We start from the raw sequence: 53,597 nt of genomic DNA, 5'->3' as shown, positions 1-53,597 counted from the left end.
TCCGACCTATGTATACTGCCGTATGCAAACAAGTACGCGCGGCTTGGAGCTGCCGCGTCAAGCCCAATAATCACACATGCCCGCACGGCACTATCGGAGTTGGTTAAGTCGCATGAAAGCAATCGTTACTGGGATCACTGGTCAAGACGGCGCCTATTTGGCAGAACTGCTGCTGGAAAAAGGTTATACCGTCTACGGCACGTACCGTCGCACCAGCTCGGTCAATTTCTGGCGCATCGAAGAGTTGGGCATCCACACCAATCCTAAGCTGCACCTGGTCGAATACGACCTCACCGACCTGTCCGCCAGCATCCGCTTGCTGCAAACCACCGAAGCTACCGAGGTGTACAACCTCGCCGCACAGAGCTTCGTGGGTGTGTCCTTCGAACAACCTGTGACCACCGCCGAAATCACTGGCCTGGGTGCGGTGAACCTGCTCGAAGCCATTCGCATCGTCAACCCGAAGGTCCGCTTCTACCAGGCGTCGACTTCGGAGATGTTCGGCAAGGTTCAAGCCATCCCACAGGTCGAAAGCACCCCGTTCTACCCACGCAGCCCCTATGGCGTGGCCAAGCTGTACGCCCACTGGATGACCATCAACTACCGTGAGTCGTACAACATCTTTGCCACCAGCGGCATCCTGTTCAACCACGAGTCGCCACTGCGTGGCCGTGAGTTCGTGACCCGCAAAATCACCGACTCGGTAGCCAAGATCAAGCTCGGCCTGCTCGACAAGCTCGAGCTGGGCAACCTCGACGCCAAGCGCGACTGGGGCTTTGCCAAAGAGTACGTCGAAGGCATGTGGCGCATGCTGCAAGCTGATGTACCAGATACTTTCGTACTCGCCACCAACCGTACCGAAACCGTGCGTGACTTCGTCTCGATGGCGTTCAAGGCCGTCGACATCGAAATCAAGTGGAGCGGCAAGGACGAAGCGGAGCAGGGCACCTGCGCTGCCACTGGCAAAGTGCTGGTCGTGATCAACCCGAAATTCTACCGCCCAGCTGAGGTAGAGCTGCTGATCGGCAACCCTGCCAAGGCCAAGGAAGTTCTGGGTTGGGAGCCGAAAACCAGCCTCGAAGAACTGTGCCGCATGATGGTCGAAGCCGACCTGCGTCGTAACGAAAAAGGGTTCTCGTTCTGATGCAAATGGCCAGCAAGCGCGCGCTCATCACAGGGATTCAGGGCTTCACCGGTCGCTACATGGCGGCCGAGCTGCGAGCCCGTGGCTATGAAGTCATAGGGACCGGCAGCCAGCCGTTGCAGGCGCCTGACTACCACCAGGTCGATCTTACCGACGGCCCGGGCCTGCGTGCATTGCTGGCCGAATTGCAGCCGGATGTCATCGTGCATCTGGCTGCCATTGCTTTCGTCGGGCACGGTGCAGCCGACGCGTTCTACCAGGTCAACCTGGTGGGTACACGCAATCTGCTCGAAGCCATTGCGGCCTGCGGCAAAACACCTGATTGCGTGTTGATTGCCAGCAGCGCCAACGTTTATGGCAACGTTTCCGAAGGGCTGCTCGACGAGCAGACCTTGCCGGCGCCGGCCAACGATTATGCAGTCAGCAAGCTGGCCATGGAGTACATGGCACGCTTGTGGTTCGATCGTTTGCCGATCGTCATCACCCGCCCGTTCAACTACACAGGGGTTGGGCAGGCAGAGAACTTCCTGCTGCCCAAGATCGTCTCGCACTTCCAACGTCAGGCCGGCACCATCGAGCTCGGTAACCTCGATGTGTGGCGCGACTTCAGTGACGTACGTGCAGTGGTGCAGGCTTATCGTGGCCTCATCGAGGCCCGCCCTGTGGGGCAGACGGTCAACGTCAGCTCCGGGCAAACCCATTCGCTGCGCGAAGTCATCGCCAAGTGCTCGGCCATTACCGGCCACGCCATCGACGTCCAGGTGAACCCGGCGTTCGTGCGCGCCAACGAGGTCAAAACCCTCTGCGGCGACAACAGCCGCCTGCGGGCTCTGGTGCCGGGTTGGCAAACCCCCTCTCTGGATGAAACGCTGGGTTGGATGCTTGCGGGTAAATGAAGCTCATCCTCTCCGTCGAGCCGGTTCGCTTCCCGCTGACCGGCATTGGGCGCTACACCTACGAACTGGCCACTCGGTTACAGCGCAGTAGCGAAATCAACGATTTGCAGTTTTTCGCTGGGCGCCGCTTTTTGCCGTCGTTGCCCACCGCGGCCGATCAGTCCGACGCGGTGCATGGCCTCAAGCGTTTGGTTCAGAAGAACACGGTGGCCGTGGAAGCCTACCGGCGGCTGATGCCCTACCTGCGCAAGCGGGCGCTGAAGGGGCATGAGGATCACCTGTATCACAGCCCCAACTATTACCTGCCACCGTTCGCCGGGCCCAGTGTGGCGACCTTCCACGACCTGTCGCCATTTACCTGGGCGCATTGCCATGCGCCACAGATCGCGCGCTTTCTGCAAAAAGAGCTCACGCTCACACTGCAGCGGGCCGACGCGCTGATCACCGACTCGCACTACACCCGTCAGGAGTTGGCTGACTATTTCGGTTGGCCCATCGAACGTATCCATACGGTGCCGTTGGCCAGCTCCCCGGAGTTCCACCCGCGAAGCGCCGATAGCCTGCGTGAAGCGCTTGCCCGTTACGGACTGGAAGCGGGCGGTTACAGCTTGTTCGTCGGTACCATAGAGCCGCGCAAGAACCTTGAGACGCTGCTGGACGCCTATGGCAAATTGCCGGTGGCGCTTCGCCAACGCTGGCCGCTGATCCTCACCGGGTATCATGGCTGGCGCAGCGAAGCCATTCACCAGCGCATCGCCCAGGCGCAACAGCAAGGTTGGGCTCGCTATTTGGGCTTCGCGGCCAGCGAAGACTTGCCGCTACTGTATGCCGGTGCGCGGCTGTTCACTTTCCCGTCGCACTACGAAGGCTTTGGCTTGCCGGTACTCGAAGCGATGAGCTCGGGCGTGCCGGTAGTCTGCTCCAACAGCTCGTCATTGCCAGAAGTCGCAGGCCAAGCCGCGCTGATGTGCGCGCCGGGTGACGTGGATGGCCTCAGCGCTTTGCTGCGTCAGGGCCTGGAAGACGAAAATTGGCGCCTGGCAGCCGTGCAGCAGGGCCTTACCCATGCCGCTGGTTTTTCCTGGGAGCGTTGTGCCCAGGCAACCATCGAGGTCTATCGCAAGGTCAGCGACAAACGATGATCAAGGTACTGCACTTTTTCAAAACCTATTACCCCGACTCCATGGGCGGTATCGAGCAGGTGATCTTTCAGATCGCCGAAGGCGCTCGCGCCCAGGGTATCGACTCTGAAGTGCTTTACCTCAGCGAGCGGGGCGCTGCGCGCAACGAGCCGGTTGCCAACCATTTGACTCACCGTTCCAAACTCGACCTGCATGTGGCGTCTACCGGGTTTTCAGTGTCGGCGCTGAAGGACTTCCGCGAGCTGGCTGCGCAGGCCGACATCGTGCATTACCACTTCCCTTGGCCTTACATGGACCTGGTGCATTTTCTGGCGGGCCTGAACAAACCGACCGTCGTCAGCTACCACTCCGATATCGTCAAGCAAAAATGGCTGCTCAAGCTTTATCAGCCGCTCATGCACCGTTTTTTCACCAGTGTCGACCGTGTGGTTGCCTCCTCGCCCAACTATGCAGCGCACAGCCCGGTGTTGACGCGTTTCCAGAGCAAGGTTTCGATCATTCCCTACGGGCTTGACCGCGCCACCTATGCGCAGCCTTCGCAGAGCAAACTGGCTTACTGGCGCGGGCGGCTGGGAGAGCGCTTCTTCCTTTTCGTTGGTGCTCTGCGCTACTACAAAGGCTTGGACTACCTGCTGCAGGCCGCCAAGCTCAACGGTTTGCCAGTGGTCATCATGGGCGGCGGCTTTCTTGAAGCTGAGCTCAAGCAGCAGGCTGCAGAATTGGGCTTGAGCAATGTGCATTTCCTAGGCGGCTTGCCCGATGAAGACAAAGCTGCCTTGCTCGACCTGTGTTATGGCTTCGTATTCCCATCGCACCTGCGCTCCGAGTCGTTTGGCATCTCGCTGCTGGAAGCGGCGATGTATGGCAAACCTTTGATCTCCTGTGAGATGGGTTCCGGTACGACCTTCATCAACCTGGCTGACCAGACGGGCCTGGTGATACCGCCGCGTGACGCCTCGGCACTGGCTTTGGCCATGCAGCGTCTCTGGGATGACCCTGGCATGGCCAGGGCTATGGGCGCTAGGGCCTTGGAACGCTATGAAGCGGTGTTTACCGCACCGGCTATGGCGGCGGCCTACGCCGACCTGTACCGTAGCCTGTTGTAACCCTCGAATTTTGCCTGCCCAAGCTTTCGCATAAGAACGACTTTCATGGATAGCCGAACGATTCTTGTCACCGGCGCTAGCGGCTTCGTTGGCAGCGCCCTAAGCCGTCAGCTGCACGACCTTGGCGTTTTCATCGTGCGCGCCCCGTCTCGTCAGGAGGCCCCGCTGGCCGCCGCTACCGATTGGTCCGCTGCGCTTGCCGGCGTCGATACGGTCATCCACTCGGCAGCCCGCGTGCACGTGATGCAGGAAACAGCCAGCGACAGCTTGGGCGAGTTTCGTAAGGTCAATGTCGAGGGTACCCTCAACCTCGCCAGGCAGGCTGCCAAGGCGGGTGTTCGCCGTTTCATTTTCATCAGCTCGATCAAGGTCAACGGCGAACTCAGCTCGCCCGGCCAGCCGTTGCGCGCTGATGATGCGCCCGCCCCGCAAGATGCCTACGGGCGGTCCAAACTGGAGGCCGAGCAGGGGTTGCAGCAGTTGGCAGCGGCCACTGGCCTGGAGCTGGTGGTGATCCGCCCGGTGCTGGTGTACGGGCCGGGGGTCAAGGCGAACTTTCGCAGCATGCTGCGCTGGGTTCAGCGCGGCATACCGCTGCCACTGGGCGCGCTTGGCAATCGTCGCAGCCTGATTTTTGTCGACAATCTGGTTGACCTGGTGTTGACGTGCGTCGATCACCCGCAGGCTGCCAACCAGGTGTTTCTCGCCAGCGATGGGCAAGACGTGAGCTTGAGCGATTTGCTTCGCGCCTTGGGCCGCGCGCTGGGCCGGCCGGCTCGCTTGCTGCCCGTGCCTCCTGCACTGCTGCGCGCGCTGGCTCGGCTGCTTGGGCGCGGTGATATGGCCCAGCGCCTATTGGGCTCGTTGCAGGTCGATATCGAAAAAAACCACCGACTGCTCGGCTGGACCCCACCTCATACGCTGGAGCAAGGGCTGAAGCTCACCGCTCGCGATTTTCTGGATAACCCCCACCGATGACCTGGCTGATACTTGTCGCTGGCGTGGCTGCGCTGGCCATGACCGCAGGCTTGCGCCGCTACGCTCTGGCGCGCAGCCTGCTAGACATCCCCAATGCCCGAAGTTCGCATACCCTGCCAACCCCGCGGGGAGGGGGGCTGGCGTTCGTTGTCTGCTTCCTGGGGGGGGCCCTGGGCTTGGGCTGGGCTGGGGCCGTCGCGCCGCCGGTACTGGTCGGCCTGCTGGGGGCCGGTAGCCTGGTAGCGGTCATCGGCTTCATGGATGACCACGGCCATATTGCCGCACGCTGGCGTCTGCTTGGCCACTTTCTTGCCGCCGCCTGGGGGCTCTACTGGCTAGGGGGCATGCCGCCTGTCATGGTATTGGGCTGGTCACTGGATGGCGCTTGGCTGGGTGGGCTGTTTGGTGCCTTGTACTTGGTATGGCTGCTCAATCTGTACAACTTCATGGATGGTATCGATGGTATCGCCAGCCTTGAAGCCATCTGCGTCTGTTTAGGCGGCTGCTTGCTTTACTGGCTGGGCGGGTATCCGCAAGCCACGTGGCTGCCGCTGCTGCTGGCCGCCACGGTGGCGGGCTTTTTATTCTGGAACTTTCCTCCAGCACGGATTTTCATGGGCGATGCCGGCAGTGGCTTCCTCGGCATCATGCTGGGCCTGATGGCGTTGCAGGCAGCCTGGATAAACCCGCTACTCTTCTGGGGCTGGTTAATACTTTTGGGGGTATTTGTAGTCGATGCCACCTTTACGTTGCTGCGTCGGCTCTTGCGCGGCGAACGCATCTACGAGGCGCATCGCAGCCATGCCTATCAGTATGCTGTCCGCCAGCATGGCAGTCACCGGCCAGTGAGCCTTGCCGTAGCGGCCATCAACCTGGGCTGGTTATTGCCGGTGGCGTTGGCGGTGGTGGCGTTTGGCCTGGATGGTGCGACGGGAACCTTGGTCGCATATTTCCCTCTTATAATGCTGGCGATCAAATACCATGCCGGGAAGCGGGAATAACATGATCGAGCTAACCGCACTTGGCACGTTGAGGAGAGCTGGATGAGCGATGCAAACAAAGACAGGCTGCGCCAGTTCCTCGTGAACCTCTCACGGCGGCAGAAGCGCCTGATTCAAGTCTGCACCGACATGCTGCTCATCTGGCTGGCCTTGTGGTTGTCGTTCATCGTGCGGCTAGGCATCGATGAAATGTACAACCCGATTCTGGAGCATACCTGGCTGTTCCTGGCCGCTCCGGTCGTGGCAGTGCCGTTGTTCATTCGGTTTGGCATGTACCGGGCGGTCATGCGCTATTTTGGCAACGATGCCCTGGTGACCATTATCAAGGCTGTCACCCTCTCGTCGTTGATTCTTGCCGTCGTGGTGTACTGGTACAGCAACCACAAAGTGGTGGTTCCCCGCTCGATCATCTTCAACTACTGGTGGCTGAGCCTGGTCATCATCGGTGGCTTGCGCCTGGTGATGCGGCAGTTCTTCCTCGGCGACTGGTTCACCGGCAACCACCAGATTCCTTTCACCAACCGCGACGATGGCCAGATCAAGGTCGCCATCTACGGTGCTGGTACGGCCGGCAACCAATTGCTTGCTGCGCTGCGCATGGGCCGGGTGATGCGGCCGGTGGCCTTCATCGATGACGATGGTGACCTCGCCAACCGAGTCATTTCCGGGCTTCAGGTCTACAAGCCCAAGCACCTACAGCAGATGATCAAGGAAACCGGTGCCCAGGAAATCCTCCTGGCTTTGCCCCGCGCTTCCCGTGCGCGGCGCAAGGAAATCCTGGCTTTCCTCGAGCCTTACCCGCTGCACGTGCGAAGCGTACCTGCGTTTGCCGACTTGGCCAGTGGCCGGGTCAAGGTCGATGACATTCAGGACGTCGATATCGCCGACTTGCTCGGGCGTGACCCAGTGCCAGCTCAGGATGAACTGCTCGAGCGGTGCATCAAGAAGCAGACAGTGCTGGTCACTGGCGCAGGGGGCTCGATCGGCTCGGAGCTGTGCCGGCAAATCATCGGCCTGGGCCCCAAGACCTTGCTGCTGTTCGATCACAGCGAGTTCAACCTTTACAGCATTCTCAGTGAGCTGGAACGACACGCCGCTCGTGAGTCGCTCTCGGTTCGCTTGCTGCCGATTCTGGGCTCGGTGCGCAATCAGCAGCACCTGGCCGATATCATGAGCACCTGGCGGGTGGACACTGTCTACCATGCAGCCGCCTACAAGCACGTGCCGATGGTCGAGCACAATATGGGCGAAGGCGTGCTTAACAATGTGTTCGGTACTCTATGCACCGCGCAAGCTGCCTTGCAGTCGGGAGTGGCCAACTTCGTGTTGATCTCCACCGACAAAGCGGTGCGGCCTACCAATGTGATGGGCAGTACCAAGCGCCTGTCCGAACTGATCCTGCAGGCTCTGAGCCGGGAAGCTGCGCCAGTGATGTATGGCGACAGCGGCAAAATTTCACGGGTGAACAAAACCCGTTTCACCATGGTGCGCTTCGGTAACGTGCTGGGCTCTTCGGGCTCGGTGATACCGTTGTTCCACCAGCAGATCAAGGCCGGTGGGCCGCTCACTGTTACCCACCCGAAGATCACGCGGTACTTCATGACCATCCCCGAGGCTGCCCAACTGGTGTTGCAGGCCGGGGCCATGGGGCAGGGGGGCGACGTCTTCGTCCTGGACATGGGCGAACCAGTCAAAATCGTCGAGCTGGCCGAAAAAATGATTCACCTGTCGGGCCTGAGCGTGCGTAGCCCAGGCAACCCCACTGGCGATATCGCCATTGAATTCTCAGGCTTGCGGCCGGGTGAAAAGCTGTATGAAGAGCTGCTGATCGGTGATGACGTATCGCCCACTGTGCACCCCATGATCATGACGGCCAAGGAAGACTTCCTGGCGTGGGATGTATTGCGCGAGCGCTTGGCAGCGCTGCTCAAAGCGGTTGCAGAAGATGATTTCAGCCGCATCAGGCACCTGCTGCGCGAGTTGGTCAGCGGCTATTCGCCGGAGGGCGATATCGTCGATTGGCTGTACTTGCAGCAGCATCAAGACCGATAAAGCGGCTTCCTACAGTACAAGGGGATTAGCCCCCTTCGCGGGCACTTTGGGGATCGATAATCTGGCCTGGCAGCCAAGGAAACGCTGCCTCGCTAATTACTCCAAGGAGTGCTTCTATGCGTAATACCGTGCTTTCGTATCTGTTGCTGCCCCTGTTCGCGGGCCTTGCGTTTTCGGTTAACGCCGCACCTGCCGATGGGCCAATGACTCAGCCGGTAGCGGCGATGAGCCAGAAGAGCACCGGGCCCGCACTTGTAAACTTGAACCAGGCCGACGCTGCTACTTTGCAGAAAGAACTCACTGGCATTGGCAAGGCCAAGGCTGAGGCCATCGTAGCGTACCGCGAGGCTAACGGGCCGTTTGCGACGGTTGACGAGTTACTGGAAATCAAGGGCATCGGCAACGCATTGCTGGAGCGTAACCGCGATAAGTTAAGCGTTGAATGACTACGCTCATCGGGCTCATCGCAGTCAGTTAAATCAATTGGGCCGCAAAGCGGCCCAATTGATAAGCATGAAACCTTAGTTTCAGGCATCAACCTAACGGCTCTCAGCATGATTGGCTGCCGCCGTCACGCTGAAGCCCGCATTATCTGTCCTGCGCGTCCTTGGCATCGGCTTGTGCATTGCGTTCATGCACTTTGCGCAGTTGTTCATCAGTCAATGGGAGTTTTTTGGCTGTATCGCGCAGCATCATCAACCCGCCGACGATAGAACCCAAGGCTACGATGAGTATCAGCCAGGCGTACCAGGGCATTTGTATTCTCCTGTCAGCACCATGGGGCAATGCTTGTACTCATATCGAGCATCACCCGGTTGCGTTGGTTCAATTATAGGCAGCGCCCACCTCTGGGCCAATCCGATGACCTGCGGCCCCCAAAGCCTGCGCCACTTCGTTTACAATGCGCGCCGTTTACGACTTGCCAAGAGACCCCGACCATGTCCGCCTGCCAGACGCCCCTGATCGTCGCCCTGGATTTTCCCACCCGTGACGCTGCCCTGAAGCTGGCTGACCAGCTCGACCCCTCCCTGTGCCGGGTGAAAGTTGGCAAAGAACTGTTCACCAGCAGCGCCTCGGGTATTGTGGAAACGCTCTGCGCGAAAGGCTTCGAAGTATTCCTGGATTTGAAGTTCCATGACATCCCCAATACTACGGCCATGGCTGTGAAGGCTGCTGCCGAGATGGGGGTATGGATGGTCAACGTACATTGCTCCGGTGGCCTGCGGATGATGGCCGCCTGCCGCGAAGCGCTGGCAAAGCGCACGGGCCCGCAACCACTGCTGATCGGGGTGACCGTGTTGACCAGCATGGAGCGTGAGGACTTGGCGGGCATCGGCCTGGATGTGGACCCGCAGCAGCAAGTGCTGCGTTTGGCCGCGCTGGCTGAAAAGGCAGGTATGGACGGCCTGGTGTGCTCGGCGCTGGAAGCACCCGCGCTCAAAGCCGCGCACCCGGCACTGCAACTGGTCACCCCAGGCATTCGTCCTGCTGGCAGCGCCCTGGACGACCAGCGCCGTATCCTAACCCCGCGCGAGGCATTGGATGCAGGCTCCGATTACCTGGTAATCGGCCGCCCTATCAGCAAAGCAGCCGACCCGGCGCAGGCACTGGCCGCGGTGGTAGCCGAGATTCGCGGCTGAACTGGCAACCGGGCTACCGTCGGGTAGCCCATTGCTTCAATGGGCAATATCCATGGTGCTGGCTTGGGTTGCACGTATGAGGGCGACGTCCACATGGTAGGTGGCGAAGTCGCTGGAACGCACGGTGGTGCCCAAGGTGGCGCTCAAGACCACATCGTGTTGGCGCTTGATGTCCTGCAAGGTGCTGGCGAACTGATGTTCATGCGTCATTATCAGCAGAGCGCAATCTGCGCCTTGGGCGAAAGCCTGTTGTAAGGCTTCGGCATTGAACGCCAACGCTACCCCACGCTGATAGGCTTCGACCAGCTCGTGGGTGGCGGTCACATTCAGGTTCAGGCCCCCTTGCGGTGTATGGCGCTGAGCTATCTTCGCCTGGGTCATCACATGGGCGCAGGCCTGCAGAAACAACGATTCGTACCACTCCACAATTTTCTCCTCATGAAAGCGCGCACATCAATACCTGAGTTTGAGCGTGAGCGCCACGGGCATTGCCCATATTCACAGGCGAAATGAAAAAGGGCCGACCTGCAATGTGCAGGTCGGCCCTTTTTTGATTGCTTTCGAATCAGGCGATGACCAATGGGGCGAAGCCTTTGACCAGGTCATCCAGCGCTTTGATCTGCGCCAGGAACGGCTCCAGCTTGTCCAGCGGCAGAGCGCTCGGGCCGTCGCACTTGGCTTGGTCTGGGTTAGGGTGGGCCTCCAGGAACAGCCCAGCCAGGCCCACCGCCATACCAGCGCGGGCCAGGTCCACGACCTGCTCGCGACGGCCACCGGAAGCCGCGCCAGATGGGTCGCGATTCTGCAGCGCGTGGGTGACATCGAAGATTACCGGCAGGTCTTCGCAGGTACGTTTCATTACCCCGAAGCCCAGCATGTCGACGACCAGGTTGTCGTAACCCATGCAGGTGCCACGGTCGCACAGGATCAGTTGGTCGTTACCGGCTTCCTTGAACTTGTGCACGATGTTCTGCATCTGCGAAGGGCTGAGGAACTGCGGCTTTTTGATGTTGACTGGCTTGCCGGTCTTGGCCAGGGCTACCACCAGGTCGGTCTGGCGGGCCAGGAAGGCGGGCAGTTGCAGCACGTCGACCACCTCGGCAACTGGAGCGCACTGATGAATTTCATGCACGTCGGTGATGATCGGTACGCCGAATTCGGCTTTTACCTTTTCGAAGATACGCAGGCCTTCTTCCATACCGGGGCCGCGGTAGGAGTGGATCGAGGAGCGGTTAGCCTTGTCGAAGCTGGCCTTGAACACGTAAGGGATGCCCAGTTTCTCGGTAACCCGAACGTACTCGGCACAGGCGGTCAGGGCCAGGTCCTCGGACTCGAGTACGTTGACGCCGCCGAAGAGGACGAACGGGGCGGTGTTGGAGCACTCGATGGTGGGGGTGATCTTGATCATGGTCATCTCTACAAATCCCTTGTCACTGGTTTCAGTGGCGAGGGGCAATCTTACAAGATCTGTGCTGCCTGTGCCGGCCCTTTAAGGGGGCGCGGCACAGTCCAGGGCTACACCCGCGTCACACCTTCAACACCAACTTGCCGAAGTTTTCCCCATTGAACAGCTTGAGCAATGTTTCTGGGAAAGTCTCCAGCCCTTCGACCACATCCTCCTTGCTCTTGACCTTGCCGCTGGCCAACCAACCGGCCATCTCCTGCGCGGCCTTGCCATAGTCCTTGACGTGGTCCATCACCACGAAGCCTTCCATGCGTGCGCGGTTCACCAGCAGTGCCAGGTAGTTGGCCGGGCCTTTGACCGCTTCTTTGTTGTTGTACTGGCTGATGGCGCCGCAAATCACGATGCGTGCTTTGAAGTTGATGCGGGTGAGCACCGCGTCGAGGATTTCGCCGCCGACGTTGTCGAAGTACACATCGACACCTTTGGGGCATTCGCGCTTCAGGCCGGCGAGCACGTCCTCGGCTTTGTAGTCGATCACGCCGTCGAAGCCCAGTTCGTCTTTCAGGTATTGGCATTTTTGCGCACCGCCGGCAATGCCGACCACATGGCAGCCTTTGAGCTTGGCGATCTGCCCGACGATGCTGCCCACCGCACCGGCTGCGCCCGAGATGACCACGGTGTCACCGGCCTTGGGCTGGCCGACTTCGAGCAGGGCGAAGTAGGCGGTCATGCCGGTCATGCCCAGGGCCGACAGGTAGCGGGGCAGCGGGGCGAGATTGGGGTCGATCTTGTGCAGGCCCTGGGGCTCTCCGGTGAAGTAGTCCTGCACACCGAGGGCGCCGCTGACATGGTCGCCGGGCTTGTAGTCCGGATGGTTGGAAGCCACCACCTCGCCAACGCCCAGGGCGCGCATTACCTGGCCCAGGGCAACGGGTGGGATGTAAGACTTGCCTTCGTTCATCCAGCCGCGCATGGCTGGGTCCAGGGACAGGTACAGGTTGCGCACCTGGATCTGCCCTTCGGCAGGCGCCTGGGCGGGCACGGTCTCGAAGCTGAAGTCGTCACGGCGCACGGCGCCGGCCGGGCGTTTGGCAAGCAGGAAGCGGCGGTTGGTCTGGGTCATGGCAGGTCCTTGTGATGGAATGAGGCTCAGCGGTCAATTTAACCTGCTGATGCAGGTTGGTCCGCAAAATCACTGGTAAGCATGGTAGCTCAACCGCTGCCCTGATGATGCTGCCCAGCCCGGTGGTGGGCTGACTAGACTCTGAGCCCATCCATTCCCCTTCTGGAGCAGACGATGAGCATGACCTTTTCCGGCCAGGTAGCCCTGGTCACTGGCGCTGGCGCGGGGATCGGCCGGGCTACGACGCTGGCCTTTGCCCGCCAAGGCCTGAAGGTGGTGGTGGCCGATCTTGACCCGGTCGCAGGCCAGTCTACCGTCGACCTGCTGCATCAAGCGGGGGGCGAGGCGTTGTTCGTGGCCTGTGACGTGACCAAGGACGCCGAGGTACGGCAACTGCACGAGCGGGTCATCGAGGTGTATGGGCGCTTGGACTACGCCTTCAACAACGCAGGCATCGAAATTGAAAAAGGGCGTTTGGCCGAGGGCAGTGAGGCCGAGTTCGACGCCATCATGGGCGTCAATGTCAAAGGCGTATGGCTGTGCATGAAGTACCAGTTGCCGCTGCTCGTGGCTCAAGGCGGCGGGGCGATCGTCAATACCGCCTCGGTGGCGGGCCTGGGCGCAGCACCGAAGATGAGCATTTACGCCGCCTCCAAGCATGCGGTGATCGGCTTGACCAAGTCGGCGGCCATCGAATATGCCAAGAAGCGTATCCGGGTCAACGCGGTGTGCCCGGCGGTGATCGATACCGATATGTTCCGCCGTGCCTATGAAGCTGACCCGCGCAAGGCTGAATTTGCCGCTGCCATGCATCCGGTGGGGCGTATCGGCAAGGTCGACGAAGTGGCCAGTGCCGTCTTGTACCTGTGCAGCGATGGGGCGGCCTTCACCACGGGGCACAGCCTTGCTGTGGACGGCGGAGCCACGGCCATTTGAGCCGGCCCCGATCAGCCCTGCAATTTCCCCTGCAGGGCGACCCTTAGTTAGCTGATAACGACAGTACATAGCTATTTGACACCATTTTTCTGTCGCCCCCTTGTTTGCAGGCCAAGAACGTTGCAACGCTTAGCCTTAGGCAAACCTTGCACGGTGAAGAGGATCGGCGATGGCGGCGAGCAGGCGCGGTGTTCTGGCTAACCTGGGCATGGCCCGCAAACTGGGCCTTGGCTTTGCCCTGGTGTTGCTGCTGACCGTGGCGGTGGCGGCCATCGGTGTAGCCGCGCTGCATGGCGTCGGCCAGCGTTTCGACGGGCTGCGTGAGCTAGGCCAGTTCAATACCGACCTGCTGCGGTTGCGCCAGCGCGAGCAGGCGTTTGCTTTGCGTTCGGATATCAAGGAAGCCGAGGCTCTGCGCAGCGGGTTGCAGAACCTCGCCGAGCGCGCCCGCATCCTGCCGGCAATGAGCGCGGCCGAGGCTGACCTGGCGGCGTACGGCCAGGCCTTTGAAGCCTTCGTCGAAGCGGTGCAAGCCAAGGAGCTGGCGCTGGACATGGCCAGTTGGTCGGTGTCCAGCGTGGCCAATAACCTCGATGTGCTGCAATCGGGCTTGGCCGATGATGCCACTTACACCCTTAAACAATCCCAAGGCCAACAAGGTGGCGAGTTCCTCGAACAGGCCGGGCAGGTGGCGCAAGTTTCGCGGTTGATGCTGCAGGCCATGGAAGAGGCGCGGGTGCGCTTGGACAAGAGCCGCAAGGGTGAAGAAGTCGAGCAAGGGCGCATTGCGCAGACTGTCGACGCAGCGCAGTTGGTCGAGCAGCTCAAGGCCAGTGTCAGTGACCCCGGCTACCAAAGTGTGCTGGGTGAAGTGGCTGGGCACATTGCCAGTTTCTCCGACAAACTCAACGAATACACCGATTTGCTGGGTAAAGAACAGGGCATCAAGGCACAGTTGCAAGCCAGTGCCGAGCAGGTCACCAGCCGGGTCGACCAGGCCTATGTGGCCGACCAGCAAGCCATGCAGGCGGAACTTGCGCGTAATAGCCTGGCGATCGCCTTGGCCACTGGCCTTGCGCTGCTGGTGGGCATTCTCGCTGCCTGGCTGATTCCCCGCGCGGTGATCGGCCCACTCAAACGCGTAATCAGCCGTGCCCAGCGCATCGCTGCCGGGGAATTGAGCCTGGAGCACGAAGCGCCGCGCAGCGACGAAGTGGGCCAGTTGATGCAGGCCATGCAGCAGATGGCTGCCGGGCTGTCGGGCGTTGTCAGTGGTCTGCAGCAGGGCATCGAGCAGTTGGCAGGTAGCGCCCAGGCACTGTCGGCTGTGACCGAGCAGACCAACCGTGAAGTTGGCAGCCAGAAGGAAGAGACCGAGCAGGTGGCGACTGCCATGCAGCAGATGACTGCCACCGTGCACGATGTGGCGCGTAACGCCGAGCAAGCCGCGCAGGCGGCACAGGCGGCCGACGAGAAGGTCGACGCTGGCCAGCGTGTGGTGCGCGAAAGCATGCAGCGCATCGAGCAATTGGCCAGTGCCGCAGACACTGCCAGCGCGGGTATCGATAGCTTGAGCGCCGAGATCCACACCATTGGCGATGTGCTGGAGGTGATCAAAAGCGTGGCCGAGCAGACCAATCTGCTGGCGCTGAACGCGGCTATCGAGGCGGCCCGGGCCGGTGAGCAGGGGCGTGGTTTCGCCGTGGTGGCTGATGAGGTGCGCGCCCTGGCCCGGCGTACCCGGCAGTCGACCGAGGAAATCGAACGGCTGGTGGCCAGTCTGCGGGGCAACGCCCAGCAGTCGGTGACGCAGATCCGTGGCAGTACCGAGCTGGTCCGCCTGGCCGTAGCCGACGCGCTACAGACCGAAAGCGCGCTGGGCAGCATTGCCGCGGCGGTGTCCTTGATTCAGCAGATGAACCAGCAGATTGCTGCGGCAGCCGAGCAGCAGAGTTCGGTAGCCGAAGAGATCAGCCGCAGCGTGACGCAGATCCGCGGCAGTGCCGACCAGGCGGCGCTGGCGATGCAGGACAATGCCCGCTCCAGTGTCGAATTGGCGCAACTGGGCAGTGACCTCAAAGGCATGGTCGGGCATTTTAGGCTGTGAGTGCCTGGCGGGGGATTTTCGTGGGGTTCGAGATCGAGCGCCGCCCGCGCGGCGCATCGCGAGCTGCGCTCGCTCCTACGTTTGTTTCGGGCCAGTTGATCCTGTGGGATTTGAGCGCGGACGCCTTGGTGCATGGCGCAATATCGCGTCGTATGAACCAGGCGGTCGCGCGCGCCTGTAACAGGCATTACTGGCCCGAAACAAACGTAGGAGATCCGCGGCAGTGCCGACCAGGAGGCGCTGGCGATGCAGGACAATGCCCGCTCCAGTGTCGAATTGGCGCAACTGGGCAGTGACCTTAAAGGCATGGTCGGGCATTTTAGGCTGTGAGTGCCTGGCGGGGGATTTTCGTGGGGTTCGAGATCGAGCGCCGCCCGCGCGGCGCATCGCGAGCTGCGCTCGCTCCTACGTTTGTTTCGGGCCAATTGATCCTGTGGGATTTGAGCGCGGACGCCTTGGTGCATGGCGCAATATCGCGTCGTATGAACCAGGCGGTCGCGCGCGCCTGTAACAGGCATTACTGGCCCGAAACAAACGTAGGAGCGAGCGCAGCTCGCGATGCGCCGCGCGGGCGGCGCTCGATCTCAACCGCAACACTGAACTACCGCCGAGCCCCCTGAGCATTCAGAATCAGCAAGGTTAAAACCCCCGCCACAATCCCCCAGAACGCCGAACCAATCGAGAACAGCGTCAACCCCGATGCCGTGACCATGAAGGTGATCAACGCCGCTTCCCGCTCGCGTGCCTCGCCCATGGCCACGGTCAGCCCATTCATGATCGAACCAAACAGTGCCAGGGCGGCAATCGACAGCACCAGCTCCTTGGGCAGCGCGGCGAACAACGCCGCCAGGGTTGCGCCGAACGTACCGGCTATGCCATAGAAAATCCCGCACCAAACCGCCGCCGTGTAGCGTTTTTGCGGGTCTTCATGGGCATGCGGCCCGGTGCAGATCGCCGCACTGATCGCCGCCAGATTCACCCCGTGGGAGCCGAAAGGGGCCAGCAGCAGCGAGGCAAAGCCAGTGGCCGAAATCAGCGGCGATGCAGGTACTTGGTAGCCGTCGGCCCTTAGCACAGCCACGCCCGGCATGTTCTGTGAGGTCATGGCCACCACGAACAGCGGTATGCCGATGCTGATGGTCGCGGCCAGAGAGAAGCTCGGCGTGGTCCAGACCGGTGCCGCTACCTCCAGCTTGAAGCCGCTGAAGTCCAGCAGGCCAAGGGCGCCGGACAGCGCGGTGCCCACCAGCAAGGCAGCCAGCACGCAATACCGCGGCGATAGCCGCTTGACCAACAGATAACTGAAGAACATGCCCAATACCAACAAGGTACGGTGCTGGGCGGCCACGAAGATTTCGCTGCCGATCTTGAACAGGATCCCCGCCAGCAGCGCCGAGGCCAATGACGCGGGAATACGCTTGACCAGGCGTTCGAAGCTGCCGGTCACGCCGCAGATCACCACCAGCAGTGCACAGGTAATGTAAGCGCCGATGGCTTCGCCGTAGCTGACACCGCCCAGGCTGGTAATCAACAGCGCTGCACCGGGGGTAGACCAGGCCACGGTGATAGGCGTGCGGTAGCGCAGTGACAGGCCGATGCTGCACACCGCCATGCCGATCGACAAGGCCCAGATCCACGAAGAAATCTGTGCACTGGTCAGCCCGGCAGCTTGCCCTGCCTGGAACATCAATACCAGGGAGCTGGTGTAACCGGTGAGCATGGCGATGAAGCCGGCGACCACGGCCGACGGGGAGCTGTCTGCCAGGGGCCTCAGGCGCGCGGAGGTGGCATCGGTCATTGGAGGGGTCCTTGTCCATGTATAAGCTGTTTTTGCAGCCTAACGCGGCGGTGATTGATCCTTGCCATACAGCAGGCATTGCTTTTGGCCGTACAGTCGCCAACTATTGAGCAAATCTGCGTAACTGCATGGGAGGGGAGGGGCGATGTACAAGGTGTATGGTGACTACCAGTCGGGCAACTGCTACAAGGTCAAGCTGATGCTCAGCCTGCTGGACCGCCCGTATCAATGGCAAGCGGTGGACATCCTCAAGGGCGAAACCGAAACCCCAGAGTTCCTGGCCATGAACCCCAATGGCAAGGTGCCGGTTCTGCAGCTCGAGGACGGTACCTGCCTTTGGGAGTCGAACGCCATCCTCAACTACCTGGCCGATGGCAGCGCGTTTCTGCCCAGCGAACCGCGCCTGCGCACCCAGGTTTTGCAGTGGCAGTTTTTCGAGCAATACAGCCATGAGCCGTACATTGCCGTGGCCAGATTCATTCAGTTCTACCTGGGCTTGCCGGATGAGCGTGTGGACGAATACCGCAAGCTGCACAAAGGCGGGTACAAGGCGCTGAAGGTGATGGAGCGGCAGTTGCAGATGACGCCGTACCTGGTTGGGGACCAGTACTCGATCGCCGACGTCGCGTTATACGCCTACACCCACGTGGCGCATCAGGGCGGTTTCGATCTGGCCGACTATCCGGCAGTGCGCGCCTGGCTTGAACGGGTGGCTAGCCACCCAAAGCATGTGCCGATGGTTGAGTAAGGCGAGTTCGGCCTATTCGCGGGTGAACCTGCTTTCACCCGCTTGCCACAGGGCTCGCGCACTGCGTGATCCCTGTGGGCGTTCACTGGCGAAAAAGCCGAGGCTTATGCCTCAGGCTGACGCGAAACGCTTGTCCAGGTAATCAATGATGGCCTTGGACTCATACATCCAGGTCACGTTGCCCTGTTCTTCGATGCGCAGGCACGGCACTTTGACCCGGCCACCCCCTTCGAGCAGCGCCTGGCGGTGCTCGTGGTCGTTCTTGGCATCACGCAGCGCAACTGGCACGTTCAAACGATGCAGGGTACGGCGGGTCTTCACGCAGAACGGGCAGGCATGGAACTGATAGAGCGCGAGGCTCTTGGCCTGCTGCTCGACACGCGACTGGGCCGCCGCGTCACGCTTCTGCTTGGCCGGGCGGCTGATCCAGTCGCCGAACACGATAAGCTGGCCAAGGCCAACCCGCAGGGCTTTGACGATCATGGGCTACTCCTGAAAGTAAAAAGCCGACCCCTGGGGGCCGGCTCGGGATAGGCACCGATCACTTGATCAGGCTGAGGAACTCGCTGCGGGTGGCGGCGTTTTCACGGAATTCACCCAGCATCACCGAGGTGAGCATGGTCGAATTCTGCTTTTCCACACCGCGCATCATCATGCACATGTGCTTGGCTTCGATCACCACGGCCACGCCGGCAGCCCCGGTAACCTGCTGCACGGCCTCGGCGATCTGGCGGCTGAGGTTTTCCTGGATTTGCAGGCGGCGGGCGAACATGTCGACGATGCGGGCGACCTTCGACAAGCCCAGGACCTTGCCCTTGGGCAGGTAAGCCACGTGGGCCTTGCCGATGAAAGGCAACATGTGGTGTTCGCACATCGAATACAGCTCGATGTCCCGGACCAGCACCATCTCACTGTTGTCGGAGGTGAACAGCGCGCCGTTGGTGACTTCTTCCAGCGTCTGCTCATAACCGCGGCAAAGGTACTTCATGGCCTTTGCAGCCCGTTTGGGCGTGTCGAGCAGGCCCTCACGGGAGACGTCCTCGCCGAGTTGGCTGAGGATCTCGGTGTAGTTCTGTTCCAGGGACATGTATCTACCTGTGGGTAAAAAATCGCAAAAAGGAAGGTTACGGCGGCGCGGGCGGCGCTGCAAGCACGGCGTTACTCGTCGCGCCCTTCCATCATGGTTCGCTTGAGCATCACATACACAGCGCCAGTGCCGCCATGGCGGGCCTGGCATGAGGTGAAACCGAGCACTTGCGGGTGCTGGCGCAGCCAGGTGTTGACGTGGCTCTTGATCATCGGGCGCTTGCCGTCCAGGCGCGCAGCCTTGCCGTGGGTCACCCGTACACAGCGCACTTCGAGCTGGGTAGCTTCGGCGATGAAGGCCCACAAGGTTTCGCGGGCTTTTTCAACGCTCATGCCATGCAGGTCGAGGCTGCCCTCGAAGGCGATCTGGCCAAGCTTGAGCTTGCGGATCTGGCTTTCCTGCACGCCGTCGCGGCGCCACATGAGCTCGTCTTCGGCGCCCACGTCGATGACGAACTGGTCCGACAGGCCATCGATTACCAAGGTCTGGTCGCTGCGCACGGTCGCGGCCTGGCGCAGGCCGGCCAGTTGCTTGCGGTCGGTTTTCGGCTTGCCCACATCGGCGCGGTCGTGCTTGATCGGCTTGACGCCGCGCACCTCTGCGCTGAACAGGGAAAAATCGTCGTCTTGCATGGTGCCTCCACGTGGGAGGCGTAGTTTACGCCATCAGCCTTGTGGCGTCAGTACTGCCCCTTCGCAGGTTCACCCGCGTATAGGCCCGCAGCACAAACCTTAATCGTGCTTCTTCATCAAGTGCGGTGACATGTTCAGTTCGCGCCCGCGGCGCAGGCGGATGCGGCTCCGACGCCAGAGGCGCACACCCAGATACAGCAGCAACAGCCCAACCAGCGCCACGATGCTGGCCAGCGGGCGGTTTGTGTTGAGGTCGGCCAGGGCCGCGTAGTTGCCAAGTAGCCCGGACACGCCTGCCATGGCTAGCAACACACCCAAGGTAGCGATCAGGGCCGACAGGCCGGCGGCAATGCGCGCGCCCCAGTTGCGCGGTTCTCGCGGGCGCAGACGCTTGGCGTCGAAACTGCCTTTAAGCTTCATTCCAGTCACCTCTGTGGACATCCGGAATTCGACCTGGCCCTGGTACAAGGGTTCCGCGCGGCTGCCGGGCGGTTATCGCAACACCGGCTCAGATCAGGCTGGCGGTGGGTGCGACACAGGCGAAGTTATCGGCCATCACGGCCATTTCGCACGCGTGGATCTGCGCGGCGGGGATCACCTGATCCTTCAGCGCCAGGTCGCGGGTGGCTGAAGCATCTTCTACCAGGGTGCAACGATAACCATAGTCCTTGGCACGGCGCACGGTGGTGCTGACGCTGGAGTGGCTCATGAAACCGCATACGATCAGGTCCAGATGCCCAAGAGCCTGCAAGGTGTCATGCAGTTGGGTGTTTTTGAACGCGTTGGGCATGCGTTTTTCGATGACGATTTCACCTTCGTGCGGCTCCAAGCCCGGAATGAACTGGCCGGCCGGGCCTTGCGGGTCGAAGCGCCCGCCAACGGTGCCGAGGTGGCGAACGTGGATGATCGGACGGCCTGCCTTGCGGGCAGCGTCGAGCAACCGGGCGATGTTGGCCACGGCCTCGTCCATGCCCGACAGCTGCAGAGGCCCGCTCAGGTACTCTTTCTGCGCATCGATGATGATCAAGCTGGCTTGGCTCAGCTTGGCCGGCGGATAGTCGCGGCCCGTGAGGCGGAACATCGTGGGTGGAACTGACATCAAGGGCTCCTCGGGTAGGGCTTTTGTATACCTATTCTCCCTTGCCTTGGCGCCAATGGGAATGGTTGACATCGCAAGCGGCATGGATACTGGCCTGTGGCTTGCCATCAGGGCAGGGTGACGAACAATTGTGCCGGTAGGGCTGTTAGACTTTTGTACGGTCTGAATAGGAGTTTCCCGTGATCACATCTCGTCTGCGCACGCTGCGCGACTACATCCGCTGGGCGGTCAGCCGCTTCCACGAGCATGAGTTGTTCTTTGGCCATGGTGCCGACAATGCCTGGGACGAGGCCCGCCTGCTGGTGCTGGGCGCCGTGCACCTGCCCTGGGAAATTGCCGACAGTTACCTGGACTGCCAGCTCGAGGACGACGAGCGGGTGCGCCTGCAGCATCTGCTCAAGCGCCGTATCGAAGACCGCGTGCCGACGGCTTACCTGCTGGGCGAGGCGTGGTTCTGCGGCATGTCGTTCATCGTCGACGAGCGCGTGCTGGTACCTCGCTCGCCCATTGGCGAGCTGATCGAAAAACGCTTCGAGCCATGGCTGGCGGCCGAGCCCGCGCGCATTCTGGACCTGTGCACGGGCTCTGGCTGCATTGGCATAGTGGCCGCCGAGGTGTTCCCCGAGGCCGAAGTGGTGCTGGCCGACTTGTCGTTCGATGCACTGGAAGTGGCGAATCAGAACATCGAACGCCACGGTTTGGACGAGCGAGTGTTTACCGTGCAGGGTGACGGCTTCGCTGGCCTGCCTGGGCAGCGCTTCGACCTGATCCTGTCCAACCCGCCGTATGTCGATGCCGAAGACTTTGGCGACATGCCGGCCGAATACCACCACGAGCCGGAAATGGGCCTGGCCTGCGGCAACGATGGCCTGGACTTGGTCCGGCGGATGCTCGCCGAGGCGGCTGATCACCTGACTGAAAAGGGGTTGTTGATCGTCGAGGTCGGCAACAGCCAGGTGCATGTCGAAGCCCTTTACCCGGAAGTGGACTTCGCTTGGCTGGAATTCGAACGTGGCGGGCACGGCGTGTTCATGCTCACCGCCGAGCAATGCCGTCAGCACCAGGCGCTGTTCAAGTCGCGCGTCTGAGGCCGGACAGGGTGGGCCGCACGACGGCCCCGCAGTTCACCGGGTAGCGATCCAGATCAGCAGCCCGGCCTGGAACACCGCGAACGCCACCAGGCAGGTGATGGTAAAGCGCAGCCCGCTGTCTTCGCGTCGATATTTGGCCACCCGCTCGTCGCGTTCGCGCAGCTGCCCCTCTTTCTCCTGCAGTTGCTGCTCGGCCTGCTGCAGCATGCCGGCTGCATCGAGCATGCTCACCTGCTGCACTTTCTCGGTGTTCCAGCCGCCTTTGAGCTGGTTCACGGTGGTATCGAGGGTGCGGCCTTTGAGGTGCTGCGGGTCGGCGTACTCCACTTCCAGGCCCGTGGCGGTGATGAACCGGTCGCGGCGCAGCCGGGTGTCTTCGTTCAGCGCATCCTTGTTCGGCAGCGCCATGCCTTCGACCCGGTAGTTCGACCAGCGCCGCTGCAGCCACTGCACCGCCTGGGCCAGCATGAAGCGGCCGACGCCGCGGTTCAGCGGCTCCAGTTGCAGCCCGCTGTCACTGCCCAGGGTCACCCGCCGCTCGCCGTGGTCCACCCGCACATCCAGTTGGTTCTGCTCCTTGCGAACTTTTTGCCCTGGCAGGCGGATTTCCATGCGCAGTAGGCTGTGGGCCTTGTCATGGCGTTCGGCGTAAGCGAACTCGACGAAGCGCAAGGGCCGTGCGCCGCTGTTGCGGTCGGTGGGCAGGGGCGCCAGGCGCAGCAGTTGGAAGTGTTCAACGGCAAGGTCTGCCCAAGGCAGGGCGGCTGGCTCCGGGGCGGGCGGCTCTTGGCCGGGCTCTACGGCAGCGGGGGCATCGGTCATTGGGGCATTTCCTCGGGAACGGGCAGGTTGCGAACTGGGCTGCATGCCGCCCAGATCACTGCCGATACCGCTTTATCGGCAGGGATTGCCGATGTTTGAGGGTCAGGCCGATGGCAACTGGTGAATGAAGCTGACCAGGCGTTCGCCAAGCTCCCGCGCCAGGGGCAGCTCTGGATTGAGGTAGCTGTCACGCTGCAGGTGCATGTCTTTCGGGCTGATGCGCAGCATGTGGTTCATACCGTCGATCAACACCAGCTGAGCATCCGGCTTGGCTGCCTTGAGGCGTTCAGCGTCGGCTACATCGACCTGCACATCATTGCGCCCTTGTACGATCAGAGCAGGCATCGGCAAGCGCGCGAAAGCCTGGGCTGGGTTCTGCTGCAGCAGGGTGATCAGGTAAGGCTGCACGCTTGGGCGAAACACCTGGCGTAGCGGGGCAGGTATGTCCAGGCTGGTCTGCCCAGCTTGCAGGCGGTCGAGCAGGGCGCTGCCCTGAGCCACCTGCGCAGGTGGCAGGCGTTGAGCCAATTGCTCACGCAACACGTCCGCCAAGGGGCGGCCCATGCCTGCCAGGGTGACCACTGCACTGGCACCGGCGCGTTCGGCGGCAAGGGTGGCGATCAGCGCCCCTTCACTGTGGCCCACAAGGATCAGCGGGCCAAACCTTGGGTCGGCCTTGAGCTTTTGGCTCCACGCCACGACATCGTCGACGTAACGCTGCACGCTCAGGTTGCGCTCGTCGGGCGTGGCTGGCTGGCTGGCGGCCACGCCGCGTTTGTCGTAGCGCACGCTGGCTATGTGTTCGTTGGCCAGCACCAGGGCCAGGCGTTTGAGGTTGTCGACACGGCCTGAGGCTGGGTTGTTACCGTCTCGATCAGTGGGGCCGGAGCCGGCAATGATCAACACCACTGGCGGCGGGGTGGCTTGTTGCGGCAACAGCAGGCTGCCGTGGAGCACACCTTGGCCGGTATCGAGGTCGATAGGGCGTTGCAGTACGGTAGGGGCGGCGGCCTGGGCCAGGCCGGTACACAGCAAAAGGAACAGAGCGACCAGGCGCGACATCTTGGGTTACTACATGGGGAGATGAACGTATGACTCGATGCTGGAGGGAAGGTTCGCAGCCTCGATAAGCGCCGTGCAAGCGGGCAGGGGCTGGTTAACCACCAACAGGCCAGCACAGCCCCTTCATCCATCTGTATACTGCCGGCTTTCGTTCACCTCAGGCAGATTTCGCGGAGCGTCCATGTCCGGCAATACCTACGGCAAGCTGTTCACTGTCACCACCGCTGGCGAAAGCCATGGCCCGGCGTTGGTCGCCATTGTCGATGGATGCCCACCTGGCCTGGAGATCTCCCTCGCCGACCTGCAGCACGACCTTGACCGGCGCAAGCCTGGCACCAGCCGGCATACTACCCAACGCCAGGAAGCCGACGAGGTTGAAATCCTCTCTGGCGTCTTCGAAGGCCGCACCACCGGCTGCTCGATTGGCCTGTTGATCCGTAATACCGACCAGAAGTCCAAGGACTACTCGGCGATCAAGGACCTGTTCCGCCCCGCCCACGCCGACTACACCTACCACCACAAATACGGTACTCGCGACTACCGTGGTGGCGGGCGCAGTTCGGCGCGCGAAACGGCCATGCGTGTGGCTGCTGGCGCCATCGCCAAGAAGTACCTGGCTACCCAGGGCATTCAGGTGCGTGGCTACATGAGCCAATTGGGCCCGATCGAAATCCCCTTCAAGGGCTGGGAATCGGTTGAAGAAAACGCCTTCTTCAGCCCCGACCCCAGCAAGGTGCCGGAGCTCGAGGCCTACATGGACCAACTGCGCCGCGACCAGGATTCGGTTGGGGCGAAGATCACCGTAGTGGCCGAGGGCGTCATGCCAGGGCTGGGCGAGCCGATTTTCGACCGTCTCGATGCGGAACTGGCCCACGCGCTGATGAGCATCAACGCGGTCAAAGGCGTTGAAATCGGTGCGGGTTTCGCCAGCGTTGCCCAGCGTGGCACCGAACACCGTGACGAGCTGACCCCTGCAGGTTTTCTCAGCAATAACGCAGGCGGCATCCTCGGTGGCATCAGCTCCGGTCAGCCGATCGTCGCCCACCTGGCGCTCAAGCCGACCTCCAGCATCACCACGCCAGGCCGTTCGATCGATGTCGATGGCAACCCCGTCGACGTCATCACCAAAGGCCGCCATGACCCGTGCGTGGGTATCCGTGCCACACCGATCGCTGAAGCGATGATGGCGATCGTGCTGATGGACCATTTGTTGCGCCATCGTGCGCAGAATGCCGAGGTGAAGGTGAACACGCCGGTATTAGGCCAGCTCTGATCCAGCCTGTGTCGGCCGCTTCGCCGGTGAACCCGCTCCTACAGCGATAGCACTGAATCTGTGGGAGGGGGGTGGCCTTGAAAGGGCCGATACAGGTCCCTAGAAGGCCACTCCATGCACCCAATTCCTTATTGGCGCCTCTCCAGCTTCTACCTGTTCTACTTCGCCCTGCTGGGCTCCACTGCGCCGTTTCTGGCGCTGTACTTCGACCACCTGGGTTTCCCCCCGGCGCGCATCGGCGAGTTGGTGGCCATCCCCATGCTGATGCGCTGCGTCGCGCCTAACCTGTGGGGCTGGCTGGGTGACCGCAGCGGGCAGCGCCTGCTCATCGTGCGCCTGGGGGCCTTGTGCACCGTGGCGACCTTCTCGCTGATCTTCTTCGGCAAGAGCTATGCCTGGCTGGCATTGGTGATGGCGCTGCATGCGTTCTTCTGGCATGCGGTGCTCCCGCAGTTCGAAGTCATCACCCTGGCTCACCTGCATGGCCAGACCGCGCGCTACAGCCAGGTACGCCTGTGGGGCTCGATCGGCTTCATTCTCACTGTGGTTGGGCTGGGCCGGCTGTTCGAAGGGTTGAGCCTGGACATCTACCCCATAGCCCTGGTGACCATCATGGCCGGTATCGTTGCCGCCAGCCTGTGGGTGCCCAATGCACAGCCGGTAGAGCAGGGCGAGCGCGCTGGGGCGGGTGGTTTCCTGCGCCAGCTGAGTGCCCCGGGGGTGATCGCTTTCTACCTGTGTGTAGCGTTGATGCAGCTCAGCCACGGCCCTTATTACACATTTCTCACCCTGCACCTTGAGCACCTCGGTTACAGCCGTGGCGCCATTGGCTTGCTGTGGGCACTGGGCGTGGTGGCCGAAGTTTTGATGTTCATGGGCATGAGCCGCCTGTTCGCCCGCTTCAGCGTACAGCGAGTGTTGCTGGCCAGCTTCTTGTTGGCCGCGCTGCGGTGGCTGCTGCTGGGTAATCTGGCAGGTGAACCAGGGGTGTTGATTTTCGCTCAGCTGCTGCATGCTGCCACCTTCGGCTGCTTCCATGCCGCGAGCATCGCCTTCGTGCAGGCCAGCTTCGGCGCCCGGCAGCAGGGCCAGGGCCAGGCGTTGTACGCCGCGCTGTCGGGTACGGGTGGGGCATTGGGCGCCTTGTATTCGGGCTACAGCTGGAAATTGCTGGGGCCGAGCTTCACCTTTGGTATGGCCAGCGCCGCAGCGCTGGCTGCAGCCGTTATCATTGCCACTCGTTCGCAATCGACCAGGACCAGCCGCCGATGAGCATCCTCTGTGTTTTCCACCCGTCCAACCCTAGCTTGCCGCACAAGGTGCTGACCCACCACGACGATATCGTCACCACCCTCGCTGAGCAGGGTGTGCGCTTGACCCATAACCCGCTGGCGCTGCGTGTGCGCCCTGGCAGCAGCCAGGCTGAGGTGCTGGAGGTTTGCCAAGAACACTTGGACCACCTGATGACAGCCCACGGTAGTGCGGCGTTCACCCTGCTCAACCGTGACGGCCCCGCGCCGACGCAGGTCGATGTGCGCGATGAACATGTGCACAACAGCGAAGAGGTGTTTGCCGTAGTTGCAGGGCGTGCGCAGCTCGGCCTGCGCCTGGGCGAATACATTTATGCCGTATTGTGTGAAAAAGGTGATGAGTTGGTCGTACCAGAAGGTACGCGGCGGTGGGTGGAGTTGGGTGATAACCCGTTCTGCTTGGCGTTGCGCCTGTTCGGTAGCGAACGGGATATCGAGCCAGACTTCACTGGCGATGTGAGTGCGCGGGCGTTTCTGGGGATCGACGAATTGTAATGCCTGCCCTGGCCTTTTCGCGGTTAGAGCCGCTACCACAAGCACCCCGCCATCCCTAAGGGCAATGCAGTACTTGCGGTGGCAACTTGGCCGCGAAAGGGCCAGTACAGACAAATCTCAGCGGTAAGTCGGCAGCGCGAAGCGTTGCTGGCTTTGCAGCATCGAAATAACTGGCAGCTCACTGGCCTGCTCGGCCAAGTCGCGGCGAATGGCACTGATCGCCCAGGACAGCTGTTCGGCACTGTGCAGTTGGCCGTAGGTCAGCACTCGGCGAGTGACCTTGCCATCAGCAGCGCGCAGGGTCAGCAATACGCCACCATCAGGACGGGACTGGGTGGCAACCTGATAGGCCGGGAAGACCGAAACGAATTTTTCCTGGATGAGGTCCATATCAACTCCTGACTGATGTGTTGGCAGACGTGAGTTGAATATTGCAGTGACCGTGCCAGGTTTTGGCTTAATGAAAAATCCAGTAAATTCAGTGGTTTAGATCGGAATTAGAGAAGTGATATCGTGCAGCCTGCATGGTCATGCATTTTGCACAGTGCATTTTGCACGGATCGGGATTTGCCTATCGCCGCAATAGAATCTGAACCTTTGACCCCATGGCATGCCTGACTAAGACTAGGGCAACGAATTATGCCAGGAGGTTCCCGATGTCCGCTCAACCCGCCGCATCTGCGATGACCAATGATGAAGCCGCCGCTTTCGCCGAGCAGGTGTTCGACTGCGCCCGCCAGGGCAATGCGCAAATGCTCGAGCGCCTGCTAGCCAGTGGCTTGCCTGCGAACCTGCGCAATCATAAAGGTGACACCTTGCTGATGCTGGCCAGCTACCACGGTCAGCACGACGCAGTCAGGGTGCTACTGGCCAACGGTGCCGACCCGCTGATCGCCAATGATAACGGCCAGTTGCCCATCGCCGGGGCGGCGTTCAAGGGTGATCTGGCAATGATCCGCCTGCTGCTCGACAGCGGTGTGCCGGTGGATGCTGCTGCCCAGGACGGGCGCACGGCGCTGATGCTGGCGGCCATGTTCAATCGCATCGAGATCCTCGACCACCTGCTAGCGCAAGGCGCTGATCCTGCACGGCGCGATGCAAGAGGCGCTACGGCACTGATGGCTGCGCAGACCATGGGCGCACAGGACGCCGCCGCGCGCCTGCAAGCACTGGCCAGCTAACGGTTCGGGGGCATTTGCGGCTATCCTTTGCGCCTTTGACCTGCCGCAGGCCCCCCTCATGAAAAACCAGTTGCTCGAATTCATCAGCCTGATTGGCGCCGGCTGCATGCGCGCTGAGGAAATCGAGCGCATCGCCGATGAGGCCGCCCAGGCCTACGCCGACCCCGCCGCCTTCCTGTCCGCCAACCCGGACATCAACTACGACGACAGCTTCCCGATTCCACTCGGCGAATGGGTAGTGCTTGGCAGCCTGCCGGATACCGTGGTGTTTCAGGCCGACAGTTATCAAGCGCTGTTCCAGCAAATCAGTGATTCGTTCGACCAGAGCGTGCCGTTCACCCTCAAGCCCAAGCAACTGGCGCGCACCGAACCGCTGACAGCCCTGAATCGTATCCAGGTGCAGATGGGCGCATTGAACAAAGAGGCCGGGGGGTATGTGTTGCTGAACTTCAGCCAGTTGCTAGACGACGAGCTGCAAATGGTGATGGTTGGCCAACAGGACCTTGCGCGGGTCCTGGAGCTGGGCGCAGCGCTGAACATCAAGGTGGAGCCGGCGCTGGAGGCCTTGAAGGTCGCCGTTCACGTCTGATCTCACGTTCTGCCTGTTCGCGGGAGCCCGCGAACAGGCCAGTACAGGCCAACGGTAACTCAGCCCAATGCGGTATCGAGGAACATCATCACCGCGAACCCACCCATCAGCCCAAGGGTGGCTGACGTCTGATGCCCATTACGATGGGTTTCCGGTATCACCTCATGAGACACCACGAAAATCATCGCTCCTGCCGCCAGCCCCATGCTGATCGGGTAGGCCAGGGCGAAGCCGGTGGAAATCCCCAGGCCAATCACCGCGCCCAATGGCTCCATCAACCCGGAGCCGATCGCCACCAGCGCAGCCTTCATGTTCGACAGGCCTGTCGCCCGCAAAGCCAAGGCCACGGCTAGGCCCTCGGGGATGTCCTGAATAGCGATGGCACTGGTCAGTGGCAGGCCAATGTTCAAATCGCCATTGGCAAAGCTTACCCCGATCGCCATACCCTCTGGCAGGTTATGCAGGGTGATCGCCAACACGAACAGCCATACCCGGTTGATGCGTTCAGCCTGCGGGCCACAGGGGCCGGTGCTCTCGTGCTCGTGTGGGGTGAAGCGGTCCAGGCCCAGCATCAGCAGCACACCCAACCCCATGCCCAGCACAACGGTGAAAGCCGCAGCAGGGCCATTGCCGGTGATTTCGCGAGCTGCGTCCAGGCCCGGCAAAATCAGCGAAAACGAACTGGCGGCGAGCATCATGCCGGCGGCAAAACCCAGCATCACATCCTGGGTGCGGGTGCTGACATCGCGCAGTACCACCGCCAGCACTGCCCCCAGTGCCGTGGCCGCGAAGCCGGACAGGCCGCCGATAGCTGCCAGGTGCAGGTTTTCGGCATGGTCACCGGTGAAGGCGTTCCAGAAGCTGGCCGCCAGCAACACGATGACTGCCAGCAAGCTCAACGCCAAGCCTGCGCTTAGCCAGGGAGCGTCGTGGGCTTGCTGGCGCCAGGCGTTGATCATAGAGAGCGGGGTGGCGCTGTGGCTGTGAGCGGGCGGCATAGAAACCTCGAAATCCATCAGTACTGGCAGTCTAAGCAGTGACCTTTGCAGCTGGCCAAGGATTCCCTTCTATCGTTGCGATAGAAGGCTATGCTCAGCAACACCCTTTCAAGGAGAACGTAACATGGGCTCTACTTTCAATGGCCTGGTCGGCCTGATCATCCTCGCTCTGGACATCTGGGCGATCCTCAACGTCATCAAAAGCAACAGTGAAGTGGGCGCCAAGGTCCTGTGGATTCTGCTGATCGCCTTGCTCCCGGTGGTGGGCCTGGTGATCTGGGCGATCGCCGGGCCGCGGGGCAACGTGCGTTTATGAAACCTGCTTGGCAGACAAAATCTGCAATAGTGGCGTGACAAAATTTTCACACTGGTTTAAACAGAATCCGCACCCGCACAACGCAGCGTTGGGCACCCCCCAACGCCACCTTCGCAAACCGCAATCCTAGGACACTCCCATTCATGGCTAACACGGATGCCTTGAAGCAACAGGGCGCGCGAGCCTATACGCCGACCTTGAAATCGCACCTGGCCTATACGCTGCTCAGCGCCCTGGTGATCATGTTGATGCTCAGCCTGGTACGCCTCGCGCTGCTGGTCTACAACAGCGACATGATCGGCGACACCCCTTACTCGACCGTCGCCGAAGGCTTCCTAAATGGTTTGCGCTTCGACCTGCGCGTGGTGGTCTACCTGAGCATCCCGCTGCTGCTGGCGATGCTCAGCCCCTGGCTGATGGCCCGGCGTGGGCTGTTCCGTTTCTGGCTGACCCTCACCTCCAGCGTGGTGATGTTCCTCGGCTTGATGGAGATGGACTTCTACCGCGAGTTCCACCAGCGCCTCAATGGCCTGGTGTTCCAGTACATCAAGGAAGACCCCAAGACCGTGCTCAGCATGCTCTGGTATGGCTTCCCGGTCGTGCGCTATCTGCTGGCCTGGGCCTTCGGCACCTGGCTGCTGAGCCTGCTGTTCAAGGGCATCGATCGCTTGACCCGGGGTACCGGGCAACAGCGCGTGGCGCCTTGGTACAACCGCCTGGCGGTATTCATGGTGGTCTTGCTGGTAGCGGTGGTCGCTGCCCGTGGCACCCTTCGCCAGGGCCCGCCGATGCGTTGGGGTGACGCCTTCACTACCGATTCCAACTTCGTCAACCAGTTGGGCCTCAATGGCACCCTTACCCTGATCGACGCTGCCAAGAGCCGCTTCGGCGAAGACCGCGCCAATATCTGGAAGCCCGTGTTGAAGCAAGAGTTGGCTACCGAAACCGTGCGCAAGCAACTGCTGACCGCCCATGACACCCTGGTCGATGCCGACGAGGCTGCCGTGCGCCGTGACTTCCTGCCACCGGCCGACCGCACCCTGCCGATCAAGAACGTCGTAGTGATCCTCATGGAAAGCTTCGCGGGCCATTCTGTCGGCGCCCTGGGCAGCCCGAACAACATCACCCCGTATTTCGACAAGCTGGCCAAAGAGGGCCTGCTGTTCGACCGCTTCTTCTCCAACGGCACCCATACCCACCAGGGCATGTTCGCCACCATGGCCTGCTTCCCCAACCTGCCAGGCTTCGAATACCTGATGCAGACCCCGGAGGGTGGCCACAAGCTGTCGGGCCTGCCGGCGCTGCTCGGTGCCCGTGACTACGATGACGTGTATGTCTACAACGGTGATTTCGCCTGGGATAACCAGTCCGGGTTCTTCGGCAATCAGGGCATGACCACCTTCATTGGCCGTAACGACTTCGTCAACCCAGTGTTCTCCGACCCCACCTGGGGCGTGTCCGACCAGGACATGTTCGACCGTGGTAACGAGGAGCTGGCCAAGCACGATGGCAAGAAGCCGATCTATGCGCTGCTGCAAACCCTGTCCAACCACACGCCTTACGCGCTGCCTGCCAACCTGCCGGTTGAGAAAGTCACAGGCCAGGGCCGCCTGGACGAGCACCTGACCGCCATGCGCTACTCCGACTGGGCACTGGGCCAGTTCTTCGAGAAAGCGCGTAAAGAGCCTTACTTCAAGGACACCCTGTTCGTCATCGTCGGCGACCACGGGTTCGGCAACCAGCAGCAGGTCACCGAGCTGGACCTGGGGCGCTTCAACGTGCCGCTGCTGCTGATTGCGCCGGGCATCCAGGAGAAGTTCGGTGCGGTCAACCACACCGTCGGTACCCAGGTCGACATCGTGCCGACCATCATGGGCCGCCTGGGTGGCCAGACCCGCCACCAGTGCTGGGGGCGCGATCTGCTCAACCTGCCGGAGGGCGACCCGGGCATTGGCATGATCAAGCCGTCGGGCAGTGAACAGATCGTAGGCCTGGTCAAGGGCGACCACCTGCTGATCGAATCCAAGGACATGAGCCCTCGCATGTACCGCTACCAGCTGGGCAAGGAGTTCAAGGCCGAGCTGATCGAAAGCCCGGAGCAGACGCAAATGCTGCAGCAGCTTGAAGCCTTCATCCAGACCGCTACCAAGAGCTTGCTGGACAACACTGCCGGTGTGGTCCACGGCACTCCCAAGAAATAAGCCGCAACCCTGGCGCTGAACCCAAAGGGCCGCATAGCGGCCCTTTTTTTTGCCTGAACGAATGCCCAGGCCCAGGGTCTGCTTCTACAGGCGCTACACACCAGGCGCTGTACGATCCAGAGGGCTATTCAATGAAAGAGTGGGAAGTCATCTTTGCCGATCAGAAGGGCGAGCCAACCACCTTGCTGATGCACGGTGAGCAACGCCCTAGCGAGGAAGAGGCCGCACGCGCCATCCGTTCGCATCTGTTTCCGATCATGGATGAATTGGACCTCAACGACTTCCAGGACCGCGCTACATCACCAACCGCACGCTGGCTCAAGGAGCAGAACGGCGTGATCATCACCAGCATCCAAGAAGCCCCTTGAATCAACGGTTGGCGTGGTGCCTGTGCAGGCACTACGCTGTTTGAAGGTGTCGGTCTTTTCTGCAGGCCTGCACCTGCGTCAATTCGCGTCTCTCATCAGCTCGATCTGCCGGCAGTGCCTGCAGGTGCGTAGTGCACGGAAAGTCTATCCATCGCTTTACTCGGGAGGACGATTCATGAGCAGCCTGAACGACGATATCAGCAGCAACGTTTTGCGCCAGATGAAAGCTGGCGGTTTCGATTTCACTCGCATTCACCCCATCGAGTTCTACGCGGTATTTCCAGATGAAGCAGGGGCCCGCCGCGCGGCCAGGCAGTTTCGGGGCGAGTCGCTTAACGCCCAGGTGCATGAGCGCGACGATGGTGCGTGGCACTTGGAGCTGAGCAAGGTCATGTATGCCACATACTGCGGGATTGGTGACTTCGAGGAGGCCTTCGAGCAATTGGTTTCACTCTACGGCGGCGAAGTCGAAGGGTGGGGCGTCAAGCACGAAAGGCAGACTGCCTAAGGTTATGGGGCTGCTTGGCAGCCCTGCACATTCAATGCTTCTTGCGCTCAGCCATGTGCGCAAGATACGCCAGCACAGCATCGAGCTCCTGTTCATTCAAAACATTCTCGGCGAAGCCCGGCATGCGCGCCTGAGGCCATTGCCTTAGGCGCTGTGGGTCGCGAATGTACATACGCAGGTACTGCGGCTGGAAATATTCAGTGGGATTGTGCGGCAGATTGAGGTCTGGCCCGAACTGCGCATCGCCCGCACCATTGAGCCGGTGGCAGGCCAGGCAGTTCTGCTGAAATAGCGCGAACCCTCGGCGTACTGGGTCATTGGCCGATAACCGCGGGTCAGGCAGCAGCGCGGGAAAACGTTGCTCTACTGGAGCAAGGCTGCGGATGGTGGCGATCTGAAAGGGCCACTGTTCGGGGCGGATACCACTTGCCTGCGGATTGGTCCACACCAAGTAGAACGGCCCTGCGCTGGGTTTGCCCTTGCCGAGGGGTGGCCAGGGTTTGGCTGGGTCTTGCACCGCGAGCCAAGCCTGTGCCGGGCCTTTTTGGAGCAGCGGGGCGGCGGGCATTTCCGCGGCGAACCCGTCCAGTGCAACGGCCTGCAGATGGTCCTCTGGCTTGACCCCTTGCAGCAGTGACGCCACGGGTATGGCGCGATAACGCATGGGGTGTTTGTAGGCCACATCCTGGTCGATGTCGATGTCGCGCGCCTGTGGGTGCTGCAGCAATTGCTCACTGGACCACTGCACGCTGTGGTCGCCCCATTCAAGGTGCAACTGCGCCGCCGATAACGGCAGGCTCAACGATAGGGCAAGCGCGGCGAGACATTGGCGCATGGGTGCTCTCCAGTCCTAAACACGGGAGATTAACCCAAGCAAGGCACTTGGCGCTCTCAGCCGAACAAGCGTGTAAGATTGGGGAGAATCAACAGCAATGTCGTAGCGAACAATATCAGCCCAGCTTGGCGAAGCTTCGAATGTCTGAACATGGCGGACCGCCTTTTTGTTGTTATTCCTGATTACCCGGTGGCTTCCTTGTCGGGTCTGCTTGTGTCGTATAGGTGGATATAAACCACCCACAGGACTAGCGTTACCCTCACTTGAGAACCCTTTGTGCTAAAAGACTGCATCTTTAGCGCCGGTGGCTATGAAGCATTTGGCCATACCGCTGACAGCTGCTGCGTAGACACCCGCATATACCTTCACCCTCGTCCGACAGAATGTGACCGTTCGTCAGTGCAGCCTACTTGCTTGTACGTGGCTTTCGCGGCAGTCTCTACAGCTGATTTCCACCCATGTCGTTCAGGACTATCCCTATGTCGTTACGCATCTGCATCCTTGAAACCGATGTCCTGCGACCGGAGTTGACCGCGCAGTACGAGGGCTACGGAAGGATGTTCGAGCAGCTCTTTTCGCGTCAGCCCATCGCAGCCGAGTTTTGCGTGTACAACGTAATGAACGGCGATTACCCGCCCGAGGGCGAGCGCTTCGATGCTTATCTAGTGACCGGCAGCAAGGCCGATTCGTTCGGTAGCGATCCGTGGATTCAAACCCTCAAGGCGTACCTGCTCAAGCTATACCAGCGCGGCGAGAAGCTGCTGGGCGTGTGCTTTGGCCACCAGTTACTGGCGCTGAGTCTGGGGGGCAAGGCCGAACGTGCCGATCAGGGCTGGGGCGTAGGGATCCACCGCTATTCGCTGGCGGCCCACGCGCCGTGGATGGACCCAGAGGTTTGCGAACTGTCCCTGCTGATCAGCCATCAGGACCAGGTCACCGAGCTGCCTGAAGGCGCTACGGTCATTGCCTCGAGCGACTTCTGCCCGAACGCCGCTTACCACATCGGTGACCAGGTGCTGTGCTTCCAGGGGCATCCGGAGTTCGTCCATGACTACTCACGGGCGCTGCTCGATGCGCGTCAGCAGTACTTGGGCGATGAGGTCTATCACAAAGCTGTCGCCAGCCTGGCCGCCGAGCACCAGGGTGACCTGGTGGGTGAGTGGATGATGCGGTTCATCCAGCAGCCGACCAAAGCCCGCGACAGCGCTGCATGATCGACCCTGGGCAGCAGCGCAGCGTAGGGAAGGGGCCCGCCTAGGGCCCTACAACCAGCCAGACTTCTTGAAGCTGGCAAAGAGGCCGGTACAGCCCAGTACTATCACGCCTAATACCCCGTAGTAGCCGTAGTGCCAGCCTAGTTCTGGCATGTTCTGGAAGTTCATCCCGTAGATCCCCGCAATCGCCGTGGGGAAGGCAAGAATTGCCGCCCAGGCGGCGAATTTGCGCTGCACGATGCTTTGCCGTGAGGCCTCCAGCAGCATGCCTATTTCGATGGTCTGGCTGGCGATGTCGCGGATTCCTGCCAGGTCCTCCAGTTGACGTGTGACGTGGATCTGCACATCACGGAAGTACGGGCGCATGTTTTTGTCGATGAACGGGAAGCTCAGGCGCTGCAGTTCTTCACCGATCTCCACCATCGGCGCCACGTAGCGGCGCAGGCGCAGAATGTCGCGGCGCAAGCTGTGCAGGCGCTGAATGTCCGATTCGCGCAGCGAGTTGCTCAAAACGCTCTGCTCCAGGGCTTCGATCTCGCCATGGATGGCCTCGCTGACCGGCTGGTAGTTTTCCGTGACGAAGTCGAGCAGGGCGTAGAGCACGAAGTCCTCGCCGTGCTCGAGCAGCAGCGGGCGTGCCTCACAGCGCTGGCGCACCAGGGCGTAGGATTTGGAGTGGCCGTTGCGGCAGGTGATGATGTAGCCGTTGCCGGCGAAGATATGAGTTTCGATGAACTCCAGCTTGCCCTCGTGGCGTACCGGCGAGTAAGTGACGATGAACAGCGCGTCACCGAAGGTTTCCAGTTTGGGCCGGCTGTGTTTTTCCAGCGCATCCTCGATAGCCAGTTCGTGCAGATTGAACTGGCACTGCAGGTTGGCCAGTTCCTCGGCGTTTGGCTCTTCGAGGCCGATCCACACGAAGTGCCCAGGCTTGCGCGCCCACTCGCTGCCTTCGTCGATACTGATATTGGTGACCTTTCTGCCTGCGGCATACACCGCCGATGCCACGACTCGACCCATGGTTGTCCACTTATCCGGTTGCACACGGTTTACAGCTTGGGCTGTAGTTGAGCGTAGAGCAACCTAAAGGCCGGCCAGTTCATTTTCCATGTGATCGATGCATTGCTGCATCTGGGTGCGGCACTGTTCGATCAATGCTGGCAGGTCCTGCTGGCTGAGGCCGCTGGTAGCGATCGGCGGCAGTGATCGCACGATCACGCTACGCCGCCGCCAGCTGTTCAGGCCAAGGCGCCGGGCATAGCGGCTGACGCACACTGGCACGATCGGCACCCCGGCTTCGACAGCCATATGAAATGCCCCTTTCTTGAATGCCAGCAACTGATTCGTGGGGTTGCGGGTGCCTTCAGGAAAGATCCAGATCGAGGTGTCTTCACGCAGGATGCGGGTGGTGGTCTGCATCGCCTTGCGCGCCTGGTAGGCGTTCTTGCGGTCGACCAGCACATTGCCGCCCAGCCAGAACAGCTGGCCGAACAGTGGAATCCAGCCCAGGCTTTTCTTGCCGATGGCAACGGTGCGCTGCGGCACCACATGGCCGAGGATGAACAGGTCGAAGTTGGACTGGTGATTGGCGACGATCACACAGCCAGGCGGCTGGTCCCATAGCGGGCCAACTTCGGCCTTGACCCTGATGCGCAGCAGCCAGGTGGCCGGCAGGCTGTAGAGGCGAGCGAAGATGCGGCTGTTGTCACGGTTGAAGGGGCGCAGCAAGCCGATCAGCAAGCCAACGGCGCCCACCAGCAGAAAATGCAGCCCCAGCAGGAGCATGCGAAGGGAGTAGAGCATGGTACGACTCACACCAGACAGTCGTGGCGCAGTGTACGACCGTGCACTGGCCGGGGCAAACCGGTGTGAGCCGCAGGCAGTCAGCCCATGTGGCCCTGGTCCAGCAGAATCGCCTCGTCCAGGGCGTCCAGCAGCGCCTTGCGCACTTTCAGCTTGGTGTTCTTGTGCGCCAACATGTTCAGCTTTTTCAGCTCATGGGCTACGCCTTGTGCGGTTTCCAGCAGTTGCTCAGCTGGCACCAGGCGGTCGAGGAAGCCGGCGTCCACCGCGTCTTTGGGCTCGAACATCTCGGCATTGATCACCGCGCGGTGGAAGGCCGAACGGCGCAGGCGGTCGCGAGCCAGCTCGATGCCGGCGTGGTGCATGGTCATGCCGATCTGTACTTCGTTCAGGCCGATCTTGTACGGGCCTTCGACGCCGATGCGGTAATCCCCCGACAACAGCAGGAAGGCACCTTTGGCCACGGCATGGCCGGAGCAGGCGACGATGACCGGGAACGGGTGCGATAGCAGGCGCCGCGCCAAAGTGGAGCCTGCGGTGACCAAGGCCACTGCTTCCTTTGGGCCGCAGGTCATCACTTTGAGGTCGTAACCGCCGGAAAGGATGCCCGGCTGACCGGTGATGATCACCACGGCGCGCTCTTGGGTGGCACGGTCAAGGGCAGCGTTGAAGGCCGCAATGACGTCGGGGGAGATGGCATTGACCTTGCCGTTGTTCAGGGTCAATGTAGCGACGCCGTCTTCGGCGTGGTAGTTGATCAGCTCGCTCATGGCGCAGTCCTTGAAGTGGCGTGGCGATGACGTTACCCAGCGCGGTGAGCCAGGTAAAGCGCAAAGGCTGACTGGGCAGTCAGCGTCAGGGCGCAAGCCCTTGCCGGGCCAGGAATGCGTGCCCCAGCCTTGGAAAAGCGCTGGCCAGATTGGCAGCTATGCCCTGGCTGCCAAGGTTTTTCCGTGGGTTGGCTTAAATACATGAAAAAATTGAAAAAAATGCTTGCCAAAGAAAAGCTCTTCTACTAAATTAGCGCGCCTCGACGGGGTGAAAGCCTTGGAGAGAAAACGGTGAAGTGTCCGAGTGGTCGAAGGAGCACGCCTGGAAAGTGTGTATACGAGAAATCGTATCAAGGGTTCAAATCCCTTCTTCACCGCCACATTCCGAAAAGCCCCCGAGCTGAAAAGCCGGGGGCTTTTTGCATTGCGGCTAAAGCCGCCCCTACAGGTTGGGACTTATGTCACAGCCTGCGCGAGCCGCTTGGGGGCTCAATCAGCCGCTTTGACAGGGCGGTGCTGGCGCCAGGTGTCGTCGATCTTCGACCAGGTCTTGCCGTCGGTGATGGCCATTAGTTTGCGGCCATCTTTGAAGGTGGCCAGAAAGGTGGCTTCTTCCTCTTTGCCGCCCAGCCAAAGCCCGGCCAGCAGGCCCACTGGGCCGGCCACCAGCGCACCGGCCACGCCCCAGCCCAAGGCGCTGCCCAGGCTGCGGTTGGATTCAAGGCTCGCCAGGCGCAGGTCAGCGATACGCGCCAATGAAATTCGCTCGCCGGGTGAAGGGCTGCGCGAAGTCTTGAGTGTGAGCGATCCATTGCGAAACTCGCCTTCACCTTGCAAGAAATCGCCGGATTGCACCGTGAGTCTTGTCATTGCTTCATCCTGTCAGTGAAAGGTCCTTGGCCTGCGTCTACTCAGCGCCACCGGGGCAGGCAAGTCAACGAGCAAGCGACAGAGGGTAATGCGGCGCGATGTCGCGACCTACGCTGGCTCAAGCCAACTGCGCAGCTGCCTTGCGCTGCGCCATGCCCCATGCCGCCAAGGCCAGGGTGCCTATCACCAGCCCTGCTACCACGATGCCCATCCACCCTTGCCGCTGGAACAGCTGCGTGCCCAGCAACGAGCCTAGCGCACCACCGATGAAGTAGCAGGTGATGTAGCCGGCATTGAGCCGAGTTCGTGCTTCAGGTCGCAAAGCGATCACCGCGTTCTGGTTGCTCACATGTACCAGTTGCACGGCCAGGTCCAGCAACAGCACGCCGACCAGCAACGCCAGCAGCGAGTGTTCGGCAAAGCCCAGCGGCACCCACGATACCAGCAGCATCACCAGGCCAACGGTGGTTCCCTGCGAACCCTTGCCACGGTCGGCCAGGCGCCCAGCCCAGTTGGCAGCCAATGCCCCCGCCGCCCCGGCCAGGCCGAACAGGCCGATGGCGGCGTCTGAATAGTGATAAGGCTCGCGCGCCAGCAGAAAGGCTAGCGGCGTCCAGAACAAGGCAAACAGGCTGAATGCCAACAACCCCAGTAACGAGCGCAGACGTAGCACCGGCTCTTCGATGAATAGGCGGAACACCGAGCCAATCAGCGCTGGGTATTTGAGCCCTGCATGGCTGTTGTGCTCTGGCAGGCTGCGGTACAGAGCCAGTGCAGTCACCGCCATCAGTACTGAAGCCAGCACATAAATGCTGCGCCAGCCCCCCAGTTCTGCCATGAACCCCGCCGCGGTACGTGCCAGCAAGATGCCCAGCAACAGCCCGCTCATCAGCGTACCTACCACGCGCCCACGCAGGTCCGGCTCGCTCAACGCGGCGGCCATCGGCACGAGTATCTGCGCTACCACCGAGAATAGGCCGGTCAGGGCGGTGCCTAGCAGCAGCCAGGGCAGGCTGGGCGAGCAGGCACTGATGACCAGGCCCAAGGCGGACAGGGCAGTCATGACCACGATCAACCGCCGTTGCTCGAACAGATCCCCCAGCGGCGCCAGCAGCAGCAGGCCGGCGCCATAGCTGAGCTGGGCAGCGATGACGATGCTCCCTGCACTGGCAGTGCTCAGCCCCAATTGCTCGGCAATACTGTGTAGAAGCGGTTGCGCGTAGTAGTTGCTGGCCACGGCCAGGCCGGTGGCGGTCGCCATCAGCAGGATCAGCGCGCGGCTGAGGGTTGGCGATTTCATGCGTCTCTCATAGTCAAAGGTGAATCCGGGGGGCGTAAGGCCCCCGGTCCATCAGGCGGCGAACCCACCATCGGCGGTCAGGCTGGCGCCGGTGATGTAGCCGGCCTCAGGTCCGGCCAGGTAGGCGACGAAGCTGGCGATTTCATCGGCCTGCCCATACCGCCCGATCGCCATCAGCGGGATCAGGCTATCGGCGAACTCGCCACTGGCGGGGTTCATGTCGGTATCCACCGGCCCGGGCTGCACATTGTTCACGGTGATCCCCTGGGGCCCCAAGTCTCGCGCCATGCCTTTGGTCAGGCCAACCAGCGCCGATTTGCTCATGGCATATGGAGCACCCCCGGCAAAGGGCATGCGCTCGGCATTGGTGCTGCCGATGTTGATGATGCGCCCGCCCTGGCCCATGTAGCGCGCGGCTGCCTGGCTGGCGACGAATACACTGCGCACATTGACCGCGAGCATGCGGTCGAATTCTGCCAGGTCGAACTCGGCCACCGGTGCCACTGCCAGCACGCCTGCGTTGTTCACCAGGATATCGAGGCGGCCGAAGGCCTTCACGGTATCGTCGACCGCCAGCTGCAGTGCAGCGGCTTCGGCGCTGTCGGCACGCAAAGCCAGGGCTTTTCCGCCGCTGGCCTGGATCTCTTCGACCAGTGCTTGCGCAGGGCCAGCGGAGCTGACGTAGGTGAAGGCAACCTGCGCACCGTCGCGGGCCAGTCGCCGTACGATGGCCGCGCCTATACCGCGCGAGCCGCCTTGAACGAAGGCGACTTTGCCTTCCAGGGTAAGTTGCTGGGACATGCTGATCTCCTGCTCGAATAGCAAGGCCGAATGCCTTGGATGCACGCAGTATCGACCGATGATTACCTGCTGATAAGATGGCAATCACTATCATCAGAGTAAACCTTTGGTTGGCAATCATGGCCATGGAATCTTTCAACGCCCTCGAGTGCTTCATCCGCAGCGCCGAGGTGGGCAGTTTCGCCGAGGCGGCGCGACGCCTGAGCATCACGCCTGCGGCAGTCGGCAAGCATGTGGCTCAACTGGAGGCGCGTCTTGGCGTGCGGCTGTTTCAGCGTAGTACGCGCAAGCTGACATTGACCGAGGCGGGGCAACGTTTTCTGGGTGAGGTCAGCGACAGTTTTCGTACCATCCAGTACGCGGTGGCCAACCTCGCCAGCGCCGAGGGCCAGCCTGCCGGGTTGTTGAGGGTCAGTATGGGCACTGTGTTCGGGCGCCTGTACGTGCTGCCGTTGCTGGGTGATTTTTTGCGCCGCTACCCGGCAATCACCCCGGACTGGCATTTTGACAACCGCCAGGTCGACCTTATCGGCCAGGGCTTCGATGCCGCTATTGGTGGCGGTTTCGAGCTGCCATTGGGAGTAGTGGCGCGCAGGTTGACCCCGGCACATCGGGTGTTGGTGGCAGCACCCGGTTACCTGAGCCAGCATGCCGATATTGATGGCCCTCAGGCCTTGCAAGGCCACGACGGGGTTCTGATCCGCTCGCCACAGACCGGGCGCGTTCGCTCCTGGCCATTGACCAGCCGCTGGGGAGAACAGCAGCCGTTAATGCTACGTCAAGCGATGACCATGAGCGACTCGGATGCCGCGTGTGCGGTTGCGCAGCAGGGCCTGGGCATCGCCTTGGTAAGCTTGCCGTTCGCCGTGCCGTATCTGCAGGCGGGGCAGCTTCAAAGGGTGCTGCCGGACTGGTATGTAGATGACGGGGCGATAAGCCTGTACTACGCCGAGCACGAACTGTTGCCTGGCAAGACCCGAGCGTTCATCGACTTTGTGGTGGAGCAGTTTGCCGAAAGGCGGTTGGCAGAGCGCTTCGATGCCTTGGCCTAGAAGGCTATCGCTAGCGCTGGCCGTTTCGCAGCGCCTGCAAGCACGGGTAGGCGTGAGCCTCAAGCAGCGGGCGCGGCGTTTGCCGCGAAGAGGCCGGTTCAGGTAACCCAGAAAGTTGCTACTGTCATTTCACGGGTCAGGCAGCATCGATGATAAAGAACACCTGAGCCCCGAGATTCACTTCATCCTCGACCTTCTTGCCCAGCAGTTGCTGGCCCAAGGGGGAGCGCGGGGTGATCACGGTCACCTGCTCATCACCTTCGCCAATCTTCAGCCCCGCGGCCTCTGGCCCGAGGAACAACAAGCGTTGCTCACCCTGTTCATCCTCAAGGGTCACCAGATTGCTCACCTGCACCCCGCGAGAGTCGTCGTAATCACGCAACAACAGCTGTTGGTAAGTCAGCAGCGCCTGGCGGATTTCGGCTGTACGTCGCGCTTGGCCTGTGGCCAGATACGACGCCTCAAGCCCCAAAGTGTCGTACTTGTTCTCGGCGATGTTTTCTTCGGCGGTTGCCGCCTCATAGGCGGCCTGCGCTGCGCGGCGTAGCACCTGCATGTCGTTTTCCAGGGTTTGCACAATGCATGTGAGCAGCGTGGCCTTGTTCATGGTCAGTAGCAGAACTCAAGCACGTTGGCCTGGCTTTTATCGGTTGGCGCGGTGCGATTCTGCGCAAGCCAGAACTGACACTTGGGGCTGTTGAGATTGCGCGGGTTGCCCTGGGCGGCTTCCGCAGCCTGCTGAGCTTCCTGTTTGTGCAGGATGTCCTTGTAGCGCTCGAACATCTCGGTTTGTGCATCGGCCGGTTGCTTAGGCGCCGCCGCTGGAGCCGGCTCGCGATAGGCAGATGGCGGTAGCTCCGGGTCGAGCTGCTCGGGCCACAGCTGCAAGGCCAGCGCCGCGCTCAGGCCGATCGCCACGGCGCCAAGCCATAAGCCCAAGGCTATACACAAAACCAGTTGCAGCGGTTTGAGGGTGATTGTCAGTTCACGGTGGCGCGGCATGGGGCCTCCTGGCGGAGCGGGGTAGTGGGGCATTGTCGCATGGGTTGGGCTTTTTTCCGCGCTGTGCTTTTGTAAGTGGCCATTTATCCGCAAAATGCGCGTTTTTGCGCGGCGCAAGGCAGGCACATGAAAATCACCTGGGATATTTTCTGCTCCGTCGTCGACAACTATGGCGACATCGGGGTGACCTGGCGCCTGGCACGGCAATTGGTCGCCGAACATGGTGTCGCCGTGCGCTTGTGGGTAGATGACCTGCGAGCCTTCGTGCCGCTGTGCCCGCAAGCCGATGCCGATGCGCTGCAGCAATGGCAGCTGGGGGTCGAGGTACGCGCCTGGCCTGCGCAATGGCAGCCAGTGGTGCCTGCCGACGTGGTGATCGGCGCCTTTGCCTGCCAGTTGCCCGCAGCCTACGTCGATGCGATGCACTCACGCCCTCAGCCGGTGTTGTGGTTGAACCTTGAATACCTGAGCGCCGAGGATTGGGTAGAAGGCTGCCATGGCTTGCCTTCGCCCCAGCCCAATGGCCTGCGCAAGCTATTTTTCTTCCCAGGGTTCACGGCCAAGACAGGTGGCCTGTTGCGTGAAGCTAACTTGCTGCAGCGCAGGCAGGCTTTCGAGGGATCGGCTGAGGCACGTGCGGGCTTTCTCAAGGGGCTGGGTGTACAGCCGCAGCCGGATGCGTTGCTGGTGTCGCTGTTCGCCTACGAAAATGAGCGGCTGGGCGGTTGGCTCGATGCGCTGCGCGCAGACACACAGCCGGTTCACCTACTGGTCCCGCAAGGGCGCATTCTCGGTCAGCTGGGTGCCTGGCTGGGTGAGCCGCACTTGCAAGCTGGGCAGGTGTATCAGTGCGCCAGCCTGACGGTACAGATTCTGCCATTCGTCAGCCAGGACGATTATGATCGCCTGCTGTGGAGCTGTGATTTCAACGCCGTTCGCGGGGAAGATTCGTTCGTACGTGCCCAATGGGCTGGCCGGCCGATGCTATGGCACATCTATGTCCAGGATGAAAATGCCCACTGGGACAAGCTCGAAGCCTTCCTCGCCTTGTACCGACAAGGCTTGTCAGCCCCCGCGGCCGACGCACTGATGGCGTTATGGCGCGCTTGGAACATGGATCGCGACATGCACGCGGCCTGGCAGACTGCCCGTAAATACTGGGCAGAACTGCAGCAGCACGCCCGTGATTGGACCATTGCCCAGGCCGCTCGGCCGGACCTTGCCAAGGCGCTGGTACAGTTTTACCGAAATTGGCTATGATATGCGGCCTCGATTTTTATAAATCCATCCAGATTCGGATACTTCGTAATGAAAACTGGTAAAGAACTGAAACCCGGCACCGTACTGCGGATCGACAATGACCCGTGGCTGGTTCAAAAAGCCGAGTTCACCAAGTCGGGTCGCAACAGCGCGATCATGAAGACCAAGCTGAAAAACCTGCTGACCGGCTACAAGACCGAAACCGTATACGGTGCAGACGACAAGCTGGACGACGTGATCCTGGATCGCAAAGAAGCGACCCTGTCGTTCATCAACGGTGACGAATACACCTTCATGGACACCACCGACTACACCATGTACGAGCTGAACGCCGAGGACATCGAAGCCGTTCTGCCGTACATCGAAGAAGGCATGGAAGACGTCTGTGAAGCGGTGTTCTTCGAAGGCCGCCTGGTATCGGTTGAACTGCCGACCACCATCAGCCGTCAGGTTGTCTACACCGAGAACGCTGCACGTGGCGATACCTCGGGCAAGGTGATGAAGCCTGCCAAACTGAAGAACGGTACCGAGATCTCGGTCGCTGACTTCATCCAGATCGACGAGTGGATCGACATCGACACTCGCGACAACAGCTTCAAAGGTCGCTCCAAGAAGTAATTTCTTGAGTAACGCAAAAAAACCCGGCTTTGGGCTAATGCTGTTCACTTAGGCATTTGAGTCCAGGCTTGGGGGCGAAAAATCCGATACCAGTGATCTGGTGTCGGATTTTTTTTGGGGTTCAATTTGAGCCTTTTGGCGCCTGTGAGATCGAGCGCCGCCCGCGCGGCGCATCGCGAGCTGCGCTCCACCGAAGAGCTCACGCCGAGCCTCTAGGCTTAAGTGAACAGCATTACGGCCTTGGCTGGGTTTTTTTTGCCTGCGATTTATACGGTCACATGCAGCCGTACATCGACGTTGCCGCGGGTAGCGTTGGAGTATGGGCAAACCTGGTGCGCCTTTTCCACCAGTGCCTGGGCGTCGGCCTGTGCCAGGCCCGGCAGATCAATGTGCAGGTCGATGTCCAGGCCGAAGCCTCCAGGGATCTGGCCGATACCGACCTTGGCAGTGATGGAGGTTTCGCCGGGCAGGGCCTTCTTATCCTGGCTGGCGACGAACTTCAGTGCGCCGATGAAGCAGGCCGAGTAACCAGCGGCAAACAACTGCTCGGGGTTGGTGCCGTCACCGCCCGCGCCGCCGAGCTCTTTGGGGGTGCTCAGCTTGACCTGCAACTTACCGTCGCTGGACTGGGATTTGCCGTCGCGACCGCCGGTGGAAGTAGCTTGTGCGATGTACAGCGCAGTGACCTTTTGCATTTTGAGCCTCGCTAAGTGAGCTTGCGCCCCTGGGCATCCTGGGGCATCGGGTGAACACAAGGTTTAAATTAGCGCGCAATTATTTAGCGTTCAAGATAAAAACCTGCCATTCATCGGAATGCCCGACACACAGCCTAGCCGTCAGAGGTTTTTCTGCAGGCTTTCGCGCAGCTCGAGCAGCTCGGTTTGCAGTTGTTGGAGGCGCTCCAGGCTGCGGCCGCTGGCCTTGAGGATGCACTGTGGTACTTCCCGTGCCTGTTGTTGCAAAGCCCGGCCTTTATCCGTCAGTTGCACCAGCACTACCCGTTCATCCTCGCGGCTGCGGTTGCGCCGCAGCAGGCCTTCGCTTTCCAGGCGTTTGAGCAACGGGGTGAGTGACCCTGGGTCGGTCAAAAGCCGCTGGCTGATTTCTCCGACGGTCAGGCCATCCTGTTCCCACAGAACAAGCATGGCCAGATATTGCGGGTAGGTCAGACCCAACGCTTGTAGCAGAGGTTTGTACACCTTGGTCATCAGCAACGAGGTGGAGTGCAGGGCGAAACAGACCTGGTTGTCCAGCAGCAGCTCGTCACAAGAGGCTTGGTTGTTGGCGTTCATGCAGGTCCTTGAATGTCATCAATTGGGGAATCTACCACGCTCAAGGTAGGGGCGCTCATTGCCAGCGCAGCTCGCTGCGCAGCGCCAGGTCCCAGGGTGGAATGGGGCTGAAGCGGCTCTTGAGAAATTCGAGCAGCAAACGGCTGCGAGAGTTCGTTTCATGTTCAAGGCGCAGTGCATAAATGCCGCTGTTCTCGGCTGCTGGCAGCCCCGCTTCGCAGAACAGAGGCAACAGTTCGCCACGCAGCAGGTACTCGCTGATCAGCCAAGTAGGCAGGTGGGCGATGCCCAAGCCTGCCAGCGCGCCGAATAACAATGTCTCGGCATTGTTGGCCGCCATGCGCATGCGCGCCGGGCGGTAGAGGCGCACTTGGCCGTCTACTGCGAAGCGCCAGGCGAACGGTGGTGCCAGGCCATCCCAGTCGAGGCCGTCGTGGCCGGGCAGCTCGCTGGGGCAAGCGGGCAAGCCGCGGCTGGCCAGATAGCCCGGGCTGGCACAAGCTATGCGCACCATCGGTGCCAGGGTTGTTGCGACCAGCCGGGTATCCGCCAGTGGGCCGGCGCGCAGCACCAGGTCGACTTCGCCCAGATGGCTGCCATGCAGGTCGACGAAGCTGTCTATCAGCCGCAGTTGTACGTCCAAACCCGGATAGGCCACCAGAAAGTCGGCGATCGCCGGTGCCAGGTGGCGGCGCCCGAAGGCGGCTGGGGCGTCGATGCGGATCAACCCTTCGGGTGCGCTGCTCAGCGACACTGCCTCGGCGCGTGCCAGACGTAATTCCTCGATGATGCGCCGGGCACGCTCGGCGAACGCATTGCCGGCAGGGGTCGGGCGTACTGCATGGGTGCTGCGGGTGAACAGGCGGCTGCCGACAGCGTTTTCCAGGCTGTCGATGCGCCGGGCAACGGCGGAGGGAGTCAACGGATGGCGGCGTGCGGCTGCTGAAAAACTGCCGGTTTCCAACACGTCGAGGAACAGGCTCAATTGGTCGGTCAGAATATCGGGGCTCATGATCTCGGTGCTTTTGCGAAGAACGCACAGCCATTGTGCGTTGCTGTGCGTTTCCCTGCCAGCACGCAGTCGTTAGCATGCTCATATTGATAACCGGCGGGTGAGGCCCTGATGATCGAGTGGTTGATGTATATCGTGCTGGGCGCAGCCCTTGGCACCATGGGGGGATTGTTCGGCATTGGTGGTGGCTTGATCGCCATTCCGGCGCTGGGCGTTCTGTTTGGCCTTGATCAGCAACTGGCCCAAGGCACGGCATTGGTGATGGTGGTGCCAAACGTGCTGCTGGCACTCTGGCGCTACCATCAGCGCAACCGCATCGAATTGCGCCACGCGTTGCCGCTTTCTCTATGCAGCTTTTTGTTCGCCTGGCTGGGCTCGATCTGGGCGGTGGGTATCGATGCCCATTCCATGCGCTTGGGTTTTGTCGGTTTTCTGGTCGCGCTGGCGGTGTGGAACGTGCTGCGAATGTTCCTCAAGGTCGCACCGCCCAGCACTGAGTTGCGCTACCCATGGCCGTGGCTGGCAGTACTGGGCAGCTTCGCCGGCACCATGGGCGGGCTGTTCGGCGTAGGCGGCGCGGTGGTGGCCACGCCCATCCTGACCAGCGTGTTCGGTACTACCCAAGTGGTGGCGCAAGGCTTGTCGCTGGCGTTGGCGGCGCCGAGCACGCTGGTTACCCTGGTGACCTATGGGGTGCACCACAGTGTGGACTGGCACGTGGGCATCCCTTTGGCGATTGGTGGCCTGCTGAGCATCAGCTGGGGGGTCAAGCTGGCCCATGCATTGCCCGAGAAGGTGCTGCGGGGGATGTTCTGTGTGTTCCTGGTGGTTTGTGCGGTGATGCTGGGCTTCGAGCTGTAGGGCTTACATGAACCCTTCGATGATGTAGTCGGCCATGCAATCGGTGATTGGCGATTGGCTCTGGCTGTTGCGCAGCAACATCACGTTGGCCATGGGCAGTTGGGGTAGCCCCTCGCTTTCGCCCAGAATGCGCATGTTGCCGCCAATCAGGCTCTGCAGTTGCGCCGTCACCGCCAGGCCGGCGGTGACGATGGCAAAAATCGCGGCAAGGCTGGGGCTGGTATAGGCGATGCGGTAGTCGATGCCTTGAGCTTCCAGAGCATTGCAGGTCCAGGCGCGGCAGAAACAGTCGGTGTTGAACAGTGCCAAGGGGATCGGCCGCTGCTCCTGGGGGTAAAACCCCTCGGCAGCGGCCCACACCAGGCGCTCCTGACGCAGCAATTGGCCAACCTCGTTGCCTGGCTCGCGGGTGACGATGGTCAAATCCAGGTCCTGGCGCAGCAGCAGTTGCCTGGACGAGTCGCAATGCACCTCTACCTGAACCAGTGGGTATGCCTGGGCGAAGCTCGAGAGAATGGTTGGCAGAAAGCGCATGGCGTAGTCATCGGGGGTGCCGATGCGCACCAGGCCGACCATGTGCGGCATGCGTAACGTGTTGAACACCTCCCCGTGCAGTTTCAGGATGCGCCGGGCATAGCCCAGCAATACCTGCCCCTCGGCAGTCAGGCGCACCTGGCGGCCATCGCGCTCGAACAACTGGCGCTGAAGAATGTCCTCCTCCAGGCGTTTCATCTGCATGCTGACCGCCGATTGGGTACGGTTGACCACCTCACCGGCGCGGGTGAACCCACCTTGCTCGGCAATCGCAACGAAGGTGCGCAGTACATCAGCGTCGAGGCTCTGGTATTGGGACATTGCATCAATCTCCGAGATGCATTGCATCAGAAACATTCGTTGGATTGATCTTAAGCCTGAGCCGAGACTGAAGCCATCAACACGGAGGGCTTCACGATGAAAGGTCATGTCAGCAATATTCAGCAACCTGCCTTTTCCCTGACCCACCTATGGCATGTAGCCATTGAGCGCCCGGCCAGGTGGGTGCAGCTTTACCGCCAGCGCCAGGAGCTTGCCAGCTTGAGTGACGCGACTCTGCATGACCTGGGCTTGAGCCGAGCGGACATCCAGCAAGAGTCCGAGCGGCATTTCTGGGATGACCCGCTGCGCAAATAGGCCAAGGCTGCAATGGGTAATTCGCCGGTGAGCCCGCTCCTACCAGAGCTGCGCACGCTTTGCGGCGAGCGCTAATCGGTAGGAGCGGCTTGAGCGGCGAGGCAACTGCACAGCTTGCGCTTAGCGCCGCACCTGCTTGAGGGTCTCTGCGATCAGGAAGGCCAGCTCCAGCGACTGATCGGCGTTCATACGCGGGTCGCAGTGGGTGTGATAGCGGTCGGACAAAGCGTCCTCGGTGATCGGACGAGCACCACCGATGCACTCAGTGACGTTCTGCCCAGTCATTTCGATGTGGATGCCGCCGGCATGGCTGCCTTCGGCCTGGTGCACCTGGAAGAACTGCTTCACCTCATCGAGGATCTGCGCAAAGTCCCGAGTCTTGTAGCCGCTGCTGGCTTTGATGGTATTGCCGTGCATCGGGTCGCAGCTCCACAGCACCTTGCGCCCCTCGCGCTCGACGGTGCGGATCAGCCCAGGCAAGTGCGCGCCTACCTTGCCCGCGCCCATGCGCACGATGAGGTTGAGACGACCAGGGTCGTTGGCCGGGTTGAGGGTGTCGATCAGGCGGATGAGCGCTTCGGGGTTCATGCTCGGGCCAACCTTGACCCCGATCGGGTTGTGCACGCCACGCAGAAACTCGACGTGGGCCCCGTCCAGCTGGCGGGTGCGGTCGCCAATCCAGAGCATGTGCGCGGAGCAGTCGTAGTAGTCGCCGGTCAGGCTGTCCTGGCGTACGAAAGCTTCCTCATAATTGAGCAGCAAGGCTTCGTGAGCCGTGAAAAAACTGGTTTCGCGAAGCTGCGGCGCGCTGTCCAGGCCGCAGGCGCGCATGAAAGCCAGGGTTTCATCGATACGGTTGGCCAACTGGTGGTATTTGTCGGCCAGCGCCGAGTTGGCGATGAAGTCCAGGTTCCATTTATGCACCTGATGCAGGTCGGCAAAACCGCCCTGGGCGAAGGCGCGCAGTAAGTTCAGGCTGGCGGTGGCCTGGTGGTAAGCCTGCAGCAGGCGCTCCGGGTCCGGCACGCGGCTTTTTTCGTCAAAGCCGATGCCGTTGACGATATCGCCACGGTAGGCGGGCAGGGTGACGTTGCCAATGGTTTCATCACCGGCTGAGCGCGGCTTGGCGAACTGCCCGGCCATACGCCCGACCTTCACCACCGGGCAGCCAGCAGCGAACGTCATCACGATGGCCATCTGCAGCAGCACCTTGAAGGTGTCGCGGATCTTGGCCGCCGAGAACTCGGCAAAGCTTTCGGCGCAGTCGCCGCCCTGCAACAGGAAGGCGCGGCCCTCGGTGACCTCGGTGAACTGCCGGCGCAACTCGCGCGCCTCGCCAGCGAACACCAGCGGTGGGTAGCTGGCCAGGGTCTGCTCGACCCGCTGCAGGTGCGCGGCATCGGGGTAGGTCGGTTGCTGCTGGATCGGCAGGGCACGCCAGCTGTCAGGGCTCCACGGTCGGTTCATCACAGGCTCGGTTATTGGCTGTTTGGGCTGACTGCCATGGTAACAGTTGGCACCGCGCTTGTTGCATCCAGGGTGTTGGCGGACAATGCGCGTTTTTGCGCGGGTGAGTGGCAGGTAAATGGCGACGGAGCGGGAAGAAAAGCTGCTGGCCCGGGTGGAGGATGCGTTCGGTGTGATCAGCGTGTACGAGGTGGACGATTACCGCTTCCTCGAGTTTGGTGACGCCATCGAGCAAAGCTGTGTGTTCACCGCAGACCCAAGCTGGCTCGAATACGACTACACCCGTGCCATGCTGGTGGGCGCGCTATGTCATGAGCAGCCGGAAAGCGCGCTGTTTCTTGGTCTGGGCGCTGGCACCTTGACTCAAGCGTGTATGAAATTTCTGCCGCTGGAAGACATCGAGGCCATCGAGTTGCGTGCGGACGTGCCGCGCCTGGCCATGCAATACCTGGGGCTGGACGATGACCCGCGCCTTTATGTGCGCATTGGCGATGCCGTGCAGTTACTGACCACCGCAGAGCAGGCCGACCTGCTTTTCGTCGACCTGTATACCGACCATGGGCCGGGTGTCGGGCACCTGGCGTGGAATTTTCTCGAAAACTGCCAGAAGCAGCTCAATCCGGGCGGCTGGCTGGTGATCAACCAGTGGGCCACTGACGATGGCAAGCCGCTGGGTGCCGCGTTGCTGCGAGGTTTGTACCATCGGCACTACTGGGAATTGCCGGTCAAGGAGGGCAATGTGATCTTGCTGGTGCCGGCAGACCTGGACCAAGCACTGGACATCGACGGCCTGCGGGTGCGGGCCGAGGCCTTGGCGCCGCGGTTGGGATATAGCCTGGAAGGCCTGATCCGCGAGATCCGGCCTGCTAGTTGAAGGCCGTGCTGGGCTGTTGGCGGGTCACCCCGCTTTAACCTGGCTGGGCGAACCTGATGAAACGGGTTCACCCGCGAAAAAGCCAAGGCAGTGCCTGTTGGCAAAAACGATTCAGTCAATAAGCGTTGATGGCGAGATACTGGCCGAAGGGCCAGAAAAATTTCCTCACTCTCTGGTGTATTTCAGGTATAGTACGCGCCGGTCTTTTAGCGGGCCTCAAAATCAGGTGGTGCAAATCCTCCGAGTCCAGCTTCGGCTGCACGTCCGCTAGGCGGACCTTCCTAAAGTTTTCTTTTTCAATCGTTTTCGCAAATCCCCGCCGACAAAGCTGCCTGGGTGACCGTTCCGGTCTTTCAAGGCACGTGCAGCTTTGCAGCATGGGTCTTTGCGGATGCACTTAGAGGCAGACCCATGACCCAGGAAACCGGCGGCTTCGCCGCTCTCGATCTTAATCCGAACATTGTTGCTGCCGTTCTGGCTACCGGCTATGAAGAGCCTTCCGCCATTCAGCAACAATCGATCCCGATCATCCTCGCCGGTCACGACATGATCGGCCAGGCGCAGACTGGCACCGGCAAGACCGCTGCCTTCGCCCTGCCGATCCTCAACAAGATCGATGTGAGCAAGCGCGAGCCGCAAGCCCTGATCCTGGCGCCAACCCGTGAGTTGGCGCTGCAAGTAGCCACCGCTTTCGAAACCTACGCCAAGCAGATGCCGGGCGTTAATGTCGTGGCCGTATACGGTGGTGCCCCAATGGGCCCACAGCTGCGTGCCATTCGCAACGGTGCGCAAATCGTCGTCGCTACCCCAGGCCGCCTGTGCGACCACCTGCGCCGCGACGAAAAAGTCCTCTCCACCGTTCAGTACCTGGTGCTGGACGAGGCGGACGAAATGCTCAAGCTGGGCTTCATGGACGACCTCGAAGTGATCTTCGACGCCATCCCGGCCAGCCGTCAGACCGTATTGTTCTCCGCGACCCTGCCATCGTCGATCCGCTCGATCGCCGAACGCCACCTGCGTGAGCCCAAGCACGTCAAGATCCAGAGCAAGACCCAGACCGTTACCGCGATCGACCAGGCCCACCTGATGGTCCACGCCGACCAGAAGATCCCGGCTGTACTGCGTCTGCTGGAGGTCGAGGAATTCGACGCGCTGATCGCCTTCGTGCGTACCAAGCAAGCCACCCTGGACCTGGCTGCCGCCCTGGAAGCCAAAGGTTACAAGGCTGCCGCGCTGAACGGCGACATCGCCCAGAACCAGCGTGAGCGCGTGATCGACTCGCTCAAGGACGGCCGTCTGGACATCGTCGTCGCCACCGACGTCGCTGCCCGTGGCCTGGACGTACCGCGCATCACTCACGTGTTCAACGTCGACATGCCGTACGACCCAGAGTCCTACGTGCACCGTATCGGCCGTACCGGTCGTGCTGGTCGTGATGGCCGTGCGCTGCTGCTGGTCACCCCGCGCGAGCGTCGCATGCTGCAGGTGATCGAGCGTGTGACCGGGCAGAAGGTGGCCGAGGCGCGCCTGCCGAATGCTCAGGCTGTGCTCGATGCCCGCATCAAGAAGCTCACCTCGAGCCTGGCGCCGCTGGTTGCCGAAGCCGAGGCCACCCATGGCGAGCTGTTCGACCGCTTGACTACCGACCTCGGCTGCAGTGCCCGTGCCCTGGCTTCGGCCCTGCTGCGCAAGGCCACCAATGGTCAGGCGCTGGACCTGGCTGCGGTAGAGCGCGAGCAACCGCTGGTGCCAAGCTTCGCACCGCGCGGCGAGCGTACCGAACGTGGCGAGCGCACTGAGCGTGGCGAGCGTGGTGACCGCGAGCGTCGTGCGCCAATGCCGCTGGCCGAAGGCCGCGTGCGCTGCCGTACCGCGTTGGGTGCCCGTGACGGTATCGCTGCCAAGAACCTGTTGGGTGCGATCCTCAACGAGGGTGGCCTGGCTCGTGATGCCATCGGCCGGATCCAGGTACGCGACAGCTTCAGCCTGATCGAGCTGCCGGAAGATGGTCTGGAGCGTCTGCTGACCAAGCTCAAGGACACTCGTGTTGCCGGTAAGCAGCTGAAGCTGCGCCGTTATCGCGAAGACTGATCCTGTCACCGAAAACCCCAGGCATTGCTCGGAATGCTGTTCACTTAAGCATTTGAGCCCAGGCTTGGGGTCGAAAAATCCGATACCAGTGATCTGGTGTCGGATTTTTTTTGGGTTCAATTTGAGCCTTTTGGCGCCTGTGAGATCGAGCGCCGCCCGCGCGGCGCGTCGCGAGCTGCGCTCGCTCCTACGTTTGT

Annotated in this window: 57 protein-coding genes, 1 tRNA gene and 3 pseudogenes; 33 read left to right on the top strand and 28 right to left on the bottom strand. The window is 61.3% G+C overall.

What is annotated here, in order from left to right; genetic code table 11:
• The first annotated feature begins 112 nt into the window (after positions 1-112).
• From gmd to ACK59H_RS07620, 8 genes are all read left to right on the top strand, one after another.
• Positions 113-1,144 carry a GDP-mannose 4,6-dehydratase gene (gene gmd, locus ACK59H_RS07655; RefSeq protein WP_060479710.1) on the top strand — a complete coding sequence of 344 codons (1,032 nt, stop codon included), beginning with the start codon at positions 113-115 and terminating at the stop codon, positions 1,142-1,144.
• On the top strand, positions 1,144-2,040 hold the full coding sequence (locus tag ACK59H_RS07650) for a GDP-mannose 4,6-dehydratase (protein ID WP_186476596.1): 897 nt from the start codon (positions 1,144-1,146) through the stop codon (positions 2,038-2,040). Before gmd ends, ACK59H_RS07650 begins: the two co-directional genes overlap by 1 nt.
• The gene (locus tag ACK59H_RS07645; protein WP_409264359.1) at positions 2,037-3,182 is read left to right on the top strand and encodes a glycosyltransferase family 4 protein; all 1,146 of its coding nucleotides are present in this window, start codon (positions 2,037-2,039) and stop codon (positions 3,180-3,182) included. The genes ACK59H_RS07650 and ACK59H_RS07645 overlap by 4 nt, the downstream gene beginning before the upstream one ends.
• Positions 3,179-4,288, top strand: a complete 1,110-nt coding sequence (locus ACK59H_RS07640) for a glycosyltransferase family 4 protein (RefSeq protein WP_409264358.1) — start codon at positions 3,179-3,181, stop codon at positions 4,286-4,288. Before ACK59H_RS07645 ends, ACK59H_RS07640 begins: the two co-directional genes overlap by 4 nt.
• A 45-nt stretch (positions 4,289-4,333) precedes the next feature.
• Entirely contained in the window at positions 4,334-5,266 is a 933-nt protein-coding gene (locus ACK59H_RS07635; protein WP_409264357.1) for a UDP-glucose 4-epimerase family protein, read from the top strand.
• Positions 5,263-6,267: an MraY family glycosyltransferase gene (locus tag ACK59H_RS07630; protein ID WP_409264356.1), complete on the top strand. Its 1,005-nt coding sequence runs from the start codon at positions 5,263-5,265 to the stop codon at positions 6,265-6,267. The genes ACK59H_RS07635 and ACK59H_RS07630 overlap by 4 nt, the downstream gene beginning before the upstream one ends.
• 42 nt (positions 6,268-6,309) lie before the next feature.
• On the top strand, positions 6,310-8,319 hold the full coding sequence (locus ACK59H_RS07625) for a nucleoside-diphosphate sugar epimerase/dehydratase (RefSeq protein ID WP_060479704.1): 2,010 nt from the start codon (positions 6,310-6,312) through the stop codon (positions 8,317-8,319).
• A 116-nt stretch (positions 8,320-8,435) separates the two neighbouring features.
• Positions 8,436-8,765 carry a ComEA family DNA-binding protein gene (locus tag ACK59H_RS07620; protein ID WP_409264355.1) on the top strand — a complete coding sequence of 110 codons (330 nt, stop codon included), beginning with the start codon at positions 8,436-8,438 and terminating at the stop codon, positions 8,763-8,765.
• Positions 8,766-8,907: 142 nt separating this feature from the next.
• Here the strand turns inward: ACK59H_RS07620 and ACK59H_RS07615 are convergent, their stop codons facing one another.
• Positions 8,908-9,075, bottom strand: coding sequence for a DUF2897 family protein (locus ACK59H_RS07615; protein ID WP_081016687.1), 168 nt, complete (start codon positions 9,073-9,075; stop codon positions 8,908-8,910).
• Between the two features lie 182 nt (positions 9,076-9,257).
• On the opposite strand from ACK59H_RS07615, the gene pyrF reads away from it, so the two are divergent.
• Positions 9,258-9,959 (top strand): orotidine-5'-phosphate decarboxylase, encoded by a 702-nt coding sequence (gene pyrF / locus ACK59H_RS07610; protein WP_060479702.1) that lies wholly within the window; start codon positions 9,258-9,260, stop codon positions 9,957-9,959.
• Between the two features lie 36 nt (positions 9,960-9,995).
• Here pyrF and ACK59H_RS07605 read toward each other — a convergent pair whose 3' ends face one another.
• The 3 genes from ACK59H_RS07605 to ACK59H_RS07595 all read right to left on the bottom strand — a co-directional run bounded on the left by ACK59H_RS07605 (position 9,996) and on the right by ACK59H_RS07595 (position 12,487).
• Positions 9,996-10,385, bottom strand: coding sequence for a hypothetical protein (locus ACK59H_RS07605; RefSeq protein ID WP_409264353.1), 390 nt, complete (start codon positions 10,383-10,385; stop codon positions 9,996-9,998).
• 139 nt (positions 10,386-10,524) lie between these two features.
• Positions 10,525-11,367, bottom strand: coding sequence for a 3-deoxy-8-phosphooctulonate synthase (gene kdsA, locus ACK59H_RS07600; protein WP_207936319.1), 843 nt, complete (start codon positions 11,365-11,367; stop codon positions 10,525-10,527).
• A gap of 118 nt (positions 11,368-11,485) precedes the next feature.
• Positions 11,486-12,487 carry an NADP-dependent oxidoreductase gene (locus ACK59H_RS07595; RefSeq protein ID WP_397468303.1) on the bottom strand — a complete coding sequence of 334 codons (1,002 nt, stop codon included), beginning with the start codon at positions 12,485-12,487 and terminating at the stop codon, positions 11,486-11,488.
• A 174-nt stretch (positions 12,488-12,661) separates the two neighbouring features.
• Here ACK59H_RS07595 and ACK59H_RS07590 point away from each other — a divergent pair, with 174 nt between their 5' ends.
• The 4 genes and pseudogenes from ACK59H_RS07590 to ACK59H_RS07575 all read left to right on the top strand — a co-directional run.
• On the top strand, positions 12,662-13,423 hold the full coding sequence (locus ACK59H_RS07590) for an SDR family oxidoreductase (RefSeq protein WP_409264352.1): 762 nt from the start codon (positions 12,662-12,664) through the stop codon (positions 13,421-13,423).
• A 169-nt stretch (positions 13,424-13,592) separates the two neighbouring features.
• A pseudogene (locus ACK59H_RS07585) lies at positions 13,593-14,669 on the top strand (HAMP domain-containing protein); the annotation flags it as partial.
• The gene (locus tag ACK59H_RS07580) at positions 14,649-15,530 is read left to right on the top strand and encodes a methyl-accepting chemotaxis protein (RefSeq protein ID WP_409264381.1); all 882 of its coding nucleotides are present in this window, start codon (positions 14,649-14,651) and stop codon (positions 15,528-15,530) included. The pseudogene ACK59H_RS07585 and the gene ACK59H_RS07580, both read left to right, overlap by 21 nt.
• 213 nt (positions 15,531-15,743) lie before the next feature.
• Positions 15,744-15,860 (top strand): annotated as a pseudogene (locus ACK59H_RS07575) (methyl-accepting chemotaxis protein); the annotation flags it as partial.
• 271 nt (positions 15,861-16,131) lie between these two features.
• Here ACK59H_RS07575 and ACK59H_RS07570 read toward each other — a convergent pair.
• A complete protein-coding gene (locus tag ACK59H_RS07570; RefSeq protein WP_060479981.1) occupies positions 16,132-17,328 on the bottom strand; it encodes a benzoate/H(+) symporter BenE family transporter in 1,197 nt (398 codons plus the stop codon).
• 145 nt (positions 17,329-17,473) lie between these two features.
• Between ACK59H_RS07570 and ACK59H_RS07565 the strand changes: the two genes are divergently transcribed.
• Positions 17,474-18,076, top strand: coding sequence for a glutathione S-transferase family protein (locus ACK59H_RS07565; protein WP_060479982.1), 603 nt, complete (start codon positions 17,474-17,476; stop codon positions 18,074-18,076).
• A gap of 111 nt (positions 18,077-18,187) precedes the next feature.
• Here the strand turns inward: ACK59H_RS07565 and ACK59H_RS07560 are convergent, their stop codons facing one another.
• The 5 genes from ACK59H_RS07560 to ACK59H_RS07540 all read right to left on the bottom strand — a co-directional run bounded on the left by ACK59H_RS07560 (position 18,188) and on the right by ACK59H_RS07540 (position 20,894).
• Positions 18,188-18,559: a glutaredoxin gene (locus ACK59H_RS07560; protein WP_186476604.1), complete on the bottom strand. Its 372-nt coding sequence runs from the start codon at positions 18,557-18,559 to the stop codon at positions 18,188-18,190.
• Between the two features lie 58 nt (positions 18,560-18,617).
• Positions 18,618-19,163: a GTP cyclohydrolase I FolE gene (gene folE / locus ACK59H_RS07555; RefSeq protein WP_054883671.1), complete on the bottom strand. Its 546-nt coding sequence runs from the start codon at positions 19,161-19,163 to the stop codon at positions 18,618-18,620.
• A 71-nt stretch (positions 19,164-19,234) separates the two neighbouring features.
• Positions 19,235-19,795, bottom strand: coding sequence for a Smr/MutS family protein (locus tag ACK59H_RS07550; RefSeq protein ID WP_060479984.1), 561 nt, complete (start codon positions 19,793-19,795; stop codon positions 19,235-19,237).
• Positions 19,796-19,894: 99 nt separating this feature from the next.
• Complete coding sequence (locus ACK59H_RS07545; protein WP_060479985.1) at positions 19,895-20,215, bottom strand: hypothetical protein; 321 nt, start codon at positions 20,213-20,215, stop codon at positions 19,895-19,897.
• An 88-nt stretch (positions 20,216-20,303) separates the two neighbouring features.
• On the bottom strand, positions 20,304-20,894 hold the full coding sequence (locus ACK59H_RS07540; protein WP_060479986.1) for a cysteine hydrolase family protein: 591 nt from the start codon (positions 20,892-20,894) through the stop codon (positions 20,304-20,306).
• A 179-nt stretch (positions 20,895-21,073) separates the two neighbouring features.
• On the opposite strand from ACK59H_RS07540, the gene prmB reads away from it, so the two are divergent.
• Positions 21,074-21,982, top strand: a complete 909-nt coding sequence (gene prmB / locus ACK59H_RS07535) for a 50S ribosomal protein L3 N(5)-glutamine methyltransferase (protein ID WP_060479987.1) — start codon at positions 21,074-21,076, stop codon at positions 21,980-21,982.
• A 36-nt stretch (positions 21,983-22,018) separates the two neighbouring features.
• Here the strand turns inward: prmB and ACK59H_RS07530 are convergent, their stop codons facing one another.
• Complete coding sequence (locus ACK59H_RS07530) at positions 22,019-22,807, bottom strand: hypothetical protein (protein ID WP_060479988.1); 789 nt, start codon at positions 22,805-22,807, stop codon at positions 22,019-22,021.
• 102 nt (positions 22,808-22,909) lie between these two features.
• Positions 22,910-23,869 (bottom strand): alpha/beta hydrolase, encoded by a 960-nt coding sequence (locus tag ACK59H_RS07525; RefSeq protein WP_060479989.1) that lies wholly within the window; start codon positions 23,867-23,869, stop codon positions 22,910-22,912.
• Positions 23,870-24,050: 181 nt separating this feature from the next.
• On the opposite strand from ACK59H_RS07525, the gene aroC reads away from it, so the two are divergent.
• The 3 genes from aroC (at position 24,051) to ACK59H_RS07510 (ending at position 26,947) form a co-directional block, all read left to right on the top strand.
• Positions 24,051-25,142 carry a chorismate synthase gene (gene aroC / locus ACK59H_RS07520; protein ID WP_060479990.1) on the top strand — a complete coding sequence of 364 codons (1,092 nt, stop codon included), beginning with the start codon at positions 24,051-24,053 and terminating at the stop codon, positions 25,140-25,142.
• 114 nt (positions 25,143-25,256) lie between these two features.
• Positions 25,257-26,414 (top strand): MFS transporter, encoded by a 1,158-nt coding sequence (locus ACK59H_RS07515; protein WP_060479991.1) that lies wholly within the window; start codon positions 25,257-25,259, stop codon positions 26,412-26,414.
• Positions 26,411-26,947 (top strand): oxidase, encoded by a 537-nt coding sequence (locus tag ACK59H_RS07510; protein WP_409264350.1) that lies wholly within the window; start codon positions 26,411-26,413, stop codon positions 26,945-26,947. The genes ACK59H_RS07515 and ACK59H_RS07510 overlap by 4 nt, the downstream gene beginning before the upstream one ends.
• A 117-nt stretch (positions 26,948-27,064) precedes the next feature.
• On the opposite strand, the gene ACK59H_RS07505 is transcribed toward ACK59H_RS07510, so the two are convergent.
• Positions 27,065-27,337, bottom strand: coding sequence for a DUF3509 domain-containing protein (locus ACK59H_RS07505; protein WP_060479993.1), 273 nt, complete (start codon positions 27,335-27,337; stop codon positions 27,065-27,067).
• Between the two features lie 266 nt (positions 27,338-27,603).
• On the opposite strand from ACK59H_RS07505, the gene ACK59H_RS07500 reads away from it, so the two are divergent.
• Positions 27,604-28,128: an ankyrin repeat domain-containing protein gene (locus ACK59H_RS07500; protein ID WP_060479994.1), complete on the top strand. Its 525-nt coding sequence runs from the start codon at positions 27,604-27,606 to the stop codon at positions 28,126-28,128.
• 58 nt (positions 28,129-28,186) lie between these two features.
• Positions 28,187-28,717, top strand: a complete 531-nt coding sequence (locus tag ACK59H_RS07495) for a hypothetical protein (RefSeq protein ID WP_060479995.1) — start codon at positions 28,187-28,189, stop codon at positions 28,715-28,717.
• Between the two features lie 59 nt (positions 28,718-28,776).
• Here the strand turns inward: ACK59H_RS07495 and ACK59H_RS07490 are convergent, their stop codons facing one another.
• Positions 28,777-29,715 carry a ZIP family metal transporter gene (locus tag ACK59H_RS07490; RefSeq protein ID WP_060479996.1) on the bottom strand — a complete coding sequence of 313 codons (939 nt, stop codon included), beginning with the start codon at positions 29,713-29,715 and terminating at the stop codon, positions 28,777-28,779.
• Positions 29,716-29,839: 124 nt separating this feature from the next.
• On the opposite strand from ACK59H_RS07490, the gene ACK59H_RS07485 reads away from it, so the two are divergent.
• The 4 genes from ACK59H_RS07485 (at position 29,840) to ACK59H_RS07470 (ending at position 33,108) form a co-directional block, all read left to right on the top strand.
• Positions 29,840-30,031, top strand: a complete 192-nt coding sequence (locus tag ACK59H_RS07485; protein WP_060479997.1) for a PLD nuclease N-terminal domain-containing protein — start codon at positions 29,840-29,842, stop codon at positions 30,029-30,031.
• 143 nt (positions 30,032-30,174) lie between these two features.
• A complete protein-coding gene (locus tag ACK59H_RS07480) occupies positions 30,175-32,232 on the top strand; it encodes an LTA synthase family protein (protein ID WP_207870464.1) in 2,058 nt (685 codons plus the stop codon).
• Positions 32,233-32,363: 131 nt separating this feature from the next.
• A complete protein-coding gene (locus ACK59H_RS07475) occupies positions 32,364-32,600 on the top strand; it encodes a hypothetical protein (RefSeq protein WP_060479999.1) in 237 nt (78 codons plus the stop codon).
• Positions 32,601-32,775: 175 nt separating this feature from the next.
• A complete protein-coding gene (locus ACK59H_RS07470) occupies positions 32,776-33,108 on the top strand; it encodes a ribonuclease E inhibitor RraB (protein WP_060480000.1) in 333 nt (110 codons plus the stop codon).
• Positions 33,109-33,139: 31 nt separating this feature from the next.
• Here ACK59H_RS07470 and ACK59H_RS07465 read toward each other — a convergent pair whose 3' ends face one another.
• Positions 33,140-33,943, bottom strand: coding sequence for a cytochrome c (locus ACK59H_RS07465; protein ID WP_060480001.1), 804 nt, complete (start codon positions 33,941-33,943; stop codon positions 33,140-33,142).
• Positions 33,944-34,422: 479 nt separating this feature from the next.
• Here ACK59H_RS07465 and ACK59H_RS07460 point away from each other — a divergent pair, with 479 nt between their 5' ends.
• Positions 34,423-35,157 (top strand): amidotransferase, encoded by a 735-nt coding sequence (locus tag ACK59H_RS07460; protein ID WP_409264347.1) that lies wholly within the window; start codon positions 34,423-34,425, stop codon positions 35,155-35,157.
• A 48-nt stretch (positions 35,158-35,205) separates the two neighbouring features.
• On the opposite strand, the gene ACK59H_RS07455 is transcribed toward ACK59H_RS07460, so the two are convergent.
• The 3 genes from ACK59H_RS07455 to ACK59H_RS07445 all read right to left on the bottom strand — a co-directional run bounded on the left by ACK59H_RS07455 (position 35,206) and on the right by ACK59H_RS07445 (position 37,730).
• Entirely contained in the window at positions 35,206-36,177 is a 972-nt protein-coding gene (locus ACK59H_RS07455) for a magnesium and cobalt transport protein CorA (RefSeq protein WP_060480003.1), read from the bottom strand.
• A gap of 63 nt (positions 36,178-36,240) precedes the next feature.
• Positions 36,241-36,960: a lysophospholipid acyltransferase family protein gene (locus ACK59H_RS07450; protein WP_060480004.1), complete on the bottom strand. Its 720-nt coding sequence runs from the start codon at positions 36,958-36,960 to the stop codon at positions 36,241-36,243.
• 80 nt (positions 36,961-37,040) lie between these two features.
• A complete protein-coding gene (locus ACK59H_RS07445) occupies positions 37,041-37,730 on the bottom strand; it encodes a crotonase/enoyl-CoA hydratase family protein (protein ID WP_060480005.1) in 690 nt (229 codons plus the stop codon).
• Positions 37,731-38,020: 290 nt separating this feature from the next.
• Between ACK59H_RS07445 and ACK59H_RS07440 the strand changes: the two genes are divergently transcribed.
• Positions 38,021-38,110, top strand: a tRNA-Ser gene (locus ACK59H_RS07440).
• A 109-nt stretch (positions 38,111-38,219) separates the two neighbouring features.
• On the opposite strand, the gene ACK59H_RS07435 is transcribed toward ACK59H_RS07440, so the two are convergent.
• The 3 genes from ACK59H_RS07435 to ACK59H_RS07425 form a co-directional block, all read right to left on the bottom strand.
• A complete protein-coding gene (locus ACK59H_RS07435) occupies positions 38,220-38,600 on the bottom strand; it encodes a hypothetical protein (protein WP_060480006.1) in 381 nt (126 codons plus the stop codon).
• Positions 38,601-38,718: 118 nt separating this feature from the next.
• Positions 38,719-39,900: an MFS transporter gene (locus ACK59H_RS07430; protein ID WP_060480007.1), complete on the bottom strand. Its 1,182-nt coding sequence runs from the start codon at positions 39,898-39,900 to the stop codon at positions 38,719-38,721.
• Positions 39,901-39,951: 51 nt separating this feature from the next.
• The gene (locus tag ACK59H_RS07425; protein WP_060480008.1) at positions 39,952-40,701 is read right to left on the bottom strand and encodes a 3-oxoacyl-ACP reductase family protein; all 750 of its coding nucleotides are present in this window, start codon (positions 40,699-40,701) and stop codon (positions 39,952-39,954) included.
• Positions 40,702-40,820: 119 nt separating this feature from the next.
• Here ACK59H_RS07425 and ACK59H_RS07420 point away from each other — a divergent pair, with 119 nt between their 5' ends.
• Positions 40,821-41,753 (top strand): LysR family transcriptional regulator, encoded by a 933-nt coding sequence (locus tag ACK59H_RS07420; RefSeq protein ID WP_060480012.1) that lies wholly within the window; start codon positions 40,821-40,823, stop codon positions 41,751-41,753.
• Between the two features lie 136 nt (positions 41,754-41,889).
• Here the strand turns inward: ACK59H_RS07420 and ACK59H_RS07415 are convergent, their stop codons facing one another.
• Both ACK59H_RS07415 and ACK59H_RS07410 read right to left on the bottom strand, forming a co-directional pair.
• Complete coding sequence (locus ACK59H_RS07415) at positions 41,890-42,360, bottom strand: GreA/GreB family elongation factor (RefSeq protein WP_060480009.1); 471 nt, start codon at positions 42,358-42,360, stop codon at positions 41,890-41,892.
• Between the two features lie 2 nt (positions 42,361-42,362).
• Entirely contained in the window at positions 42,363-42,755 is a 393-nt protein-coding gene (locus tag ACK59H_RS07410; RefSeq protein ID WP_060480010.1) for a hypothetical protein, read from the bottom strand.
• A 126-nt stretch (positions 42,756-42,881) separates the two neighbouring features.
• On the opposite strand from ACK59H_RS07410, the gene earP reads away from it, so the two are divergent.
• Complete coding sequence (earP, locus tag ACK59H_RS07405; RefSeq protein WP_060480011.1) at positions 42,882-44,015, top strand: elongation factor P maturation arginine rhamnosyltransferase EarP; 1,134 nt, start codon at positions 42,882-42,884, stop codon at positions 44,013-44,015.
• Positions 44,016-44,063: 48 nt separating this feature from the next.
• Positions 44,064-44,633, top strand: coding sequence for an elongation factor P (gene efp / locus ACK59H_RS07400; protein WP_013971530.1), 570 nt, complete (start codon positions 44,064-44,066; stop codon positions 44,631-44,633).
• 266 nt (positions 44,634-44,899) lie between these two features.
• Here the strand turns inward: efp and ACK59H_RS07395 are convergent, their stop codons facing one another.
• From ACK59H_RS07395 to ACK59H_RS07385, 3 genes are all read right to left on the bottom strand, one after another.
• A complete protein-coding gene (locus tag ACK59H_RS07395) occupies positions 44,900-45,328 on the bottom strand; it encodes an organic hydroperoxide resistance protein (protein WP_060480605.1) in 429 nt (142 codons plus the stop codon).
• A gap of 141 nt (positions 45,329-45,469) precedes the next feature.
• A complete protein-coding gene (locus tag ACK59H_RS07390; RefSeq protein ID WP_060480606.1) occupies positions 45,470-45,925 on the bottom strand; it encodes a MarR family transcriptional regulator in 456 nt (151 codons plus the stop codon).
• Positions 45,926-45,980: 55 nt separating this feature from the next.
• On the bottom strand, positions 45,981-46,937 hold the full coding sequence (locus ACK59H_RS07385) for a LysR family transcriptional regulator (protein ID WP_060480607.1): 957 nt from the start codon (positions 46,935-46,937) through the stop codon (positions 45,981-45,983).
• 111 nt (positions 46,938-47,048) lie between these two features.
• Here ACK59H_RS07385 and ACK59H_RS07380 point away from each other — a divergent pair, with 111 nt between their 5' ends.
• On the top strand, positions 47,049-47,798 hold the full coding sequence (locus ACK59H_RS07380; protein ID WP_186476628.1) for a sulfite exporter TauE/SafE family protein: 750 nt from the start codon (positions 47,049-47,051) through the stop codon (positions 47,796-47,798).
• Positions 47,799-47,801: 3 nt separating this feature from the next.
• On the opposite strand, the gene ACK59H_RS07375 is transcribed toward ACK59H_RS07380, so the two are convergent.
• Entirely contained in the window at positions 47,802-48,653 is an 852-nt protein-coding gene (locus ACK59H_RS07375) for a LysR substrate-binding domain-containing protein (protein ID WP_060480612.1), read from the bottom strand.
• Between the two features lie 96 nt (positions 48,654-48,749).
• On the opposite strand from ACK59H_RS07375, the gene ACK59H_RS07370 reads away from it, so the two are divergent.
• Positions 48,750-48,968, top strand: a complete 219-nt coding sequence (locus tag ACK59H_RS07370; RefSeq protein WP_060480608.1) for a DUF1127 domain-containing protein — start codon at positions 48,750-48,752, stop codon at positions 48,966-48,968.
• Positions 48,969-49,088: 120 nt separating this feature from the next.
• Here ACK59H_RS07370 and ACK59H_RS07365 read toward each other — a convergent pair whose 3' ends face one another.
• The gene (locus ACK59H_RS07365; protein WP_060480609.1) at positions 49,089-50,435 is read right to left on the bottom strand and encodes a class II 3-deoxy-7-phosphoheptulonate synthase; all 1,347 of its coding nucleotides are present in this window, start codon (positions 50,433-50,435) and stop codon (positions 49,089-49,091) included.
• Positions 50,436-50,553: 118 nt separating this feature from the next.
• Here ACK59H_RS07365 and ACK59H_RS07360 point away from each other — a divergent pair, with 118 nt between their 5' ends.
• Positions 50,554-51,309, top strand: coding sequence for a spermidine synthase (locus ACK59H_RS07360; protein ID WP_060480610.1), 756 nt, complete (start codon positions 50,554-50,556; stop codon positions 51,307-51,309).
• 377 nt (positions 51,310-51,686) lie between these two features.
• Positions 51,687-53,400, top strand: a pseudogene (locus tag ACK59H_RS07355) (DEAD/DEAH box helicase).
• Positions 53,401-53,597: the final 197 nt, after the last annotated feature.

The sequence above is a fragment of the Pseudomonas sp. KCJK9000 genome (genome assembly GCF_046230725.1).
In the GTDB taxonomy this organism is placed as follows: Bacteria; Pseudomonadota; Gammaproteobacteria; order Pseudomonadales; family Pseudomonadaceae; genus Aquipseudomonas; species Aquipseudomonas promysalinigenes.
This window is presented reverse-complemented; position numbering and strand designations above follow the sequence as displayed.

What these genes read in the sequence shown, in the direction of transcription:
- gmd (WP_060479710.1), top strand. Translation starts at nt 113, where the DNA reads ATGAAAGCAATCGTTACTGGGATCACTGGTCAAGACGGCGCCTATTTG.
- ACK59H_RS07650 (WP_186476596.1), top strand. Translation starts at nt 1,144, where the DNA reads ATGCAAATGGCCAGCAAGCGCGCGCTCATCACAGGGATTCAGGGCTTC.
- ACK59H_RS07645 (WP_409264359.1), top strand. Translation starts at nt 2,037, where the DNA reads ATGAAGCTCATCCTCTCCGTCGAGCCGGTTCGCTTCCCGCTGACCGGC.
- ACK59H_RS07640 (WP_409264358.1), top strand. Translation starts at nt 3,179, where the DNA reads ATGATCAAGGTACTGCACTTTTTCAAAACCTATTACCCCGACTCCATG.
- ACK59H_RS07635 (WP_409264357.1), top strand. Translation starts at nt 4,334, where the DNA reads ATGGATAGCCGAACGATTCTTGTCACCGGCGCTAGCGGCTTCGTTGGC.
- ACK59H_RS07630 (WP_409264356.1), top strand. Translation starts at nt 5,263, where the DNA reads ATGACCTGGCTGATACTTGTCGCTGGCGTGGCTGCGCTGGCCATGACC.
- ACK59H_RS07625 (WP_060479704.1), top strand. Translation starts at nt 6,310, where the DNA reads ATGAGCGATGCAAACAAAGACAGGCTGCGCCAGTTCCTCGTGAACCTC.
- ACK59H_RS07620 (WP_409264355.1), top strand. Translation starts at nt 8,436, where the DNA reads ATGCGTAATACCGTGCTTTCGTATCTGTTGCTGCCCCTGTTCGCGGGC.
- ACK59H_RS07615 (WP_081016687.1), bottom strand. Translation starts at nt 9,075, where the DNA reads ATGCCCTGGTACGCCTGGCTGATACTCATCGTAGCCTTGGGTTCTATC.
- pyrF (WP_060479702.1), top strand. Translation starts at nt 9,258, where the DNA reads ATGTCCGCCTGCCAGACGCCCCTGATCGTCGCCCTGGATTTTCCCACC.
- kdsA (WP_207936319.1), bottom strand. Translation starts at nt 11,367, where the DNA reads ATGATCAAGATCACCCCCACCATCGAGTGCTCCAACACCGCCCCGTTC.
- ACK59H_RS07595 (WP_397468303.1), bottom strand. Translation starts at nt 12,487, where the DNA reads ATGACCCAGACCAACCGCCGCTTCCTGCTTGCCAAACGCCCGGCCGGC.
- ACK59H_RS07590 (WP_409264352.1), top strand. Translation starts at nt 12,662, where the DNA reads ATGAGCATGACCTTTTCCGGCCAGGTAGCCCTGGTCACTGGCGCTGGC.
- ACK59H_RS07580 (WP_409264381.1), top strand. Translation starts at nt 14,649, where the DNA reads ATGCAGGCCATGCAGCAGATGGCTGCCGGGCTGTCGGGCGTTGTCAGT.
- ACK59H_RS07570 (WP_060479981.1), bottom strand. Translation starts at nt 17,328, where the DNA reads ATGACCGATGCCACCTCCGCGCGCCTGAGGCCCCTGGCAGACAGCTCC.
- ACK59H_RS07565 (WP_060479982.1), top strand. Translation starts at nt 17,474, where the DNA reads ATGTACAAGGTGTATGGTGACTACCAGTCGGGCAACTGCTACAAGGTC.
- ACK59H_RS07560 (WP_186476604.1), bottom strand. Translation starts at nt 18,559, where the DNA reads ATGATCGTCAAAGCCCTGCGGGTTGGCCTTGGCCAGCTTATCGTGTTC.
- folE (WP_054883671.1), bottom strand. Translation starts at nt 19,163, where the DNA reads ATGTCCCTGGAACAGAACTACACCGAGATCCTCAGCCAACTCGGCGAG.
- ACK59H_RS07550 (WP_060479984.1), bottom strand. Translation starts at nt 19,795, where the DNA reads ATGCAAGACGACGATTTTTCCCTGTTCAGCGCAGAGGTGCGCGGCGTC.
- ACK59H_RS07545 (WP_060479985.1), bottom strand. Translation starts at nt 20,215, where the DNA reads ATGAAGCTTAAAGGCAGTTTCGACGCCAAGCGTCTGCGCCCGCGAGAA.
- ACK59H_RS07540 (WP_060479986.1), bottom strand. Translation starts at nt 20,894, where the DNA reads ATGTCAGTTCCACCCACGATGTTCCGCCTCACGGGCCGCGACTATCCG.
- ACK59H_RS07530 (WP_060479988.1), bottom strand. Translation starts at nt 22,807, where the DNA reads ATGACCGATGCCCCCGCTGCCGTAGAGCCCGGCCAAGAGCCGCCCGCC.
- ACK59H_RS07525 (WP_060479989.1), bottom strand. Translation starts at nt 23,869, where the DNA reads ATGTCGCGCCTGGTCGCTCTGTTCCTTTTGCTGTGTACCGGCCTGGCC.
- aroC (WP_060479990.1), top strand. Translation starts at nt 24,051, where the DNA reads ATGTCCGGCAATACCTACGGCAAGCTGTTCACTGTCACCACCGCTGGC.
- ACK59H_RS07515 (WP_060479991.1), top strand. Translation starts at nt 25,257, where the DNA reads ATGCACCCAATTCCTTATTGGCGCCTCTCCAGCTTCTACCTGTTCTAC.
- ACK59H_RS07510 (WP_409264350.1), top strand. Translation starts at nt 26,411, where the DNA reads ATGAGCATCCTCTGTGTTTTCCACCCGTCCAACCCTAGCTTGCCGCAC.
- ACK59H_RS07505 (WP_060479993.1), bottom strand. Translation starts at nt 27,337, where the DNA reads ATGGACCTCATCCAGGAAAAATTCGTTTCGGTCTTCCCGGCCTATCAG.
- ACK59H_RS07500 (WP_060479994.1), top strand. Translation starts at nt 27,604, where the DNA reads ATGTCCGCTCAACCCGCCGCATCTGCGATGACCAATGATGAAGCCGCC.
- ACK59H_RS07495 (WP_060479995.1), top strand. Translation starts at nt 28,187, where the DNA reads ATGAAAAACCAGTTGCTCGAATTCATCAGCCTGATTGGCGCCGGCTGC.
- ACK59H_RS07490 (WP_060479996.1), bottom strand. Translation starts at nt 29,715, where the DNA reads ATGCCGCCCGCTCACAGCCACAGCGCCACCCCGCTCTCTATGATCAAC.
- ACK59H_RS07485 (WP_060479997.1), top strand. Translation starts at nt 29,840, where the DNA reads ATGGGCTCTACTTTCAATGGCCTGGTCGGCCTGATCATCCTCGCTCTG.
- ACK59H_RS07480 (WP_207870464.1), top strand. Translation starts at nt 30,175, where the DNA reads ATGGCTAACACGGATGCCTTGAAGCAACAGGGCGCGCGAGCCTATACG.
- ACK59H_RS07475 (WP_060479999.1), top strand. Translation starts at nt 32,364, where the DNA reads ATGAAAGAGTGGGAAGTCATCTTTGCCGATCAGAAGGGCGAGCCAACC.
- ACK59H_RS07470 (WP_060480000.1), top strand. Translation starts at nt 32,776, where the DNA reads ATGAGCAGCCTGAACGACGATATCAGCAGCAACGTTTTGCGCCAGATG.
- ACK59H_RS07465 (WP_060480001.1), bottom strand. Translation starts at nt 33,943, where the DNA reads ATGCGCCAATGTCTCGCCGCGCTTGCCCTATCGTTGAGCCTGCCGTTA.
- ACK59H_RS07460 (WP_409264347.1), top strand. Translation starts at nt 34,423, where the DNA reads ATGTCGTTACGCATCTGCATCCTTGAAACCGATGTCCTGCGACCGGAG.
- ACK59H_RS07455 (WP_060480003.1), bottom strand. Translation starts at nt 36,177, where the DNA reads ATGGGTCGAGTCGTGGCATCGGCGGTGTATGCCGCAGGCAGAAAGGTC.
- ACK59H_RS07450 (WP_060480004.1), bottom strand. Translation starts at nt 36,960, where the DNA reads ATGCTCTACTCCCTTCGCATGCTCCTGCTGGGGCTGCATTTTCTGCTG.
- ACK59H_RS07445 (WP_060480005.1), bottom strand. Translation starts at nt 37,730, where the DNA reads ATGAGCGAGCTGATCAACTACCACGCCGAAGACGGCGTCGCTACATTG.
- ACK59H_RS07435 (WP_060480006.1), bottom strand. Translation starts at nt 38,600, where the DNA reads ATGACAAGACTCACGGTGCAATCCGGCGATTTCTTGCAAGGTGAAGGC.
- ACK59H_RS07430 (WP_060480007.1), bottom strand. Translation starts at nt 39,900, where the DNA reads ATGAAATCGCCAACCCTCAGCCGCGCGCTGATCCTGCTGATGGCGACC.
- ACK59H_RS07425 (WP_060480008.1), bottom strand. Translation starts at nt 40,701, where the DNA reads ATGTCCCAGCAACTTACCCTGGAAGGCAAAGTCGCCTTCGTTCAAGGC.
- ACK59H_RS07420 (WP_060480012.1), top strand. Translation starts at nt 40,821, where the DNA reads ATGGCCATGGAATCTTTCAACGCCCTCGAGTGCTTCATCCGCAGCGCC.
- ACK59H_RS07415 (WP_060480009.1), bottom strand. Translation starts at nt 42,360, where the DNA reads ATGAACAAGGCCACGCTGCTCACATGCATTGTGCAAACCCTGGAAAAC.
- ACK59H_RS07410 (WP_060480010.1), bottom strand. Translation starts at nt 42,755, where the DNA reads ATGCCGCGCCACCGTGAACTGACAATCACCCTCAAACCGCTGCAACTG.
- earP (WP_060480011.1), top strand. Translation starts at nt 42,882, where the DNA reads ATGAAAATCACCTGGGATATTTTCTGCTCCGTCGTCGACAACTATGGC.
- efp (WP_013971530.1), top strand. Translation starts at nt 44,064, where the DNA reads ATGAAAACTGGTAAAGAACTGAAACCCGGCACCGTACTGCGGATCGAC.
- ACK59H_RS07395 (WP_060480605.1), bottom strand. Translation starts at nt 45,328, where the DNA reads ATGCAAAAGGTCACTGCGCTGTACATCGCACAAGCTACTTCCACCGGC.
- ACK59H_RS07390 (WP_060480606.1), bottom strand. Translation starts at nt 45,925, where the DNA reads ATGAACGCCAACAACCAAGCCTCTTGTGACGAGCTGCTGCTGGACAAC.
- ACK59H_RS07385 (WP_060480607.1), bottom strand. Translation starts at nt 46,937, where the DNA reads ATGAGCCCCGATATTCTGACCGACCAATTGAGCCTGTTCCTCGACGTG.
- ACK59H_RS07380 (WP_186476628.1), top strand. Translation starts at nt 47,049, where the DNA reads ATGATCGAGTGGTTGATGTATATCGTGCTGGGCGCAGCCCTTGGCACC.
- ACK59H_RS07375 (WP_060480612.1), bottom strand. Translation starts at nt 48,653, where the DNA reads ATGTCCCAATACCAGAGCCTCGACGCTGATGTACTGCGCACCTTCGTT.
- ACK59H_RS07370 (WP_060480608.1), top strand. Translation starts at nt 48,750, where the DNA reads ATGAAAGGTCATGTCAGCAATATTCAGCAACCTGCCTTTTCCCTGACC.
- ACK59H_RS07365 (WP_060480609.1), bottom strand. Translation starts at nt 50,435, where the DNA reads ATGAACCGACCGTGGAGCCCTGACAGCTGGCGTGCCCTGCCGATCCAG.
- ACK59H_RS07360 (WP_060480610.1), top strand. Translation starts at nt 50,554, where the DNA reads ATGGCGACGGAGCGGGAAGAAAAGCTGCTGGCCCGGGTGGAGGATGCG.